The organism is Variovorax sp. BGA-UO-ETr-C22, from assembly GCF_059567965.1.
Genome location: NZ_JCAQPA010000011.1, coordinates 992,371 through 1,047,610, shown reverse-complemented (window position 1 = coordinate 1,047,610; position 55,240 = coordinate 992,371). Strand labels below are relative to the sequence as shown.

The 55,240-nt window shown below is 67.7% G+C and carries 56 protein-coding genes and 1 tRNA gene (2 of these 57 running past the window's edge); 26 read left to right on the top strand and 31 right to left on the bottom strand.

What is annotated here, in order from left to right; all coding sequences use genetic code 11:
- From AC57B8_RS24980 to AC57B8_RS24925, 12 genes are all read left to right on the top strand, one after another.
- Positions 1–826: the 3' portion of a URC4/urg3 family protein gene (locus AC57B8_RS24980; RefSeq protein ID WP_070060745.1), read on the top strand. The gene continues 578 nt to the left of window position 1, outside the view; only the last 826 of its 1,404 coding nucleotides appear in the window; the start codon falls outside the window, past its left edge; the stop codon is at positions 824–826.
- 50 nt (positions 827–876) lie between these two features.
- Entirely contained in the window at positions 877–1,506 is a 630-nt protein-coding gene (gene upp, locus AC57B8_RS24975; protein ID WP_307635808.1) for a uracil phosphoribosyltransferase, read from the top strand.
- 183 nt (positions 1,507–1,689) lie between these two features.
- Complete coding sequence (locus tag AC57B8_RS24970; protein WP_056582550.1) at positions 1,690–2,691, top strand: BMP family protein; 1,002 nt, start codon at positions 1,690–1,692, stop codon at positions 2,689–2,691.
- Between the two features lie 33 nt (positions 2,692–2,724).
- Entirely contained in the window at positions 2,725–5,544 is a 2,820-nt protein-coding gene (locus AC57B8_RS24965; RefSeq protein WP_496481065.1) for a polysaccharide deacetylase family protein, read from the top strand.
- On the top strand, positions 5,544–6,515 hold the full coding sequence (locus AC57B8_RS24960) for a 5'-methylthioadenosine/S-adenosylhomocysteine nucleosidase (RefSeq protein ID WP_206167779.1): 972 nt from the start codon (positions 5,544–5,546) through the stop codon (positions 6,513–6,515). Before AC57B8_RS24965 ends, AC57B8_RS24960 begins: the two co-directional genes overlap by 1 nt.
- Positions 6,506–7,252, top strand: coding sequence for an alpha/beta fold hydrolase (locus AC57B8_RS24955; protein ID WP_496481064.1), 747 nt, complete (start codon positions 6,506–6,508; stop codon positions 7,250–7,252). The genes AC57B8_RS24960 and AC57B8_RS24955 overlap by 10 nt, the downstream gene beginning before the upstream one ends.
- On the top strand, positions 7,249–8,838 hold the full coding sequence (locus AC57B8_RS24950; RefSeq protein WP_496481063.1) for an ABC transporter ATP-binding protein: 1,590 nt from the start codon (positions 7,249–7,251) through the stop codon (positions 8,836–8,838). The genes AC57B8_RS24955 and AC57B8_RS24950 overlap by 4 nt, the downstream gene beginning before the upstream one ends.
- A complete protein-coding gene (locus AC57B8_RS24945) occupies positions 8,838–9,902 on the top strand; it encodes an ABC transporter permease (RefSeq protein ID WP_185993634.1) in 1,065 nt (354 codons plus the stop codon). Before AC57B8_RS24950 ends, AC57B8_RS24945 begins: the two co-directional genes overlap by 1 nt.
- Positions 9,899–10,822 carry an ABC transporter permease gene (locus AC57B8_RS24940; RefSeq protein ID WP_062477785.1) on the top strand — a complete coding sequence of 308 codons (924 nt, stop codon included), beginning with the start codon at positions 9,899–9,901 and terminating at the stop codon, positions 10,820–10,822. Before AC57B8_RS24945 ends, AC57B8_RS24940 begins: the two co-directional genes overlap by 4 nt.
- A 7-nt stretch (positions 10,823–10,829) precedes the next feature.
- Positions 10,830–11,294: a hypothetical protein gene (locus AC57B8_RS24935; RefSeq protein WP_095948697.1), complete on the top strand. Its 465-nt coding sequence runs from the start codon at positions 10,830–10,832 to the stop codon at positions 11,292–11,294.
- Positions 11,295–11,320: 26 nt separating this feature from the next.
- Positions 11,321–12,601, top strand: coding sequence for an amidohydrolase family protein (locus AC57B8_RS24930; protein WP_496481062.1), 1,281 nt, complete (start codon positions 11,321–11,323; stop codon positions 12,599–12,601).
- A gap of 17 nt (positions 12,602–12,618) precedes the next feature.
- Positions 12,619–13,128, top strand: a complete 510-nt coding sequence (locus tag AC57B8_RS24925; RefSeq protein ID WP_062477792.1) for a DinB family protein — start codon at positions 12,619–12,621, stop codon at positions 13,126–13,128.
- A 1-nt stretch (position 13,129) separates the two neighbouring features.
- Here the strand turns inward: AC57B8_RS24925 and AC57B8_RS24920 are convergent, their stop codons facing one another.
- From AC57B8_RS24920 to AC57B8_RS24890, 7 genes are all read right to left on the bottom strand, one after another.
- Complete coding sequence (locus AC57B8_RS24920; protein WP_062477794.1) at positions 13,130–13,621, bottom strand: RidA family protein; 492 nt, start codon at positions 13,619–13,621, stop codon at positions 13,130–13,132.
- Between the two features lie 85 nt (positions 13,622–13,706).
- Entirely contained in the window at positions 13,707–14,027 is a 321-nt protein-coding gene (locus tag AC57B8_RS24915) for a non-heme iron oxygenase ferredoxin subunit (RefSeq protein WP_056580656.1), read from the bottom strand.
- 16 nt (positions 14,028–14,043) lie between these two features.
- On the bottom strand, positions 14,044–15,009 hold the full coding sequence (locus AC57B8_RS24910) for a tripartite tricarboxylate transporter substrate-binding protein (protein ID WP_492734606.1): 966 nt from the start codon (positions 15,007–15,009) through the stop codon (positions 14,044–14,046).
- Positions 15,006–15,374, bottom strand: coding sequence for a chorismate mutase (locus AC57B8_RS24905; RefSeq protein ID WP_496481061.1), 369 nt, complete (start codon positions 15,372–15,374; stop codon positions 15,006–15,008). Before AC57B8_RS24905 ends, AC57B8_RS24910 begins: the two co-directional genes overlap by 4 nt.
- Positions 15,375–15,383: 9 nt before the next feature.
- Positions 15,384–15,866 carry an aromatic-ring-hydroxylating dioxygenase subunit beta gene (locus tag AC57B8_RS24900; protein WP_496481060.1) on the bottom strand — a complete coding sequence of 161 codons (483 nt, stop codon included), beginning with the start codon at positions 15,864–15,866 and terminating at the stop codon, positions 15,384–15,386.
- On the bottom strand, positions 15,863–17,122 hold the full coding sequence (locus tag AC57B8_RS24895; protein WP_056580645.1) for an aromatic ring-hydroxylating dioxygenase subunit alpha: 1,260 nt from the start codon (positions 17,120–17,122) through the stop codon (positions 15,863–15,865). Before AC57B8_RS24895 ends, AC57B8_RS24900 begins: the two co-directional genes overlap by 4 nt.
- A gap of 28 nt (positions 17,123–17,150) precedes the next feature.
- Complete coding sequence (locus AC57B8_RS24890; protein WP_496481059.1) at positions 17,151–18,140, bottom strand: 2Fe-2S iron-sulfur cluster-binding protein; 990 nt, start codon at positions 18,138–18,140, stop codon at positions 17,151–17,153.
- 133 nt (positions 18,141–18,273) lie between these two features.
- Between AC57B8_RS24890 and AC57B8_RS24885 the strand changes: the two genes are divergently transcribed.
- The gene (locus AC57B8_RS24885) at positions 18,274–19,194 is read left to right on the top strand and encodes a LysR family transcriptional regulator (protein WP_496481058.1); all 921 of its coding nucleotides are present in this window, start codon (positions 18,274–18,276) and stop codon (positions 19,192–19,194) included.
- Here the strand turns inward: AC57B8_RS24885 and AC57B8_RS24880 are convergent.
- Positions 19,191–19,652, bottom strand: a complete 462-nt coding sequence (locus AC57B8_RS24880) for a 2'-5' RNA ligase family protein (RefSeq protein ID WP_496481057.1) — start codon at positions 19,650–19,652, stop codon at positions 19,191–19,193. The two genes, AC57B8_RS24885 and AC57B8_RS24880, sit on opposite strands and share 4 nt — an antisense overlap.
- A gap of 335 nt (positions 19,653–19,987) precedes the next feature.
- Between AC57B8_RS24880 and AC57B8_RS24875 the strand changes: the two genes are divergently transcribed.
- Entirely contained in the window at positions 19,988–20,602 is a 615-nt protein-coding gene (locus AC57B8_RS24875; protein ID WP_496481056.1) for a porin family protein, read from the top strand.
- Between the two features lie 61 nt (positions 20,603–20,663).
- Here the strand turns inward: AC57B8_RS24875 and guaA are convergent, their stop codons facing one another.
- The 4 genes from guaA to guaB all read right to left on the bottom strand — a co-directional run bounded on the left by guaA (position 20,664) and on the right by guaB (position 24,521).
- A complete protein-coding gene (guaA, locus tag AC57B8_RS24870) occupies positions 20,664–22,283 on the bottom strand; it encodes a glutamine-hydrolyzing GMP synthase (RefSeq protein WP_062477832.1) in 1,620 nt (539 codons plus the stop codon).
- 11 nt (positions 22,284–22,294) lie between these two features.
- Positions 22,295–22,729, bottom strand: coding sequence for a type II toxin-antitoxin system VapC family toxin (locus tag AC57B8_RS24865; protein ID WP_496481055.1), 435 nt, complete (start codon positions 22,727–22,729; stop codon positions 22,295–22,297).
- Positions 22,726–22,974, bottom strand: a complete 249-nt coding sequence (locus AC57B8_RS24860; protein ID WP_070060762.1) for a type II toxin-antitoxin system Phd/YefM family antitoxin — start codon at positions 22,972–22,974, stop codon at positions 22,726–22,728. The genes AC57B8_RS24865 and AC57B8_RS24860 overlap by 4 nt, the downstream gene beginning before the upstream one ends.
- Positions 22,975–23,051: 77 nt before the next feature.
- The gene (guaB, locus tag AC57B8_RS24855; protein WP_062477841.1) at positions 23,052–24,521 is read right to left on the bottom strand and encodes an IMP dehydrogenase; all 1,470 of its coding nucleotides are present in this window, start codon (positions 24,519–24,521) and stop codon (positions 23,052–23,054) included.
- 128 nt (positions 24,522–24,649) lie between these two features.
- Here guaB and AC57B8_RS24850 point away from each other — a divergent pair, with 128 nt between their 5' ends.
- The gene (locus tag AC57B8_RS24850) at positions 24,650–25,168 is read left to right on the top strand and encodes a DUF4124 domain-containing protein (RefSeq protein ID WP_492744976.1); all 519 of its coding nucleotides are present in this window, start codon (positions 24,650–24,652) and stop codon (positions 25,166–25,168) included.
- 15 nt (positions 25,169–25,183) lie between these two features.
- On the opposite strand, the gene AC57B8_RS24845 is transcribed toward AC57B8_RS24850, so the two are convergent.
- On the bottom strand, positions 25,184–25,531 hold the full coding sequence (locus tag AC57B8_RS24845; protein WP_062477848.1) for an RnfH family protein: 348 nt from the start codon (positions 25,529–25,531) through the stop codon (positions 25,184–25,186).
- The gene (locus AC57B8_RS24840; RefSeq protein WP_095745382.1) at positions 25,531–25,977 is read right to left on the bottom strand and encodes a type II toxin-antitoxin system RatA family toxin; all 447 of its coding nucleotides are present in this window, start codon (positions 25,975–25,977) and stop codon (positions 25,531–25,533) included. Before AC57B8_RS24840 ends, AC57B8_RS24845 begins: the two co-directional genes overlap by 1 nt.
- 62 nt (positions 25,978–26,039) lie before the next feature.
- Between AC57B8_RS24840 and smpB the strand changes: the two genes are divergently transcribed.
- The 6 genes from smpB to AC57B8_RS24810 all read left to right on the top strand — a co-directional run bounded on the left by smpB (position 26,040) and on the right by AC57B8_RS24810 (position 29,614).
- A complete protein-coding gene (gene smpB / locus AC57B8_RS24835) occupies positions 26,040–26,516 on the top strand; it encodes an SsrA-binding protein SmpB (RefSeq protein WP_062477854.1) in 477 nt (158 codons plus the stop codon).
- 95 nt (positions 26,517–26,611) lie between these two features.
- Complete coding sequence (locus tag AC57B8_RS24830; protein ID WP_095745383.1) at positions 26,612–26,992, top strand: COG4315 family predicted lipoprotein; 381 nt, start codon at positions 26,612–26,614, stop codon at positions 26,990–26,992.
- Between the two features lie 24 nt (positions 26,993–27,016).
- Positions 27,017–27,523, top strand: a complete 507-nt coding sequence (locus tag AC57B8_RS24825) for a sigma-70 family RNA polymerase sigma factor (RefSeq protein WP_095745384.1) — start codon at positions 27,017–27,019, stop codon at positions 27,521–27,523.
- A 15-nt stretch (positions 27,524–27,538) separates the two neighbouring features.
- Positions 27,539–28,363 carry an anti-sigma factor family protein gene (locus tag AC57B8_RS24820; protein WP_496481054.1) on the top strand — a complete coding sequence of 275 codons (825 nt, stop codon included), beginning with the start codon at positions 27,539–27,541 and terminating at the stop codon, positions 28,361–28,363.
- Positions 28,364–28,440: 77 nt separating this feature from the next.
- Positions 28,441–28,836 (top strand): COG4315 family predicted lipoprotein, encoded by a 396-nt coding sequence (locus tag AC57B8_RS24815; protein ID WP_062479812.1) that lies wholly within the window; start codon positions 28,441–28,443, stop codon positions 28,834–28,836.
- A 100-nt stretch (positions 28,837–28,936) separates the two neighbouring features.
- Complete coding sequence (locus AC57B8_RS24810; protein WP_496481053.1) at positions 28,937–29,614, top strand: hypothetical protein; 678 nt, start codon at positions 28,937–28,939, stop codon at positions 29,612–29,614.
- Between the two features lie 13 nt (positions 29,615–29,627).
- On the opposite strand, the gene AC57B8_RS24805 is transcribed toward AC57B8_RS24810, so the two are convergent.
- The 12 genes from AC57B8_RS24805 to AC57B8_RS24750 all read right to left on the bottom strand — a co-directional run bounded on the left by AC57B8_RS24805 (position 29,628) and on the right by AC57B8_RS24750 (position 45,839).
- Positions 29,628–30,545, bottom strand: coding sequence for a DMT family transporter (locus AC57B8_RS24805; RefSeq protein ID WP_496481052.1), 918 nt, complete (start codon positions 30,543–30,545; stop codon positions 29,628–29,630).
- A 16-nt stretch (positions 30,546–30,561) separates the two neighbouring features.
- On the bottom strand, positions 30,562–32,400 hold the full coding sequence (typA, locus tag AC57B8_RS24800) for a translational GTPase TypA (protein ID WP_095745387.1): 1,839 nt from the start codon (positions 32,398–32,400) through the stop codon (positions 30,562–30,564).
- Positions 32,397–33,353, bottom strand: a complete 957-nt coding sequence (gene truB, locus AC57B8_RS24795; RefSeq protein ID WP_496481051.1) for a tRNA pseudouridine(55) synthase TruB — start codon at positions 33,351–33,353, stop codon at positions 32,397–32,399. The genes typA and truB overlap by 4 nt, the downstream gene beginning before the upstream one ends.
- Before the next feature lie 2 nt (positions 33,354–33,355).
- Complete coding sequence (rbfA, locus tag AC57B8_RS24790) at positions 33,356–33,727, bottom strand: 30S ribosome-binding factor RbfA (RefSeq protein ID WP_070060772.1); 372 nt, start codon at positions 33,725–33,727, stop codon at positions 33,356–33,358.
- A gap of 21 nt (positions 33,728–33,748) precedes the next feature.
- A complete protein-coding gene (infB, locus tag AC57B8_RS24785) occupies positions 33,749–36,736 on the bottom strand; it encodes a translation initiation factor IF-2 (RefSeq protein ID WP_062479820.1) in 2,988 nt (995 codons plus the stop codon).
- Positions 36,737–36,759: 23 nt separating this feature from the next.
- Positions 36,760–38,244 carry a transcription termination factor NusA gene (gene nusA / locus AC57B8_RS24780; RefSeq protein WP_062479821.1) on the bottom strand — a complete coding sequence of 495 codons (1,485 nt, stop codon included), beginning with the start codon at positions 38,242–38,244 and terminating at the stop codon, positions 36,760–36,762.
- 17 nt (positions 38,245–38,261) lie between these two features.
- A complete protein-coding gene (gene rimP / locus AC57B8_RS24775; protein ID WP_062479822.1) occupies positions 38,262–38,891 on the bottom strand; it encodes a ribosome maturation factor RimP in 630 nt (209 codons plus the stop codon).
- A 187-nt stretch (positions 38,892–39,078) separates the two neighbouring features.
- Positions 39,079–40,287 carry a YbfB/YjiJ family MFS transporter gene (locus tag AC57B8_RS24770; protein ID WP_496481050.1) on the bottom strand — a complete coding sequence of 403 codons (1,209 nt, stop codon included), beginning with the start codon at positions 40,285–40,287 and terminating at the stop codon, positions 39,079–39,081.
- Positions 40,288–40,306: 19 nt separating this feature from the next.
- Positions 40,307–41,941, bottom strand: coding sequence for an ABC transporter ATP-binding protein (locus tag AC57B8_RS24765; protein ID WP_496482240.1), 1,635 nt, complete (start codon positions 41,939–41,941; stop codon positions 40,307–40,309).
- Between the two features lie 5 nt (positions 41,942–41,946).
- Entirely contained in the window at positions 41,947–42,990 is a 1,044-nt protein-coding gene (locus AC57B8_RS24760; protein ID WP_062479825.1) for an ABC transporter permease, read from the bottom strand.
- Entirely contained in the window at positions 42,983–43,996 is a 1,014-nt protein-coding gene (locus tag AC57B8_RS24755) for a microcin C ABC transporter permease YejB (protein ID WP_062479827.1), read from the bottom strand. The genes AC57B8_RS24760 and AC57B8_RS24755 overlap by 8 nt, the downstream gene beginning before the upstream one ends.
- Before the next feature lie 10 nt (positions 43,997–44,006).
- Positions 44,007–45,839: an extracellular solute-binding protein gene (locus AC57B8_RS24750; protein WP_496481049.1), complete on the bottom strand. Its 1,833-nt coding sequence runs from the start codon at positions 45,837–45,839 to the stop codon at positions 44,007–44,009.
- Between the two features lie 37 nt (positions 45,840–45,876).
- On the opposite strand from AC57B8_RS24750, the gene fabI reads away from it, so the two are divergent.
- Both fabI and AC57B8_RS24740 read left to right on the top strand, forming a co-directional pair.
- Positions 45,877–46,659 (top strand): enoyl-ACP reductase FabI, encoded by a 783-nt coding sequence (gene fabI, locus AC57B8_RS24745; RefSeq protein WP_307693525.1) that lies wholly within the window; start codon positions 45,877–45,879, stop codon positions 46,657–46,659.
- 31 nt (positions 46,660–46,690) lie between these two features.
- Positions 46,691–47,539: a DNA ligase gene (locus tag AC57B8_RS24740; protein WP_062479832.1), complete on the top strand. Its 849-nt coding sequence runs from the start codon at positions 46,691–46,693 to the stop codon at positions 47,537–47,539.
- A 45-nt stretch (positions 47,540–47,584) separates the two neighbouring features.
- Here the strand turns inward: AC57B8_RS24740 and AC57B8_RS24735 are convergent, their stop codons facing one another.
- Entirely contained in the window at positions 47,585–49,882 is a 2,298-nt protein-coding gene (locus tag AC57B8_RS24735) for an arginine/lysine/ornithine decarboxylase (protein ID WP_139701637.1), read from the bottom strand.
- Between the two features lie 216 nt (positions 49,883–50,098).
- Between AC57B8_RS24735 and AC57B8_RS24730 the strand changes: the two genes are divergently transcribed.
- The 3 genes from AC57B8_RS24730 to AC57B8_RS24720 all read left to right on the top strand — a co-directional run bounded on the left by AC57B8_RS24730 (position 50,099) and on the right by AC57B8_RS24720 (position 51,629).
- On the top strand, positions 50,099–50,524 hold the full coding sequence (locus AC57B8_RS24730) for an NfeD family protein (RefSeq protein WP_095745395.1): 426 nt from the start codon (positions 50,099–50,101) through the stop codon (positions 50,522–50,524).
- Between the two features lie 49 nt (positions 50,525–50,573).
- Positions 50,574–51,503 (top strand): SPFH domain-containing protein, encoded by a 930-nt coding sequence (locus AC57B8_RS24725; RefSeq protein ID WP_056580537.1) that lies wholly within the window; start codon positions 50,574–50,576, stop codon positions 51,501–51,503.
- A 35-nt stretch (positions 51,504–51,538) separates the two neighbouring features.
- Positions 51,539–51,629: transfer RNA gene (locus tag AC57B8_RS24720), tRNA-Ser, on the top strand.
- Positions 51,630–51,744: 115 nt separating this feature from the next.
- Here the strand turns inward: AC57B8_RS24720 and AC57B8_RS24715 are convergent.
- The 4 genes in view from AC57B8_RS24715 to AC57B8_RS24700 are tightly spaced (at most 58 nt apart) and all read right to left on the bottom strand, a layout consistent with a single transcriptional unit that may run on beyond the window.
- Positions 51,745–52,488 (bottom strand): GntR family transcriptional regulator, encoded by a 744-nt coding sequence (locus AC57B8_RS24715; RefSeq protein WP_307588416.1) that lies wholly within the window; start codon positions 52,486–52,488, stop codon positions 51,745–51,747.
- A gap of 58 nt (positions 52,489–52,546) precedes the next feature.
- A complete protein-coding gene (locus AC57B8_RS24710; RefSeq protein WP_496481048.1) occupies positions 52,547–53,308 on the bottom strand; it encodes an aspartate/glutamate racemase family protein in 762 nt (253 codons plus the stop codon).
- Between the two features lie 16 nt (positions 53,309–53,324).
- Positions 53,325–54,752, bottom strand: coding sequence for a dihydropyrimidinase (gene hydA, locus AC57B8_RS24705; protein ID WP_496481047.1), 1,428 nt, complete (start codon positions 54,750–54,752; stop codon positions 53,325–53,327).
- Positions 54,753–54,799: 47 nt separating this feature from the next.
- Positions 54,800–55,240, bottom strand: partial view of a maleate cis-trans isomerase family protein gene (locus AC57B8_RS24700; protein ID WP_307588422.1) — the 3' portion only. 288 nt of this gene lie beyond the right edge of the window; 441 of the gene's 729 nt are visible here — the last part of the coding sequence; its start codon lies off the right edge, out of view; its stop codon occupies positions 54,800–54,802.

The following is a 55,240-nucleotide window of genomic DNA, read 5'->3' as shown; positions in this document are numbered from 1 at the left end:
CGACGCGGCCGGCCTGCGCGGCCTCGTGACCGAGCGCCTGGGCGACGCCTTCCAGGTGAGCGAGGTCAATCCGCTGGTCGGCCTGGCCGGACGCGCGGTGCTGCTGCGCCGCCTGGGCGAGGCCATGAGCGAGCAGCCCGAGACCTTCGGCGACGACGGCCGGCCCGCCGGCCTTTTCGATGCGCTCGTGGCCCCGCTGGGCGCAGCCTCGCCGCCCACGGCCGAGATCACGGCGCACCAGATCCTGTCGCTGCTGCTCGACACCCTCTCGCACATCTGGCCCTCGGCCAACGCCATCGACAGCCTGGCGGCCGACGGCAGCGACAACGCGGGTGGCATCGGCTCGGGCGACCCGGCCTTCGCGCTGGGCGACTGCTGGCGCCACAGCGCCGTCGCCGGCCCCGGGCTCACCAACGGCTGGATGCCGTTCCACAAGCTGTCGCAGTGGCTCACGTACTCGCTGCTCGAGCCCTTCGAATGGGCCGGTGTGAAGGTGCGCCATCTCGACGCGCTCACCGCCCTGCCCGAGTACCGCAACGGCGGCCTGCTGATCGACAGCGGCGTGATCGTGCCGCGCGAGCCGGCCTTTCTCACCCGCCGCTGGAAGGCCGGCGACGAGTTCATCGTCGAATGGCGCGCCCTCACCGTGGCGCTGCTCGACGAGATCGCCCCGCGCGTGCGCAAGGTGCTCGACCGCACCGAGGAAGAGCTGCCCCTGGCCTGCGTGCTCGAAGGCGGCACCTGGGCCGCGGGCCGGGTGCTGGCACAGCGCTTGCGAAACGGTGCGCCACCGCTGCAGATCGAGAGCGACGGCACCGTCTTCTAGTCTTTTAGACTCTCCTGTTTTCCGCAACGGCACACCAAAAGAAGACTCCAATGAGCAACGTCCACCTCGTCGACCACCCCCTCGTCCAGCACAAGCTCACGCTGATGCGCCGCAAGGACGCCTCCACCAACAGCTTTCGACGGCTCTTGAACGAAATCAGCATGCTGATGGCCTACGAGGTCACGCGCGACATGCCGATGCAGGACATCGAGGTCGAGACCCCGCTGGAGACCATGCAGGCCAAGGTCATCGACGGCAAGAAGGTGGTGCTGGTGTCGATCCTGCGGGCCGGCACCGGCATCCTGGACGGCATGCTCACGGTGGTGCCGGGCGCGCGCGTCGGCCACATCGGCCTGTACCGCGACCCCAAGACGCTCACGGCCGTCGAGTACTACTTCAAGATGCCCGGCGAGATGGAGAACCGCGACGTGATCGTGGTCGACCCCATGCTGGCCACCGGCAACTCGGCCGTGGCCGCGGTCGAACGGCTGAAGGAACTCAACCCCAAGTCGATCAAGTTCGTCTGCCTGCTGACCTGCCCCGAAGGCGTGGCCACCATGCAGAAGGCGCACCCGGACGTGCCGATCTACACCGCCGCGATCGACCGCGAGCTGGACAGCCACGGCTACATCCTGCCGGGCCTCGGCGACGCCGGCGACCGCATCTTCGGCACTAAGTAGGCTCGCCCCCAGGCTTCGCGCACTTCGTGTCGCTACTCCTTCCCCCTACCGGGGGCAACACCTGAGGCCCGGCGGAGCCGGTTCCTCGGTGTTTGCTGGAAGGGAGCCCGCCGCGAGGGCGGGCTCTGTTGGTGGGCATGGGGATTGCAGGGTGGTTCTTTTATTTCAATCGAGGAGAAGACCGTGACAGCACGCCGTCAATTGATCGTTCGTTCCATCGCCGTTGCCGCAGCGCTTGCGGCGGGCGCCCCGGGCCTTGCGCTCGCGCAGGCCAAGCTCAAGGTGGCTGCCGTGTACACGGTGCCTTTCGAGCAGCAATGGGTGGGCCGCATCCACAAGGCGCTGAAGGCGGCCGAGGCGCGGGGGGAGATCGAATACAAGGCGACCGAGAACGTGAGCAATGCCGACTACGAGCGCGTGATGCGCGAGTACGCCACGGGCGGCAACCAGCTGATCCTGGGCGAGGTGTTCGGCGTGGAAGCGGCGGCGCGCAAGGTCGCGAAGGACTTCCCCAAGGTGGCGTTCCTCATGGGCTCGTCGCTGAAGCCGCAGGCGCCGAACTTCTCGGTGTTCGACAACTACATCCAGGAGCCGGCCTACCTCAGCGGCATGGTCGCGGGCGGGATGACCAAGAGCAACCGCATCGGCATGGTCGGCGGCTTCCCGATTCCCGAAGTCAATCGCCTCATGAACGCGTTCATGGCGGGCGCGAAGGAAACGAACCCGAAGGTGGAGTTCAGCGTGAGCTTCATCAACAGCTGGTTCGACCCCCCGAAGGCCAAGGAAGCGGCCTTCGCGATGATCGACAAGGGCGCCGACATCATGTACGCCGAGCGCTTCGGCGTGTCGGACGCGGCCAAGGAAAAGGGCAAGCTCGCCATCGGCAACGTGATCGACACGCAGGCCCAGTACCCCGACACGGTGGTGGCCTCGGCGCTGTGGAACTTCGAGCCCTCGGCCGACCGCGCCATCAAGCTGGTGAAAGAAGGCAAGTTCGCCGCCGAAGACTACGGCGTGTACTCGCACATGAAGCACAAGGGCTCCGAACTCGCGCCGCTGGGCACCTTCGAGAAGAAGGTGCCGGCCGACGTCGTGGCCAAGGTGAAGGCGAAGCAGGCCGACATCCTGGCCGGCAAGTTCACCGTGAAGGTGGACGACGCCCAGCCGAAGTCCACCGCCAAGTAACAAGCAGACAGACAAGCGAGCAGACCCGAACCCATGAAGCGTGCGCGATGGCAGACCGCAATCCATGGCGTGGCCATCGCGGCGTTGGCCGCCGGGCTCGCCGCCTGTCAACCTGAGCCGACGGCCACGGCCACCGCCCCGGCGGCCGAGGTGCCCGCATCGGCCGCCTCGGCGCCCGCTGCCGTTGCACCGCCGGTGGTCGCGGCACCGGTCGGCATTCCGGCCGCACTGCAGGCGCGCGCCGACGCCCTGCTCGCCGCGCACCGCCAGATGATCGTGCTGATGACCGGCGAGCGTGCGCTCGAGGCGGCAGAGAAGCGCGCCGTCAGCGCCGTCGGGCAGCAGCTGTTCCACGAGATGCAGGAGCGCCAGCAGGCGCTGGTCGCCCAGGCCGCGGACATGACGGACCCTGCCGCCGTGGCGGGCCTGAACGCCCTGCTCGACCGCATCGAGAGCGAGCCCAGCTGGTTCGATGCCGACCGGCTGGCGTTCAAGGAGTTCCTGTCCGAGCTGAGCACGCGCTACAGCCAGGCGCAGTCGCTGTCCGGGCTCAAGCTCGGCCGTCGCGCCAGCGAAGACTTGGCCGTGCTCGCCGAGATCGAGCAGGCCTACGACCGCGAGCTGAAAGACGTGTTCGGCCGCTTCGCGCAGCGCGGCATCGAGCCCAAGCGCGAGAAGTGGGCCGACTACGTGGCCAAGCTGCAGGGCCTGTACTCGCGCGAGCAGATCCTGAAAGACTTCGGCGCCATCGTTCCCTATACGCAGCCCCCGGGCGGCGCCAAGGAAAAGGAGAGCGCGGACGCACGCGAGATCTTCGGCACCTCGCTGCCCGCCAAGACCGTCGTGCTCACCTTCGACGACGGCCCGCACGCCAAACACACCGACGAGATCCTCGAGATATTGAAGCGCTACGACGCGCCCGCCATCTTCTTCCAGCTCGGGCGCAACCTGGGCAAGCTCAATGCACAAGGCAAGGCCCAGCTCAATGCCAACGGCGCGACCGCCAAGCGTGTGCTGGCCGCCGGCCACGTGCTCGCCAACCACAGCTTCAGCCACGGCATGATGGCCAAGATGACCGACGACGCGGTGCGCGTCGAAGCCAGCGAAACCGAAGCGCTGCTCGACGCCACCGGCCGGCCGCAGTCCACCCTCTTTCGCTTTCCCTACGGCGCGCGCAACGAGGCCAAGCTGAGCACGGTCGAGGCGCTCAAGCTGCGCTCCATGATGTGGACCGTCGACTCCATGGACTGGGCCGACCCGGTGCCCAAGTCGATCGCCGACCGCGTGCTGGCCGAGGTCGACAAGGCCAAGCGCGGCGTCATCCTGTTCCACGACATCCAGGGCCGCACCGTGCAGGCCCTGCCCACGGTGCTCGACCAGCTGGTGGCCGACGGCTACCGCTTCGCCACCTGGCGCGACGGCAAGTTCGTCGTCAGCGCATCGAAAAAGGCGGCACCCGACGACGGCGTGGCTGCCACCTCGGGCGACACGCTCTACCGCGAAAGCCACGCGCTGGTGATCGGCATCGACAAGTACGCGAAGTGGCCCGGCCTGCACCACGCGGTGCCCGACGCCAAGGCCATGGAGCAGCTGCTCGTGACGCGCTTCGGCTTCAAGCCCGAGAACATCACGGCGCTGTACGACGACCAGGCCACGCGCGCCAACATCCTGCGCGCGCTGAATGAAAAACTGACCGACGGCAAGCGCGTGAAGCGCGACGACCGCGTGCTGGTGTTCTTTGCCGGCCACGGCAGCACCCGCAAGCTCGCGAGCGGGCGCGACGTCGGCTACATCGTGCCGGTCGACGCCACGCTGGACAACCTGCCCTCCGACGCCATCTCGATGCCGCAGCTGCAGGAGGTGGCCGAGGCGCTGTCGGCCAAGCATGTGCTGTTCCTCGTGGACGCCTGCTACTCGGGCCTGGGCCTCACGCGCGGCGGCGCGGCGCAGAGCAACAGGAATTTCCTGACCGACAACGCGCGCCGCATCGGCCGCCAGATGCTCACCGCCGGCGGCGCCGACCAGCAGGTGGCCGACGACGGCCCCGGTGGCCACTCGGTCTTCACCTGGACGATGCTGCAGGCGCTGTCGGGCAAGGCCGACCTGAACGGCGACAACGTCATCACCGGCACCGAACTCGCGGCCTACGTGGCGCCGGCGGTCTCGGCCATCGCGCGGCAGACGCCGGCCTTCGGCAGCCTGCCGGGCTCGGAGGGCGGCGAGTTCGTGTTCGCGCTGCCCGTCGAGCGCGAGGGCCTCAGCGGCGACAGCCTGCAGCTCGACGCCGCCGCCAGCCAGGTCAACAAACGCATCGACCAGGCCAACGAGCAGGCCGTGCATGCGGCGGCAACACCCAAGGCGGCCAAGGCTGGCCCGGCCGCCGTCGAAGTGGTGGTGAAGAACCTTGAAGGCGCCGACACCAAGCTGACCATGCCGGCCGCCGCGCCGCTCACGCCGCGCGTGGCCGCGCAGCGCGCCAACGACCGCGGCCTGCAGCTGTACCGCGAGCGCCGCTACGACGAGGCCGAAGCCGCCTTCACCGAGGCGCTGAAGCTGCAGCCGCGCTTTGCGCTGGCGGCCAACAACCTGGGCTTCGTGTACTTCAAGCGCGGCAAGCCGGTCGAGGCCGCGCGCTGGTTCGAGCAGGCCATCGACATGGACGGCAGCCGCGCCCTCGCCTACCTGAACCTGGGCGATGCCTACCTGCAGGCCGGCAACGACGCCAAGGCGCTCGCCGCCTACACCACCTTCGTCGGCCTGGCACCCAAGCACGCGCGCGTCGCCGCGCTGCAAGCCTGGATCGCCACGCCCGACGCCGCAAACCGCCCTTCCCTCCCGCCCACCAACTCCTGATGACCATGACGAACACTTCCTCGCTTCTCCAGCGCCTGCGCGGCCCGGTCCTGGCCGCCGCGCTCGGCCTCGTGCTGACGGGCTGCGTCGGCGTCTACAAGTCGGACGTCGTGAGCATCAACAGCAGCACGCGGCTGGACGACACGCCGCGCCTGGCCGTGATCTCAGCCTTCGAGCCCGAGCTCAAGCTGCTGCTCACGCGCCTGCAGGGTCCCCGCAAACACAGCGTGAACGGCGTCGAGTTCACCACCGGCACGCTCGAAGGCAAGCCCGTGGTGCTGTTCCTCTCGGGCATCAGCATGACGAACGCGACCATGAACACGCAGCTCGTGCTCAACCGCTTTCGCATCAGCGGCATCGTGTTCAGCGGCATCGCGGGCGGCGTGAATCCGTCGCTGCACGTGGGCGACGTGACGGTGCCGGCCCAGTGGGGCCAGTACCTCGAGGTGCTCATGGCGCGCGAGACCGCACCCGGCAAGTACAGCGCGCCGCCCTTCATCACCGACGCCACGCTGCCCAACTTCGGCATGAACTTCCCGCGCCCGGTCGAGGTGCGCTCGGCCGCCAAGCCGGGCATCGAGCGCAAGTTCTGGTTCGCGGCCGATCCGAAGATGCTCGAGGTGGCGCGCAGCATCCGCAACGTCGAGCTGGCGAACTGCGGCGCCGGCAAGTGCCTGCCGCGCAAGCCACAGCTGGTGGTGGGCGGCAACGGCGTCTCGGGCCAGGCCTTCATGGACAACAAGGCGTACCGCGAATACACCTACAAGACCTTCCAGGCCAACGTGCTCGACATGGAAACCGCCGCCGTGGGCATGGTCGCCTACAGCAACGGCGTGCCCTACATCGCCTTCCGCTCGCTCAGCGACCTCGCGGGCGGCGGCGACGGCGAGAACGAGATGGGCACCTTCATGAGCATCGCGGCCGACAACTCGGCCAAGGTCATGCTGGCCTTCCTGGCCGCGTGGAAGTGACGGTGGCGCCCGGGCGCCTGCCTCGTCTTGTCTTGCTGCCGGGCATGGACGGCACCGGCGATCTCTTCGCGCCGCTGGCGCAGGCCCTGGGGCCGCAGGCCGCCATCGACGTCGTGCGCTACCCGGGCCGCGAGGTGCTGGGCTACGACGAACTCGAGCCGCTGGTGCGCGCGCAGCTGCCGACGCAGCAGCCCTTCGTGCTGCTCGGCGAATCGTTTTCCGGGCCGCTGGCCATCTCCCTCGCGGCCTCGCGACCGCCGGGGCTGCGCGGCCTCATCCTGTGCTGCAGCTTCGCGCGCCGACCCGCGCCCGGCCTGGCGCTGATGCGCGCGGGCCTGCTCGACCTGGCGATGCGCCTGCTGCATTCGAAGCTCATGCGCGCGCCGATGCGGCACCTGCTGCTGGGTGGTTCGTCGGCGCCACACCTGTCGGACATGCTCCAGGCTTCGCTGAAGCAGGTGTCGGTCGCCGTCATGACCCACCGCATGAAGGAAGTGCAGCGCGTCGACGTGCGCGACAAGCTGCCGCGGGTCGGCGTGCCCGCCATGTATTTGCAGGCGCTGCAGGACCGCGTGGTACCGCGCCGCGCGGTGGCCGCCATTCAGCGCGGGCTGTCGGCGTTGCACCTGGTGCAGCTCGACGGCCCCCACGGCCTGCTGCAGGCCTCGCCCGCCGCCTCCGCCCGCGCCATCGAGAATTTCTGCCGCGACCTGCCGTCGCCACCTGTCTGCCCATGAACCCCACCGTGCTCCGCCTCCAGGGCATCACCAAGCGCTTCGGCCCGCTCGTGGCCAACGACGCCATCTCCCTCGACCTGCAGGCCGGCGAAGTGCTCGCGCTGCTGGGCGAGAACGGCGCCGGCAAGTCGACGCTGATGTCGATCCTGTTCGGCCACTACGTCGCCGACGAAGGCCGCATCGAAGTCTTCGGCTCGCCCCTGCCGCCCGGCAACCCCAAGGCCGCGCTGGCCGCCGGCGTGGGCATGGTGCACCAGCACTTCACGCTGGCCGACAACCTCAGCGTGCTCGACAACGTGACGATGGGCACCGAGCCGCTGTGGCGCCCGGTCTCGCGCCGCGCGGCGGCCCGCGCACGGCTGCTCGAGGTCGCGCAGCGCTTCGGCCTGCCGGTGCAGCCCGACGCGACCATCGGCAGCCTCTCGGTCGGCGAGCGCCAGCGCGTGGAAATCCTCAAGGCGCTGTACCGCGGTGCGCGCATCCTGATCCTCGACGAACCGACGGCCGTGCTCACGCCGCAGGAGAGCGAGGCGCTGTTCGCCACGCTCGCGCAGATGGTGGCTCAGGGCCTGTCGGTCATCTTCATCAGCCACAAGCTCGGCGAGGTGCTGCGCGTGTCGCAGCGCATCGCGGTGCTGCGCGGCGGCAAGCTCGTGGCCGAAGCGCGCACGGCCGACACCACGCAGGCGCAGCTCGCGCTGTGGATGGTCGGCCATGCGGTCGAGGCGCCGCAGCGCCGGCCCGCGAAGTCGGTGGGCGACGCGGTCTGCGTGCTCGACCACGTGAGCACGGCCTCGGCGAAAGACGGCGGGCAGGACCGCCTGCGCGAGGTGTCGCTCACGCTGCGCGCGGGCGAAATCACCGCCATCGCGGGCGTCTCCGGCAACGGCCAGGTCGCGCTGGCCGAGCTGCTGAGCGGCACGCGCCGCGCCGTCTCCGGCACCGCGCAGTTCATGGGCCGCGCGCTGCCGCCCTCGCCCGCCCGGCTGGTGCAGCGCGGCGTGGCGCGCATCCCCGAAGACCGGCACGCGGTCGGCGTGGTCGGCGATTTGCCGGTGTGGGAGAACGCCGTGTCCGAGCGGCTGCGCAGCCCCGTCTTTTCACGCTGGTCGTTCATCGTCCGGCGCGCCGCCGCGCGGCTGCACGCCCGGCGCATCGAGAAAGCCTTCGACGTGCGCGGCGCCGGCCTGATGTCGCCGGCCCGTTCGCTCTCGGGCGGCAACATGCAGAAACTGATCCTGGGGCGGGCGCTGCTGGCGCCCGAGCAAGTGGAACAAGACACCGACAACAAGAAATACCCGAACCGCGCACCGCGCCTCATCGTGGCGCACCAGCCGACCTGGGGCCTGGACATCGGTGCCGTCGCCTACGTGCAGCAGCAGCTCATTGCCGCGCGCGATGCCGGCGCGGCGGTGCTCGTCATTTCCGACGACCTCGACGAAGTGCTCGCGCTCGGCGACCGCGTGGCCGTGATGCACGGCGGCCACCTCGGCGAGGCGCGCCCGGCCACGGCCTGGACACGCGAGGCCATCGGCCTGGCGATGGCCGGCGCCACCGCGCCGCAACGTCCGGGAGCCGCCGCATGATGCGCCTCGAACGACGCCACGAAAGCTCGCGCGCCGCGCTGGTGCTGGCCCCCATCGGCGCGGTCGTGTTCACGCTGCTGGTGAGCGCGCTGCTCGTGCGCTGGGCCGGCGCGCCGGTCGGGCGCACCTATGCGCTGCTGCTGCAGGGCGGCTTCGGTTCGGTGTTCGCATGGAGCGAGACGCTGACGCGGGCCATTCCGCTCATCCTCACCGGGCTGGCCGCCACGGTCGCGTTCAAGGCGCGGCTCTTCAACATCGGCGCCGAGGGGCAGCTGTTCGCGGGCGCGCTCGCTGCCGTGGCCGTGGGCGGCATGCACGGCGGCACGGGCTTCGAGCTGTCTCCCTGGCTGCTGTTCCCGCTGATGATGCTGGCCGCCGCCGTGGCGGGCGCGCTGATGCTGCTCGGCCCGGCGCTCATGAAGAACAAGCTCGGCGTCGACGAAGTGGTCACGACGCTGCTCATCAACTTCATCGTGCTGCTGGGCGTGTCGGCGCTGCTCGACGGGCCGATGAAAGACCCGACGGCGATGGGCTGGCCGCAGAGCGTGTCGCTGCAGTCCGACCTCGAGCTGGGCAAGCTCATCGCCCAAACGCGCGTGCACACCGGGCTGCTGTGGGCCGTGTCGCTCGCGGTGATCGTGTGGGCGATCTTCAAGTACACGGTGCTGGGCTTCGACATCCGCGCCGTGGGCGCCAACGCGCGCGCCGCCGCCTTCGCCGGCGTGCCGGTGACGCGCACCGTGGTGATGGTCGCGCTGCTCTCGGGCGCGCTGGCCGGGCTGGCCGGCGCCATCGAGGTGGCGGGCCGCACCAGCTACGTCACGCTCGACATGTCGCCGGGCTACGGCTACACCGGCATCGTGATCGCGATGCTCGCCGGCCTGCATCCGCTGGGCGTGATCGCCGCCGGCGTGTTCGTGGCCGGCGTGCTGGTCGGTGCCGACACCATGAGCCGTGCCGTGGGCGTGCCGACCTACATCGCCGACGTGATCGTCGCGGCCTCGCTGATCGCGGTGCTGGTGGCCACGCTGCTCACGCAGTACCGCGTGCGGGTGACGAAATGACCGATCTGCTCGACATTCTTTCCAACCCCGCCTTCTGGGTCGCGGTGCTGCGCATCGCCACGCCGCTCATCCTGGGCACACTGGGCGTGCTGCTGTGCGAGCGCGCGGGCGTGCTCAACCTGGGCATCGAGGGGATCATGGTCGCGGGCGCCTTCACCGGCTGGCTCGCGGTGTATGCCGGCGCGCCGCTGTGGGCCGGCGTCGGCGTGGCCGCGCTCACGGGCATGGTGTTCGGGTTGCTGCATGCCTTTTTGACCGTCGGGCTCGCGCTGTCGCAGCACGTCTCGGGGCTGGGCATCACGCTGCTGGCCACGGCGCTGAGCTACTTCGGCTACCGCGTGAGCTTTCCGAAGGTGAACACGCCGCCGACCATCACACCCTTCGCGCCGATGGACTGGCTGCCCGTGCCCATCCTCGGCGCGCAGACCGCGCTCACGCTGTTCGCGCTGCTGCTGGTGCCGGCGGTGGCCTGGGTGCTGTACCGCACGCCGCTGGGCCTGGCGCTGCGCATGGTCGGCGAGAACCCGCAGGCGGCCGAGAGCCAGGGCGTGTCGGTCGCGGCCACGCGCACCGGCGCCATCGTGGCGGGCTCGGCGCTGATGGGCGTGGCGGGCGCGTTCCTCACGCTCTCGGCCTTCAACGCCTTCTTCTTCAACATGGTGAACGGGCGCGGCTGGATCTGCGTGGCGCTGGTGGTGTTCGCCTCGTGGCGGCCCGGCAAGGCCCTGCTCGGCGCGTTGCTGTTCGCCTTCTTCGACGCGCTGCAGCTGCGGCTGCAACAATCGGGCGATGCCGTGCTGCCTTACCAGCTGTACCTGATGCTGCCCTACCTGCTGTCGATCCTGGCGCTGGTGCTGGTGGCGCGCAAGGCCAGCTACCCGCAGGCGCTGATGAAACCCTACCGCAAGGGAGAACGCTGACATGCCGATGACGCGGCCCCGCCTCCGTCGCCTGCTGGCCACCGCGCTGCTCGCCCTGGCCGGCAGCGGCGCCCACGCACTCGGCGCCGACTACGGCCCCGAGCGCTTCGCCACCCACGACGCCGTCACCTGGGTGCAGACCTGCGGCACCTGGGGCACCGACCACCGCGGCACCTACCGCGTGATCCACGCCGAAGCCTTCGCGCAGTCGTTCCTCTACGTGCAGTGGATGGCGCGCGGCGAGGCCGATCGCAGCTACAGCCTGTACGCCGTGCACACGACCGCCATCGCCGAGCTCGACAACGACCACGCGGAAATCTCCCTGAGCGAACTCACCTGCCGCGCCACGCCGCGCGGCATCGTGGTGACGGCCAAGGCCGACTCGGGCCACGACGACAAGCTGCGCCGCGTGACCATCGAGGTCGGGCCGGCCGCAGGGCAATACCGCTTCCGCGCGCAGCGCACGCGCTGAGCGCCCTTAAAAAAAACACCCCACCGATGCTCGACCTCCTCATCACCCACGCCACCCTCCCCGACGGCCGCACCGGCATGTCGGTCGCCGTGCAGGACGGCCGCATCGCCGAGGTCACGCCCGGCCTCGCCGCGCCCGCGCACGAGACGCTCGACGCCCAGGGTCTGCTGCTCGCGCCGCATTTCGTCGATCCGCATTTCCACATGGACGCCACGCTGAGCTACGGCCAGCCGCGCGTCAACCAGAGCGGCACGCTGCTCGAAGGCATCGCGCTGTGGGGCGAGCTCAAGCCGCTGCTCACGGCCGATGCGCTCATCGAACGCGCGCTCGCGTATTGCGACTGGGCCGTGGCCAAGGGCCTGCTGGCGATCCGCTCGCACGTGGACACGAGCGACCCCAGCCTGCTCGCGGTCGATGCGCTGCTCGAGGTGAAGCGCCAGGTGGCGCCGTACATCGACCTGCAGCTGGTGGCCTTTCCGCAGGATGGCGTGCTGCGCTCGCCGGGCGGCGTCGACAACCTCACGCGCGCGCTCGACAAGGGCGTGGACGTGGTCGGCGGCATTCCGCATTTCGAGCGCACCATGGCCGACGGCGCCGCCAGCGTGAAGCTGCTGTGCGAACTGGCCGCCGCGCGCGGCAAGCTGGTCGACATGCACTGCGACGAGTCGGACGACCCGCTCTCGCGCCACATCGAGACCCTGGCCGCGGAAACACTGCGCCTGGGCCTGCAGGGTCGCGTGACGGGCTCGCACTGCACCTCGATGCACTCGATGGACAACTACTACGTGAGCAAGCTGCTGCCGCTGATCGCAGAAAGCGGCGTGAGCGTGGTGTCGAACCCGCTCATCAACATCACGCTGCAGGGCCGCCACGACAGCTACCCCAAGCGCCGCGGCATGACGCGCGTGCCCGAGTTGCTGGCGGCCGGCGTGAATGTCGCCTTCGGCCACGACTGCGTGATGGACCCGTGGTACGGCATGGGCTCGGGCGACATGCTCGAGGTGGCCCACATGGGCCTGCACGTGGCGCAGATGACCGGCCAGGCCGGTATCCACCAGTGCTTCGAGGCCGTGACGACGCGCGCGGCGCGCGTGATGCACCTGGACGGCTACGGCCTGGAAGCCGGCTGCGACGCCAGCTTCGTGCTGCTGCAGGCGCGTGATCCGGTCGAGGCCATCCGCCTGCGCGCGACGCGGCTCAAGGTGTTCCGCAAGGGCCGGCTGCTGGCCGAGACGCCCGCAGCCACCGCCGCGCTGCACCTGCCGGGACGCGGCGACCGCACGCGCTGGATGCTCGGCGAACACTGAGTCGAAGGAGTCCCGACATGAGCGCCCCACCCCTGCTGCGCACGCTGTTCCAGTACCACGCGTGGGCCAACGACGAGCTGCTGGACCGCATGGCCAGCCTCGACCCCGTACAGCACGCCGACGCCCGGCATGCCGCGATCCGCGTGGTCAACCATGCCCATGTGGTGAACCGGATCTTCGCGGGCCACCTCACGGGCACGCCGCACGGCTTCACCGACGACAACACGCCCGAAACGCCCACGCTGGCCGACCTGCGCGCGGCCGTGGCCGAGTCCGATCGCTGGTATCTGGCGTATCTCGACACGCTCACGCCGGCGCTGCTGGCCGAGCCGCTGCCCTTCGTGTTCACCGACGGCGACAAGGGCCGGATGACGCGTGAAGAAATGCTGGCCCACGTCGTGACGCACAACGGCTATCACCGGGGCGAAGCCGGCCGGCTGCTGGCGCAATGCGCCGTGCGCCCGCCGCGCGACACACTGGCGGTGCACCTGCACCGCAGCGAACCCGCGCGCCGCGAGCGCTCCTAGGTCAGGCTGCATGGGTGGTCGCGACGGTCATCTCGACCTCGACCGTCGCGTTCTTCGGCAGCGCATAGACGCCGACCGCCGTGCGCACATGCACGCCGGCCTCGCCGAACACGCGATGCAACAGGTCGGACGCGGCATCGGCCACCTCGCTTTGCTGCGTGAAGTCGGCCGTGCACTGCACGAACACGCCCACGCGCAGCACCTTCTCGACCGCATCGAGCGAGCCGAGTGCGCGCCGAAGCAGCGCGAGGCTGCGCAGCGCGCAGATCTGGGCGCCTTCGCGCGCGGTGTCGAGCGACACCGCATCGCCCACGCGGCCGGTGACGACCACCGTGGTGCCCACGCGCGGCACCTGGCCGCTGAGGTAGACGGTGCGGCCGTCGCGCACCAACGGCACGTAGTGGCCGCCGGCCAGGATCTCGCCGTCGAAGCGGTGGCCGAGTTCGGCGGCAATCAGGTCGGCGATCTGGTCGCGGCTGTGTGGTTCTGTCATCGGATGTCCAGGAAACGGGCTGTCATTGTCGCCAACCGGTCGGGCGCGAACCGATACAGATCACGCTGGCCGAAGGCAGAACAGTTCAGCCCTCGAACGCGAGGAACACCCGCCCGCCCTCGATCTTCACCGGGTAGGTGCGCAGGTCTTCGGTGAGCGGCGCGCACATGGCCTTGCCGCTGCGCACGTCGAAGCGGCCCTGGTGCAGCGGGCATTCGATCTCGTGGCCTTCCAGGAAACCGTCGCACAGCCGCGCATGGCCGTGCGTGCAGATGTTGTCGGTGGCGTGGATGCCGTCGTCGGTGCCGTACAGCGCGATGTCGCGCCCCTGCACCTCGATGCCGACCACGTCGTCGGCGGGAACGTCGTCGACCGCCGCGGCGTCGACCCAGGTCATCGTGCTCATCGTGTGCTCCCTTTGCTCAATCGGGCTTGAGGCCGGCGCGGTCGATCACCGGCTTCCAGCGGCGCAGTTCCTCGTCCATGAACTTCGACAGGCCTTCGGGCGTGCTGCCCACGGGGTCGAAGTACGCGGTCTGCAGGCGCTTGACCGTGTCGGGGTCTTTCAGCGCAGCCGCAATCTCGCGGCTCATGCGCTGCACCACGTCGTTCGGCGTGCCCTTGGGCGCCATGTAGGCGAACCATGGCACGGCCTGGATGTCGGGCAGGCCCGACTCACGCAACGTCGGCAGCTCGGGCAGCAATGCCGAACGCTCGGCCGAGGTGACGGCCAGCGCCTTCAGGCGGCCCGCCTTGGCCTGCGGCATCACCGTGACCGGCGGCAGGCAGGCGTACTGCACGTCGCCCTGCACGATGGCCGTCACAGCCTGGCCCGACGACGCGTACGGGATGTGCACCGCGAACGACTGCGTCTTGGCCTTGATGAGCTCCACGCCCAGGTGCGAGATCGAGCCGTTGCCGGTCGAGGCGAAGTTGAACTTGCCGGGGTTCTTCTTCATGGCGGCCAGCCAACCCTTGACCGAATCGACGCCCATCGAGTTCGAGACCGCGCAGACGTTCGGCGTGGTCGCGGCCAGCGACACGGGCACGAGGTCCTTGAACGGGTCGTACGGCAGGTTCTTGTAGAGGATGGTGTTGTAGACCAGCGGCGCATTCACCGACAGCAGGAAGGTGTAGCCGTCGGGCTGCGCCTTCGAGACCGCGTCGGTGCCGCTGTTGCCGCCCGCGCCGGGCTTGTTCTCGACGATGAGCGGCTGGCCGATGCGCGCCGCGAGCTTGTCGTTGACGATGCGCGCCAGGATGTCGGGCGACGAGCCCGCCGCGAAGGGCACCACGATGCGCACGGGGCGCTGCGGCCAGTCCTGCGCATGGGCGGCCGCGGCCAGGGCCACGGCGGTGAAGGCGACGAAGAGGCGTGCGCGCGTCATGGCTGCACCTCCACGTCGACCATGCCCAGATGGTCCTGCTGCTCGCGCGCGATGAAGCCCGCGATGAGCGCGCGGTAGGCGGCCTCGATCACCTCCGGGTAGGCGCCCTCCTTCTCGGCGAGCGCCTTCACCTTGTCGATCACTTCCTGCTGGCGCTGCGGCGCCGACACCTGGAAGGCGTCGCGCTTGAAGCGCGCGGCGTCCTTCACGTAGCGGCCGCGCTCGGCCAGCAGTGCGACGATCTGGCGGTCGAGGCGGTCGATGTTCTCGCGCACCTCGGCAAGATTGGCGCACAGCGGCACGTAGGCCGGGTCGGTGAAGCGGCGCAGGGGTGCACCGTGGGTCTCTGGTTCTTTTTCTGGCATGGCTCTATTTCAGATGGGGTAAATGATGGAGTTCGGGATCATTTCGCTGTCGAACACGCACAGGCGCGCCGCGAATTTCAAGCCCTCGGGGGTCTGCACGACCTTGTCGATGTAGCGACCCACATTGAACACGGTCGACGGCCCATCGAGCTTGGTGCGGAACACCGCGTAGTTGGCCTCGCTGTGGATGGTGCCGTCGTCGTCGACGCGGTGCACCAGCGGCAGGCCCACCACGTGGCGCTGGTAGTACGGGTCGTGGAACAGCGTCTCCTTGATGCCGTAGACGCGGTCTTCGAGCATGCCCCGGCTTTCGAACGAGAGCGTGGCCAGCGGCAGGCCGCGTTCGTGGTTCTCGCGCGGCTGCAGGCGGTAGCTGCACTGCTCGGTGAAGAACGCGGGCCACAGGTCCCAGTCGCCCGAATCGACGGCGTGCGCGTACGCCGCATACAGGCGCGACAGGTCGAGGTAGGTGGACGTATCGAGCGTGCTCATGCGGCCTCCATCACTTCGCGCCAGTAGCGGTACATGCCGCGGATCAGCGTCTCGGTCACCATGTGGTCGGTGTTCTCCACCTCGCGCCCGCCGAGCTCGGCCAGCGTGCGGTGGTAGGGCTTCTGCTCGAAGCCCTCCTGCGAGAACTCGATCACCTCGCCGTCGTCGGCCGACACGAAGCCCGCCGGCCCGAACAAGTTGGCCTGGCGCAGGCGGCGCTGCGTCATCTCGGGCGTGTCGTCCTCGAAGCCGAAATGCGTCCACACGAAATCGAAGGCGTCGTGGCCCACGGGCTGGATGTGGCGCGTCGACACGCTGTTGACCTGCTGCTGCAGGATGAGGCTGGGGAACAGCGTCATCATCACCGCCGTCGGCCCGCCCCACCAGGGCTCGGGCACGATGTCCAGAAAGCGCGGGTCTTTCAGCTGCATGCTCTCCTTGAAGCTCGACACCTGCGTCACCTGCGCGGCCTTGCCGGCGCTGCCGCGCGTGGAGATCATGGCGGCGTGGCGGCCGCGCGCGTCCATCTTCAGCTCCGACTTGTTGTCGGCGCGCCAGAGCCCGAAGGTCACGAACCAGGTGTGCAGCAGGCCCGGGTGGTACGGGTCCTTGATGTTCTCCTGCATGAGCTTCCAGTTGCCCGGTATGCGCTGGCGGCTGTAGCCCAGGATGGTGAGCTTGCGGCCGTCGAACAGGCGGTCGAAGTAATGGAGGATGTCGGGCCCGAGGAAGTCCTCGAACGATTCGATGTCGTGGTCGAACGACGCGAACACCACGCCGCCGCGCGACGCGACCTTGAGCTTGTTCAGGCCGTGGTCTTCGGTCTTGAAGTCGGCCGGCATGCCGCCGTGGACCTTGCCGTCCTGCTTCACGCCACGACGGAACGGCACGCCCTGCAGGTCGCCCTTGAGCGTGTAGTTCCACTGGTGATACGGGCAGACGAACTCTTTCTTGTTGCCGTGGCGCTCGCGGCAGAACTGCATGCCGCGGTGGGCGCAGACGTTCTCGAACACGTGGATGGCGCCTTCTTCGTCGCGCGACAGGATGACCGAACGCTCGCCGATGGCGGTGCGCTTGAAGTCGCCCGGGTTCGGGATCTCGGCTTCGAGGCCGACGTAGCACCAGTGCTTGTCGTAGAAGAAGCGCTGCAGCTCCTTCTTGTGCAGCGCCTCGTCGGTGTAGGCCATGAAGGGAATGCGGCTGGTCTTCTCGCTCTCCCAGCGCAGTTCGATGGGGAAGACGGCTGGCGTGGTCATCGGGTCTCCTTTTCTCTTGTTCGGTTCTTCAGGTGCCTTGCAGGTAGAAGGCGTCGGCATGCGTCTGCTCGGGCGCCAGGCCGTGCGCCTGCACCAGCCGGCTCGCGGCCTCCACCATGGGCGGCGAGCCGCACAGGTAGGCGCGCCAGCCGTCGAGCCCCGCGGGCAGGTCGGCGCGGATCGCGTCGGTGATGAGCCCCAGCCGCTGGCCGTCGCGCGCAGGGCCGGCGACCACCACGACATGCACCTTCAGGCCGGGGTGCTGGGCCTGCAATTCGCGCAGCTCCGGCAGGCCGTACACGTCGGCGTCGGAACGCATGCCGAGGTAAAGGTGGATCGGCTGGGTCAGCCCCGCCGCGACCGCGCCGCGCACGATCGACAGGATGGGCGCGAGCCCCGTGCCGCCCGCCGCGCAAAGCATGGGACCGCGGTGCTTGGTGCGCAGGTAGGCGGTGCCCAGCGGGCCGCTCACGCGCACGGTGTCGCCCACGCGCAGCTGCTCGAAGATGTGGGCTGTGACGCGCCCGCCCGGCACGCGGCGCACATGGAATTCGAGCTCCGCGTCGCGGCTCAGCCCGGCCATCGAGTACGGGCGCGCCAATTCAGGGCCGAACTGCAGCTGGGCGTACTGGCCCGGCGAGAACTCCAGCGGCTTGTTGGGCTTGAGGCGCAGGCGGCGGATGTCGTGCGTGAGCACGTCGATGCCCGTGACCGTGGCCTTGAGCACGCGCGCCGGGTGCACCACCACCTCGTCGGGCTCGGGAATCTCGATGGTGCAGCTTTCGGTCAGCGTGCTCTGGCAGGCCAGCACGTAGCGCTCGCCCTGCCCGTCGGGCCGGATCGCGTCCTGGCCGCCGTCGAGCAGCTGGCCCGACACCACCTTGCAGCGGCAGGTGCCGCAGCGCCCCGACATGCAGCTGTACGACACCGGCACCTGGTGCTCGCGCAGCACCTCGAGCAGGTTCGCGCCGGGGCGGACCTCGAGGGTGCGGGCAAGGGGGTGAATGTGCAGGTCCATCGTCGGGCTCTCTTTTTCTGGCGCCGGCGGCAGGGCCGGCTTGTCTCTGGGCACGGATGATGCGCGGCCTCTTCCGATTGACCAATAGAATCTGGTGAATCGGCTGTATCACCGGCATGAATAAAGGTGCGCCATGCAACTCAAGGACATCGACCTCAACCTGCTGCTGGTGTTCGACCGCATGCTGGCCGAGAAGCGCGTGTCGGCCGTGGCCGAGTCGCTGGGTCTGTCGCAACCCGCCATCAGCAACGCGCTGGCGCGCCTGCGCAAGCTGCTGGGCGACGAGCTTTTTCTGCGCACCGCGCGCGGCATGGAGCCCACGCCCTTCGCGCTGCAGTTGGCCGAACCCGTGGCCTACGCCATGGGCGCGCTGCACACGGCGCTCAACCAGCAGGTGGTGTTCGACCCCGCCACGAGCACGCGCAGCTTCACGCTCGCCATGACCGACATCGGCGAGATCTACTTCACGCCGCGCCTCATGGAAACGCTCTCGGCCGCCGCGCCGGGCGTGACCATCAGCACGCTGCGCAACAACACCGCGACCCACCTGCGCGACGACCTGGAGGCCGGCCATGTCGACATCGCCATCGGCCTGCTGCCGCAACTCAAGTCGGGCGTGTTCCAGCGCCGGCTGTTCCTGCAGCGTTATGTGTGCCTGTTTTCAGGTGCGCACCCGCTGGCGCGCAAGCGCAGCGTGTCACTGAAGGACTTCAGCGCGGCCGACCACGTGCAGGTGCAGGCCGCCGGCACGGGCCACGGCAAGGCCGACGACGTGATGGCGGCGCAGGGCATCCAGCGCCGCATCCGGCTCAAGGTGCCGCACTTCGTGGCCATCGGCCACATCCTGCAGTCGAGCGAAATGATCGCGACCGTGCCCGAGCGGCTGGCGCGCAGCATCGCCGAGCCCTTCGGGCTGGTGTGGCGACCGCACCCGGTGGCGCTGCCGCAGATCGCGATCAACCTGTTCTGGCACGCGAAGGTGCACCGCGACCCGGGCAACCAGTGGCTGCGCGGGCTGCTGTTCGATACCTTTGCGGATCAGGACGGCGCCTAGGCGGCCACCTCGGCGGGCCACCGGCCCAGCACCTCGTGCACGCCCTCGCCCACGTGGCTGTCGATGAGCACCAATGAATGGGCGGTCCACTGGGCAGGCGCGTCGAGCGCGTGCTTTTCGAGCTTGCGCCGCGCATAGGCGACGGTCATGTGCGGCGTGAACGCGCGCGAGGGCTTCAGGCCGACATCGGCCAACGCCTCGCCCAGGCGTTGCCTGAACACGCGCAGCGCCGCGACGTTGGCCTCGTCGTCGGCGCACAGCACCAGCGCGCCTTTCGCGTAGCTCATCGACTTTTCGAAAACGACATCGAGCGCCGGCACGGACACCGCGGCGGCCGCGGTCGATGCCTGGGCCACCTTGTCGGCCGGCACCTGGTCGTGGTTGCCGAGGTCGAACAGCGTGACGTGCAGGCGCTGCGCCTCGACCACCGTGCCCTTCAGGGCGTGTTGGGAGTTCATGCGCGCGCCAAGCGCGGCGATGGTTTCGGCGTCTTGCGGGGTGGGAAGCAGTGCGAAGAAAAGCGAGTGCGGCAGCGGCGCCTTGCGAGGGGCCTGGGTGCCGCGCGGCCGCGGCAGGGGCCGCGGCGGGGGATCGATTCCGGGAAGAAGAAGCTGAGCTGACATGTGTCGATCATCGCCCATGGCAAGGGCCCTTCATGAGGCCTTCAGCAAACGCGAAGCTCGTCTTCAGCTTGGTTTTTGAGAATCGTCGGACGGTGGCGGCAAGGCGAACAACGACACGCCGCCCATCCACGCATTCATTCAATCGATCAATCAACCAACAGGATTTCATCTTGACGAAAACGCAAGCCCGCCTCGCACTCGCAGCTCTTTGGCTCGGCACCGCCTCCGTCGGCGCCTTCGCCGCCGGTCTCGACAAGGACACCGGGCTGTATGTCGGCGGCGCCATCGGCCGCTCCAGCTACAGCCTGTCGTCCTCGAAAAACGCCCCCGTGCCCGTGCCATGGGGCGGCAAGAAGGCCGACAAGAGCGGCACGTCGTACAAGCTGTATGGCGGCTACCGCCTGACCGAGCACTTCGGCGTGGAAGCCGGCTACGCCCGCCTCGGCAGCGTGAGCCAATGGAGCTCGGCCTACGGCGGCTCCAGGCTGCAGACTGGCACCGGCCAGGTCTTCTACGCCGCCGCCACCGCCCGCATGCCGCTGGGCGACGCCTTCGCCCTCAACGGCCGCCTCGGCGTGGCACGCGGACGCATCTCCGGCGACAACAAGTGGGCCTCGGCCAACCAGCGCATTTCGGGCAGCGGCACGGGCCTGATGGTCGGTGTCGGCGCCGAGTACCGCATGACGCAGAACCTCGCGATCACGGCCGACTACGACTACTTCGGCAAGCTGTCGAAGCAGGCCAAGGGCGGGATGTTCACGGTGGGCTTGAAGGCTAACTTCTGATCATCGGGTCACCCGCCAAAGAAGAAAGGCGCCTTGCGGCGCCTTTCTTCTCTTCAGGAACTCATTCCCACTCGATCGTCGCCGGCGGCTTGCTCGACACGTCGTAGGTCACGCGGTTGATGCCGCGCACCTCGTTGATGATGCGGCCCGACACCTTCTTGAGCAGCGCGTACGGCAGCTCGGCCCAGTCGGCGGTCATGAAGTCGCTGGTCTGCACGGCGCGCAGCGCGACGACATAGTCGTAGGTGCGGCCGTCGCCCATCACGCCCACGCTCTTCACGGGCAGGAACACGGTGAAAGCCTGGCTCGTGAGGTCGTACCAGGTCTTGCCGGTTTCGGCGTCGGTGAAGTTGCGCAGCTCCTCGATGAAGATCGCGTCGGCGCGGCGCAGCAGGTCGGCGTATTCCTTCTTCACTTCGCCCAGGATGCGCACGCCCAGACCTGGGCCGGGGAACGGATGGCGGTACACCATCTCGGGCGGCAGGCCCAGGGCCACGCCGAGTTCGCGCACTTCGTCCTTGAACAGGTCACGCAGCGGTTCGAGCAGCTTCAGGCCGAGCTGTTCGGGCAGGCCGCCGACGTTGTGGTGGCTCTTGATGGTGACGGCCTTCTTGCTCTTGGCGCCACCCGACTCGATGACGTCGGGGTAGATGGTGCCTTGCGCAAGGAAGGTCGCGCCCTTGTGGCCGCCGTCGCCGGCCTTGAGCTTGGCAGCTTCCTGTTTGAACACGGTGACGAACTCGCCGCCGATGATCTTGCGCTTGGCTTCGGGGTCGCTCACGCCGGCGAGCTTGCCCAGGAACAGGTCGCTGGCATCGACGCGGATGACCTTCGCGTGCAGCTTGCCTTCGAACATCTCCATGACCATGTCGCCTTCGTTCAGGCGCAGCAGGCCGTGGTCGACGAAGACGCAGGTGAGCTGGTCGCCGATGGCGCGGTGGATGAGCGCGGCAGCCACGCTCGAATCGACACCACCCGACAGGCCGAGGATGACTTCTTCGTCGCCCACCTGCTCGCGGATCTTCTGCACGGCTTCGGCGATGTGGTCGCGCATGACCCAGTCGGGCTTGGCCTCGCAGATGCCGAGCACGAAGCGGTCGATGATGGCCTTGCCCTGCACCGTGTGCGTGACTTCAGGATGGAACTGCAGCGCGTAGTAGCGGCGCGCCTCGTCGGCCATGCCGGCGATGGGGCAGCTGTCGGTGCTGGCCATGAGCTTGAAGCCGGGCGGCAGCTCGGTGACCTTGTCGCCGTGGCTCATCCACACGTTGAGCATGCCGAAGCCCTCGGGCGTGGTGAAGTCGGCAATGTCCTTCAGCAGCGCGGTGTGGCCATGGGCGCGCACGGCGGCGAAGCCGAACTCGCGCTTGTGGCCGCCCTCGACCTTGCCGCCGAGCTGGTGGGCCATGGTCTGCATGCCGTAGCAGATGCCGAGCACCGGAATGCCGAGGTCGAACACGGCTTGCGGGCACTTGTCGGTGGTCTCTTCGTACACGCTGGCGTGGCTGCCCGAGAGGATCACGCCCTTGAGGTGGCCGTCGGCGGCGTATTCGCGCACCCACTCGTCGGTGACGTCGCAGGGATGCACTTCGCTGAGCACATGCGCTTCGCGCACACGGCGTGCGATGAGCTGGGTGACTTGCGAGCCGAAGTCGAGGATGAGGATCTTGTCGTGTTGCATGGCGAAAGGACTCAGAGCGTTGAAATGTCGAACAGCTTGACGCCCGCGTGCGGCGCCACCTGGATGAGGTGCTCGTCGAAGGTGGCGAGCGGAAGGTTGAGCGATTTGGCGAGCCAGAGGTAGCCCGCATCGTAGAGCGAGACGCCCGCGTCGATGGCCACGGCAAGCACGGCCTTGTGCTGGGCCGGCGCGAGGTCGTGCAGCTCCACGCGGTGGCGGATGGCGTCGAGCACGCTCCACAGGCCCTCGACGGCCGATGCCGGGATGCGACCGCTGCGCACGCCGTTGGCGAGGATGTTGGCGCACTCCCATTGCCAGGCATTGGGCGCCTGCGGCTCGACCTCGTCGCGGCGGATGGCGGCGTAGAGCCTGCGGGTGTGTTCGTTGGCCTGGTCGGGCAGCAGCCAGGCGGCGGTGACCGAGGCGTCCATGACGAAGGCGGTCATGGCTGGCGTCCCTGGTCCAGGAGCTCGCGGGTCGTGGGGCCGGGCTGGATGGTGGCGTGCAGCGCGTCGATCTGCCCGAGCTCGCGGGCGATCTGCTCGTCGGTGATGACAGGCTTTCGACGCACCGGCAGCATGCGCACGACTTCCTTGCCGTGGCGGGTGATGCGAACCTCCTCGCCCTTTTCGACCAGGTCGATCAGGGCCGAGAAGTTGTTCTTGGCTTCAGCGATGCCGATGGATTGCATTTGGGCCAGAAAATTTGAATCTGGCCCAAATTCTAGCTTCAGTCTGGCCTGACTTTCAAGGTCTGGCCAGATTGAGCTTACTCAGCGCGGTAGTTCGGGGCTTCCTTCGTGATCTGCACGTCGTGGACGTGGCTCTCACGGATGCCGGCCGTGGTGATCTCGACGAACTCGGCCTTGTTCTGCATGTCCTCGATGGTCGCGCAGCCGCAGTAGCCCATGCTGGCGCGCACGCCGCCGGCCATCTGGTAGACGATGGAGACGATCGAGCCCTTGTAGGGCACGCGGCCTTCGATGCCTTCAGGCACGAGCTTGTCGGTGTTGGGGTTGCCGGTGGTCGATTCCTGGAAGTACCGGTCGGCACTGCCCTGCTGCATCGCGCCGATGGAGCCCATGCCGCGGTAGCTCTTGTAGCTGCGGCCCTGGTACAGCACGATTTCGCCCGGCGCCTCTTCGGTGCCGGCGAACATGCTGCCCATCATCACGGTGCTGGCGCCGGCCGCAATGGCCTTGGCGATGTCGCCCGAGTAGCGCACGCCGCCGTCGGAGATCAGCGGAATGCCCGTGCCCTGCAGCGCGGTCGCGACGCTGTCGACCGCCATAATCTGCGGCACGCCCACGCCGGCCACGATGCGGGTGGTGCAGATGGAGCCCGGGCCGATGCCGACCTTGACCGCGTCGGCGCCGGCGTCGGCCAGCGCGCGCGCGGCGTCGCCGGTGGCGATGTTGCCGCCGATGACGTCGACCTGCGGATAGTTCTTCTTGACCCAGCGCACGCGCTCGATCACGCCGGCGCTGTGGCCGTGGGCGGTGTCGACCACGATGGCGTCGACGCCGGCCTTCACCAGGGCTTCGACGCGCTCTTCGGTGCCGTCACCCACGCCGACCGCCGCGCCCACACGCAGACGGCCGTTGGCGTCGCGTGCGGCATTGGGGAAGCTGGTCTGCTTGGTGATGTCCTTGACGGTGATGAGGCCCTTGAGCTCCCAATCGCCGTTGATGACCAGCAGGCGCTCGAGCTTGTGCTTGTTCAGCAGCGCCTTGGCTTCGGCCAGCGTGGTGCCGTCGGGCACGGTGATGAGCCGGTCGCGCTGCGTCATGATTTCGCTGACGGGCACGTCGTAGCGGTTCTCGAAGCGCAGGTCGCGCCCCGTGACGATGCCGACGACCTTGCCGCCGTCGATCACCGGGAAGCCCGAGATGCCGAGCTGGTCGGACAGTGCCATCACCTGGCGCACGGAGTGCGTCGGCGTGATCACCACCGGGTCGCGCAGCACGCCCGACTCGTAGCGCTTGACGCGGGCCACTTCGGCGGCCTGTTGCTGCGCGGTGAGGTTCTTGTGCACGATGCCGATGCCACCCTCCTGCGCGATGGCGATCGCGAGGCGGGCTTCGGTCACGGTGTCCATGGCCGCCGAGACGAGCGGCAGGTTCAGCGTGATGTTGCGGGAGAACTTGGTGGCGAGAGACGTGTCCTTGGGCAGGACTTGGGAGAATGCTGGCACCAACAACACGTCGTCGAAGGTGAGCGCTTTGCCGAGAAGGCGCATGGGTGAGGCTCCAAAAGACGGATTGTAACGAGGCCCTCGCCCGCTTCGCCGGCACGGGTTCTTTTTGACCGTTGCAAAACCGCCTATTACGGATGTTGCAAAAAGTAAGGCCCGGCTAAACTCCGCGCATGAATCTCCTGCATTGGCTGGTACTGGGTTGCGCGTGCGCGCTGCCGCTCTCGGCGAGCGCGCAATGGCAATGGGTCGACAACAGCGGCAAGAAGGTCTTCAGCGACCAGCCGCCGCCCACCGACATCCCCGAGAAGAACATCCTGCGACGCGCCGGCCCCTCGCCGTCGGCCCGTGCGCCCGCCCCGGTCACGCCGGCCCCCGAGGGAAGCAGCGAGACGGCCGCAGCCCCCAAGGCCGCGCCGCCGCCCAAGCCCACGGGCGTGGACAAGGAACTCGAGGAAAAGACCAAGAAGGCCGAGGCCGAGCAGAAGGCCAAGGAAGCGGCTGAAGCGGCCAAGATCGCCAAGGCCAAGGCCGACAACTGCGCCCGTGCGCGCGAGAACAAGAACACCATCGACAGCGGCATCCGCATCGCCAAGGTCAATGCCAAGGGCGAGCGTGAATTCATGGACGACGCCGCACGCGCCGACGCGCAAAAGCGCGCTCAAACGGTCATCGACAGCGACTGCAAGTAAGCCCGCGACGGCCGCTCAGTAGCCGTCCTTGCCGCCCTTGCGCTTGTTCGCGAACAAGCCTGTGCCACGCGCCCCCTGGCGCTGAAAGCGCTCACGGCGCGCCACCTTCGGATCGACCGTGAGCGGTCGGCACAGTTCGATGCGGTCGCCGTCCTTCAGCGGTTGCTCCCACGCCACCGCCCGGCCCCAGATGCCCGGCGTCATGGCATGCCGCCAGTCCAGGTCGGGAAAGCGCTGCATGAGATCGCTGGCCTTCACCGCCTCGGCCACCGCGGTGCCGGGCGCGAGCTGCAGGACCTGCTCGAACACCTCGCGCGCCGCCGGCGAACAGCTCAGCGTGACCTCGATGCGGCGATCGGCCATCAGCCTTCGCCGTAGACCTGTTCGGCGCGCTTGACGAAGGCCTCGACCAGGCTCGAGGCGATGGTGTCGAACACCGGCCCCACCAGGGCCTGCAGCGCGAAGTTGCTGAAGCCGTAGCTCAACTGCAGTTCGACGCGGCAGGCGCGCTCGCCCTGCTCGCCCACGGGGTGGAATTTCCAGGTGCCGTCGAGGTTGGAGAACGGCCCGTCGACCAGCTTCAGCTGCACCTCGCGGCCCGCAATGTGCGTGTTGCGGGTGGTGAAACTCTGGTGCAGCCCGGCGAAGGCCAGGCCGACTTCGGCGGTCATGCCGCCCTCGTCCTGCTCGATGACGCGCGACTTGTCGCACCAGGGCAGGAACTGCGGGTACTTCGCCACATCGGTGACGAGCGCGTACATTTCTTCGGCGCTGTACCAGATGAGGACGGACTTGTGGACTGTTTTCATAGAATCGGCACAGCGTGCGCGACGGATTGTATTGAAGCCATGCGCCCCCAACTTCTCGAGCCATGGCCACCAAGAAACAAGACACCTCCTCCCGCATCGCCGACAACAAGAAGGCCGCCTACAACTATTTCTTCGAAGAACGCTTCGAGGCCGGCATGGTCCTCGAGGGCTGGGAAGTCAAGTCGCTGCGCGAGGGCAAGGTGCAGCTGACCGACGGCTACGTGGTGATCCGCGACGGCGAGCTGTTCGTGGTCGGCTGCCAGATCAACCCGCTCAAGAGCGCCTCGACGCACGTCAATCCTGATTCGGTCCGCACCAAGAAGTTGCTGCTGCACAAGGAAGAGATCAAGCGCCTCGTCGGCAAGGTCGAACAAAAGGGCTACACGCTGGTGCCGCTGAACCTGCACTGGAAGGCCGGCAAGGTGAAGTGCGAGATCGCGCTCGCCAAGGGCAAGGCCGAGCACGACAAGCGCGACACCATCAAGGACCGCGAAGGCAAGCGCGAAGTCGAGCGCGCCATGAAGAGCCGCAACCGCTGATTTTTTCTTTTTTGGGCGGCATGGAATAAAACGCGCGCTGCGGGCGTTTGTGCGGTGTCATCGATCCTCGATACCATCAACCCAGGAGTCTTTCCATGTCACCTATCCGCATGTCCTCCGTCGGCATCGCCGCCGCACTGCTCGGCAGCCTGCTCGCCCTCCCCGCGTTCGCCCAGCCCAAGGCCGCCGATGGCGCGCTGGTCGGTGCGAACGGCATGACGCTCTACACCTTCGACAAGGACACGGCCGGCAGCGGCAAGTCGGCCTGCAACGGCGGCTGCGCCACCAACTGGCCGCCCTTCATGGCGGCCGACACCGACAAGCCGAGCGGCGACTTCACCATCGTCACCCGCGACGACGGCAAGAAGCAATGGGCCGCCAAGGGCTGGCCGCTGTACTACTGGGTGAAGGACACCAAGCCGGGCGACAAGACCGGCGACGGCGTCAACGGCACCTGGAAAACCGCCAAGCCCTGAGTCGGACAGGCTCCCGGCCTACCCATGGACGCCCGCCTGCTGGTCGAGCACATCCCGAGCTTGCGCCGCTATGCGCGTGCGCTCACGGGCAATGCCTGGGCGGCCGACGACCTGGTGCAGGACACGCTCGAGCGCGCTTGCGGCAAGTGGCGGCTCTGGGTGGTGGGCACCGACCTGCGCGCCTGGCTCTTCACGGTCATGCACAACCTCTTCGCCAGCCAGGTGCGCCGCCGGCCGCCACCGCATGCGGTCGTGCCGCTGGAGGATGTAGCACCCGAGCAGCTGCAAGGCGGCGCCGACCCGAGCCTGGGCCTCGACCTGCAGCGCTGCCTGATGCAACTGCCCGAGGAGCAACGCGCCGTGCTGCTGCTGGTGACACTCGAAGACCTGTCCTACGCCGAGGTGGCGAAGGTGCTCGGCATTCCGATCGGCACCGTGATGTCGCGCCTCTCGCGCGCCCGCCTTCGTCTGCAGGAACTGATGGACGGCGCCACCGCGCCCAGCCGCCCCGGCCTGCGCCGCCTCAAGTGACGTGAAGCACCCGCCATGACCCGCCCCCCCCTGCCCCCCACCGACGACGAGCTGCACGCCTGGGTCGACGGCCAGTTGCCGCCCGAACGCCGCGAGGCGGTCGAGGATGCGCTGGCGCGAGATCCGGCCGTGGCCGCCCGCGTGGCGGCCTGGCATGCCCAGCGCGACGCCTTGCGCCGCCTGCACGGCAGCCTGCTCGACGAACCCGTGCCCGCGCCGCTGATGGGCGTGCTCGAACGGCGCCGTGCCGAGGCCGGTCGCTCGACCCCCTGGCTGCGCTGGGGCGGCATGGCCGCGGGCCTGCTTGTCGCCTTCGCGGCCGGCTGGCTCGGCAATGCCCAGTGGTCGGGCGCGCCGCGTGCGGCCGGGGCCTCCCTGGCGCGCGCACCGGCTGTGCGCGAGTTCGTGCGCGATGCCTCGGTGGCCCACGTCGTCTACACCCCTGAAAAACGGCACCCCGTCGAGGTGGCCGCCGCCGAGCAGCAGCACCTGGTGCAGTGGCTGTCCAAGCGCCTGGACCACCCGCTCAAGGTGCCCGATCTGTCCTCGCTCGGCTACACGCTGGTCGGCGGGCGCCTGCTGCCCGGCGAAACCGGCGCGCGCGCGCAGTTCATGTTCGAGGACGCGGCAGGCGAACGCATCACTCTCTACATCGGCACGCTCGACGCGCAGGCCGCGGATGCTGCTGCCTCGCGCGAAACCGCCTTCCGTTTTGCCTCGGACGGCGCCGTGCCGAGCTTCTACTGGGTCGACCGGGGTTTCGGCTATGCCGTGGCCGGTCGCCTGCCGCGCGATGCGCTACTGAGACTCGCGACCCTGGCCTACCGCGAGTTATCGTAGCGACGGCATAAACTGCCGGTTCGCGCATTCACCTGGCTTGTTTTCGCGATTGATTTTTCAACTGAAGGAGAAACTGCATGAAATTGCTCAGCGCCTCGATCCTCGCAGCGGCACTGCTCGCCGGCTGCGGCGGCATGTCCACCAAGACCGCTGGAGCGCCCGACACGCCCACCCGCACCGCCGACGGCGTGCTGGTCGGCCCGAACGGCATGACGCTCTACACCTTCGCCCGCGACACCGCCAATGCCGGTACCTCCGCCTGCAACGGCCAATGCGCCACCAACTGGCCGCCGCTCGCGGTGGCCGACGCCGCCAAGCCCATGGGCGGCTACACCATCATCGTGCGTGAAGACGGCAAGAAGCAGTGGGCCTACAAGGGCTGGCCGCTGTACTACTGGGCCAAGGACACCAAGGCCGGCGACAAGACCGGTGACGGCGTGGCCAACGGTGCCTGGAAGGTTGCCCGTCCCTGATGCCGCTGATGTGATGACGTCGGTCTGAACCGGCGCTTTCAGCGACCCAAGCCTCGGCATCTGCCGGGGCTTTTTTCATGGTGCACGGCAGAATGGCCCGATGACTTTTGCCGACACCCACCCGGATGCCTTCCACGCGCTTGTGTCCCACGGCCTCATCACCGACGCGCAGCACGATGCCGCGCTCGCGCACCCCGAGGCCCCCGCCCTGCCACCGATTCCCGGCCCCGCGCATGCGCTGGCCTGGATGCGCCTCAAGAACCTGATCGCCGAGGAAGAACTGGATGCGGCTGTGGAACGCCTTGAAGCCGCCTCGCCGGTCGTCGCGGCTTTCACCGAAGCGGAAGACATCGCCTACGACGCGGACGACCTGCTGGACCTCGGCAAGACCGGCATCACGCACGAGGCCGTGGTCGCGCTGTTCAACGAGGGGCTGATCGACACCGAAACCCGCGACCTGGCGCTGCGCGCCGCGCCCCTGACCGGCGCGTCCGTCGCCCTGGGCCGCACGCTGGGCTGGCTGGTGACCGACGGCCTGCTCGACACGGCGCCGTTCGAAGCGCTCCGCGCCCGTGTTGCCGCCGAGCCGGCCTTTGCGACGGCAGCCGACCACCGACGCATCCTCGACGAAGCCCAGGCGATCGTCGCCGCCGACGAGCAGGAGACCGCCGACATGCTCAAAGAGTTCGCGCGCAGCCAGCAAGCCAGCTGGCGCAACTTCGGAATGATCGTGGTGGCCGTCGTGATCGTGATCGGCTGGTACCTCTTCGGCCGCTGAGGGCGACGAAAGGTCAATGCGCGCCGGGCAGCGCGCTGTCCGCCAGCGTGGTGCGGCGCCCGCGCAGCGCGAGCAGCTCGTTGAACACCAGCGCGCCGATCACGAGCACGCCGCCCGTCAGCACGCTGGCCGCGGGCGTCTCGCCGGCGCCGAGCCAGGCCAGCGCGATGCCGAAGATCACCTCGAGCAGCGCCAGCAACGCCACCTCGGGCGCCTTGAGCACCTGCGCGCACAGCACCGAGAGCACGCAGGGAATCGCCAACTGAAAGACGCCCAGGAAGGCCAGCAGCCCCAGGTCATGGGGGCTGGCATGGAACGGCCAGGCCAGCGGCAAGGTGACGAGTGCGGAGAGGGTCGCGCCGATCAGCACCGCAGGCACAAGGTCGACATCCTGCCCCTTGGCGTGCGCATGCTGGACCACGGTCCATTGCGTCGCGCCGGCCAGCGGCACGCACAGCGCCACCAGCGTGCCGACGAGTGACCCACCGCCACCGCCCAGCAGCTGCATGCCGTACATCCAGCCGATGCCCAGCCCGGCGACCACGATGGCCGCCCAGGTGCGTGCGGGCAACCTGTGCCCGATGAAGAGGCGTGCGGCCAGTGCGGTGAACAGCGGCCCGAGCGACATCGTGACCAGCACGCTCGCGGTGGAGGTGAGGGTCAGCGCCACCATGAAGGCCGTGAACATCACGGCCCAGCAGACACCCGAGATCCAGAGCGAGTGCCCGCCGCGGCGCAGCTGCGAGAACACCGCCCGCCCCCGCCAAAGCGGCAAGATCACCAGCAGCGCCAGCATCGTGAAGAGGCTGCGCCAGAAGGTGATCTCGAAACTGTGCGCCTGCGCCAAGTGCCGCGTGACGACGCCCGCCGTGCCCCACATGAGGGTCACGACGACCATCAGCCCGACAGCGGCGCCGTGCGTCAAGCGCATGGCCGATCGAAGGCGATCAGCCGTTCGACGTGTCGCGGCCGGCGCGCTTGCGGTCGCTTTCCTTCAGGAAACGCTTGCGCAGGCGCACGCTCTTGGGCGTGATTTCGACCAGCTCGTCGTCCTCGATGAACTCGACGCCGTATTCCAGCGTGAGGTCGATCGGGGGCGTGATCTTGATCGCGTCTTCCTTGCCGCTCACGCGGAAGTTGGTCAGCTGCTTGGTGCGCGTGGCGTTCACGACCAGGTCGTTGTCGCGGCTGTGGATGCCGACGATCATGCCTTCGTACACCGGATCGTTCGCCTTCACGAACATGCGGCCGCGGTCGTCCAGCTTGCCCAGCGCGTAGGTGAAGATTTCACCGTCGTCCATCGAGATCAGCACGCCGTTCTTGCGGCTGCCGATCTCGCCCTTGTGGGCTTCGTAGCTGTCGAAGATGTTGCTGATGAGGCCCGAGCCGCGCGTCAGGTTCAGGAATTCGTTCGTGAAGCCGATGAGGCCACGCGCCGGAATGCGGTACTCCAGGCGCACGCGGCCACGGCCGTCCGGTTCCATGTTGACCAGCTCGCCCTTGCGTTCGCCCAGTGCCTGCATCACGCCACCCTGGTGGGTTTCCTCGATGTCGGCCGTGACCAATTCGATAGGCTCGTGCTTTTCGCCGTTCACGGTGCGGAACACCACGCGCGGCTTGGACACGGCCATTTCATAGCCTTCGCGGCGCATGTTTTCCAGCAGGATGGTCAGGTGCAGTTCGCCGCGGCCCATGACTTCGAAGATGCCTTCTTCGTCGGTCTCGCTCACGCGCAGGGCCACGTTGTGCTGCAGTTCCTTTTGCAGGCGGTCCCAGATCTGGCGGCTGGTCACGAACTTGCCTTCGCGGCCGGCCAGCGGGCTGGTGTTCACGCAGAAGTTCATGGTCAGGGTCGGTTCGTCGACCTTGAGCATGGGCAGCGGCGCAGGCTTGTCCTTGTCGGTCACGGTGACGCCGATGCCGATGTCGGCGATGCCGTTGATCAGCACGATTTCGCCAGGGCCGGCTTCGGTCGATTGCACGCGATCCAGGCCCTGGAAGGTCAGCACCTGGTTGACGCGGCCCTTGACGGTCTTGCCGTCCGGACCTTCCATGACCAGCACGTCGGTCATGGGCTTGAGCGTGCCCTGGCTGATGCGGCCCACGCCGATACGACCGACGAAGGTCGAGAAGTCGAGCGCGGAAATCTGCAGCTGCAGCGGTGCATTCGGGTCACCCTTTTGCGACGGCACGTGCTTCAGGATGGTGTTGAACAGGGCCGACATGTCGGGGCCCCACTGCTCGCCAGGAGCGCCTTCTTCGAGCGACGACCAGCCGTTGATGCCCGAGGCGTACACCACGGGGAAGTCGAGCTGTTCGTCGGTCGCGCCGAGCTTGTCGAACAGGTCGAAGGCGGCATTGACCACCTTGTCGGGGTTCGCGCCGGGCTTGTCGACCTTGTTCACGACCAGGATGGGCTTCAGGCCCAGGGCCAGCGCCTTCTTGGTCACGAAGCGCGTCTGCGGCATCGGGCCTTCCTGCGCGTCGATCAGCAGCACCACGCCGTCGACCATCGACAGCGCGCGCTCCACTTCACCGCCGAAGTCCGCGTGGCCCGGGGTGTCGACGATGTTGATGTGCGTGCCTTCCCAGGTCACGGCGCAGTTCTTGGCCAGGATCGTGATGCCACGTTCCTTTTCGATCGCGTTGTTGTCCATCACCGTGTCGACGACCTTCTCGTGCTCGGCGAAGGTGCCCGACTGGCGCAGCAGCTGGTCGACCATGGTGGTCTTGCCATGGTCCACGTGGGCAATGATGGCGATATTGCGGATTTGCTTGGTACTCATGGTGTCGCTTCGGTCTGTGGTGCGTTCAAAAGAATTTGCTGAATTTCGATGGGGTTCAGCAAGCGCCCCGGGATCAGTTCGCCGGCGCTCACGTGGGCGGTGCCCAGGAACGCCTGCGGGTCGGTGCCGAACACGGCCACCGCCTCGGCATCGGCCCAGCCGCCGCGGCGGCGCAGGCCCGAGAGAAAACGTGCGGCATCTTCGGCCGCGAGCGTGACGCGGCTGTGGCCGTCGACCAGCGCTTCGGGAGGCAACAGGCGTGCCAGGCGCTCGTCTTCGGTCATGGCTTCGAGCGCTTCGATGGTGACGCACTGCGCCTGCCCGAATCCGCCCGTGGCCGTGCGGCGCAGCGAGGTCAGGTGCGCGCCGCAACCCAGCGCCTCGCCGATGTCCTCACCCAGGGTGCGAATGTAGGTGCCCTTGCTCACGCTCGCCACGATGCGGATGCTGGTGTCATCCAGCCGGGTCAGCGTGAGTTTGTGAATGACGACGTCGCGCGGCGCGCGCTCGATCTCGATGCCTTCGCGTGCGTACTCGTACAGCGCCTTGCCGTCTTTCTTGAGTGCGCTGTGCATCGGCGGCACCTGGCGGATCGGGCCGGTGAATCGGGCCTGGACGCGGGCCAGGTCTTCTGGCGACACCTGCACCGGCCGCTCGGCGATCACCTCGCCCTCGGCGTCACCCGTGGCGGTCTTGACGCCCAGGCGCGCGACCGCCTCGTAGGTCTTGTCGGCGTCCAGGTGCAGTTGGCTGAATTTGGTGGCGGCGCCGAAACACAGCGGCAGCACGCCTGTGGCGAGCGGATCGAGCGTGCCGGTGTGGCCCGCTTTTTCGGCGCGCAGCAACCACTTGGCCTTTTGCAAGGCCTGGTTGCTGGAAAACCCCAGCGGCTTGTCGAGCAGCAACACCCCATGCACAGGGCGCCGCTGCACCCGTGTGCGTGGCGCGTTCATCGCTAGTCGTCTTTCGAGCGCGAAGCAACGGCCTGTGCGATGAGCGCATTCATGTCGGCCGCACGCTCGGTGGTGCGGTCGAACAGGAAGTGCAGCGTCGGCACGGTGTGGATGTGCAGGCGCTTGAACAGGCCGTTGCGCAGGAAGCCTGCGGCCTGGTTCAGCGCTTCGGTGGTCTCGGCCACGTCGCCCGTGAGCAGGCTGAAGAAGACCTTCGCATGCGCATAGTCGGGCGTGACCTCGACCGCCTGGATCGTGACCATGCCCACGCGCGGGTCCTTCAACTCGCGCGCGATCAGCTCCGTCAGATCGCGCTGGATCTGGTCGGCGACCTTGAACGCGCGGTTGGGTGCGGCTGCTTTTCTTTTCGGCATGGCCTGTCTCGCGTCGAACGCTTACAGCGTCCGGGCGATTTCCTTGATCTCGAAGAATTCGAGTTGATCGCCTTCCTTGATGTCGTTGTAGTTCTTGAGCTTGATACCGCACTCAAAACCTTCGCGGACTTCGCGGACATCGTCCTTCATGCGCTTGATCGAGTCGACTTCGCCGGTGTAGATCACCACGTTGTCGCGCAGCAGGCGGAAATGCGCGCTGCGGTTGACCGAGCCCGACGTGACGTACGAGCCGGCCACGGTGCCGATCTTCGAGGCCACGAACACCGTGCGGATCTCGGCCGAGCCGATGATCTCTTCGCGGCGCTCCGGTGCCAGCATGCCCGACATCGCAACCTTGATCTCGTCCACAGCGTCGTAAATGATGCTGTAGTAGTTCAGCTGAACGCCATTGCCTTCGGCCAGCTTGCGCGCACCGGCATCGGCCCGCACGTTGAAGCCGATGACCACCGCCTTCGACGCGATCGCGAGGTTGATGTCGCTTTCGCTGATGCCGCCGACGCCGGCGTACACGATCTGCACCTTGACTTCTTCGGTCGCCAGCTTGAGCAGCGACTGGGCCAGTGCTTCCTGCGAGCCCTGCACGTCGGCCTTGATGATGATGCGCAGCGTCTGCACTTCGCCCGCCGACAGGTCGGTGAACATGTTCTGCAGGTTCGCGGCTTGCGCCTTCGCCAGCTTCGTGTTGCGGAACTTGCCCGCACGGTAGGTGGCGATTTCGCGCGCACGGCGCTCGTCGGCCATCACCATGAACTCGTCGCCCGCTTGCGGCACTTCGGTCAGACCCTGGATTTCGACCGGGATCGACGGACCTGCCGACTTGGTGGCCTTGCCGTCTTCGTCCAGCATGGCGCGCACGCGGCCATAGGTGGAACCCGCCAGCACCACGTCGCCGGTCTTGAGCGTGCCGGACTGAACCAGCACGGTCGCGACCGGGCCGCGGCCCTTGTCGAGCTGGGCTTCGATGACCAGGCCCTTGGCGGCGGCATCCACCGGCGCCTTGAGTTCCAGCACTTCGGCCTGCAGCAGCACCTGCTCGAGCAGGTCGTCGATGCCCTGGCCGGTCTTGGCCGACACCGGCACGAACGGCACGTCGCCGCCGTACTCTTCGGGCACGACCTCTTCAGCCACCAGTTCCTGCTTCACGCGGTCCAGGTTGGCGTCGGGCTTGTCCACCTTGTTGATCGCAACCACGATCGGCACACCCGCCGCCTTCGCGTGCTTGATGGCTTCCTTGGTCTGGGGCATGACGCCGTCGTCGGCCGCCACCACCAGGATCACGATGTCGGTGGCCTGCGCACCGCGGGCACGCATGGCGGTGAACGCCTCGTGACCCGGGGTGTCGAGGAACGACACCATGCCGCGTTCGGTTTCGACGTGGTACGCACCGATGTGCTGCGTGATGCCGCCGGCTTCGCCCGCGGCGACCTTGGCGCGGCGGATGTAGTCCAGCAGCGAGGTCTTGCCGTGGTCGACGTGACCCATGACGGTCACGACCGGTGCGCGCGGCAGGGCTTCGGCCTGTTGCGCCGACACGTCCTCGTCGGTGAAGGCTTCGGGGTCGTCCAGCGCGGCAACCACCGCGTTGTGGCCCATTTCCTCCACGATGATCATCGCGGTGTCCTGGTCGAGGGACTGGTTGATGGTCGCCATCATGCCCAGCTTCATCAATTGCTTGATGACTTCCTGCGCCTTCACGGCCATCTTGTGCGCGAGCTCGGCGACCGTGATGGTCTCGGGCACGTGCACTTCGAGCACGCGCGCCTCGACCGGTGCGGCCGGTGCGTGCTGCTCGTCATGACCGCCACGGTCGTTGCCGCGACGGCCACGCGGGCCTCCGCGCCAGTTGCCGCGGCTGACACCCCCGCTGGCATCGCCGCGGGTCTTGATTTCCTTCTTCTTGGCAGGATCGCCGGCCCAGCTCGACGAGAGCTTGGCGGACTTGACTTCCTTGCCGGCACCGGCGGCGGCCGGCGCTGCGGCGCCAGGGGCCGCAGGGGCGCCCGGGCGGCCCGGCGGCGTGGCTGGCTTGTGCAGCGTGCCCTTGACCGTCGACTTTTCAGGCTGCGGCTTCTCGGGCGCCTTGTGCGGCACCAGCACTCGGGCCGGTGCGTTCATCATGGCGCGGATGGCTTCGGCTTCGGCCAGGGCCTTGCGGCGACGCTCGTCGAGGTCCTTGGCGCGGGCGGCTTCTTCGTCGGCACGGGCCTTCGATTCGGCGGCGGCCTTGGCCTTGGCGTCTTCCTTGGCCTGCGTGGCGGCGTTCTGGGCGGCCAGCTTGGTGTCGGCGGCCTGCTTTTCGGCAACGGCAGCGGTTTCTGCAGCCGCAGCGGCGGCGGCCACAGCGGCCGGTGCGGCCGGGGCAGCCACCGGCTGCTTTGCAGCTTCCTTGGCCGAGGCGGCGGCGGCTTCAGCGGCCTTCTTCTCGGCGGCGATGCGCGCAGCTTCCTGCTCGGCCTGTTCGGCGCGCTCGGCCTTTTCGGCCTGCTCGCGTTCGCGGGCTTCGGTTTCTTCGCGCTGGCGACGCTTCTCGGCCAGCTCTTCTTCCTGGCGGCGGATCAGCTCGGCCTGACGGCGTGCGTCTTCCTCGCGGCGGGCCAGTTCGGCTTCGTCGATCTGGGGCGCGGCCGGTGCGGCGGACGTTTCGGCCGCCTGCTGCTGCGCGCCTTCGGCCGTGGCCGGGTGACCTTCATCGCGCTGGATGAAGGTGCGCTTCTTGCGCACTTCGACCTGAATGGTGCGGGCGCGACCGGTGGCGTCGGCCTGCTTGATCTCGCTGGTCGACTTCTTGGTCAGCGTGATCTTCTTGCGCTCGGGCTCGGCCGTGCCGTGGCTGGCCTTCAGGAAGCCGAGCAAGCGCTGCTTGTCGGCCTCCGTGAGTGCATCGGTGGCGGCCGCTTTGGGCACGCCTGCGCTCTTGAGCTGGTCAAGCAAGGTTTCGGGAGTCTTCTTGAGCTCGTTCGCGAACTCGGCGACAGTGGTACTGGACATATTGCTTTCGTGCCTCCATACCGTCACTCTTGGCCGGCGAACCAATGTTCGCGGGCTTTCAAGATGAGGGCTTTGGCGTCATCGGCGCTCAGGCCGGTGATTTCGGTGAGTTCATCGACCGCGAGGTCGGCCAGGTCGTCACGGGTGTTCACACCCGCTTCAGCCAGCTGCGGAATCAGGTCGGGATTGAGGCCTTCGAGGTCGCGCAGGTTCTGCGAGACGGTTTCGACACCTTCTTCCTTGGCGATTTCCATGGTCAGCAGCGCATCCTTTGCACGGGCGCGCAGCTCATTGATGGTGTCTTCGTCGAAGGCCTCGATCTCAAGCATCTCGGAGATCGGCACGTAGGCCACCTCTTCGAGGCTGTTGAAACCTTCCGAAATCAGGATGTCGGCGATTTCCTCGTCGACATCGAGCTTTTCCATGAAGAGCTTGCGGCTGGCATCGGTCTCGGTCGCCTGCTTCTGGGCCGACTCGTTCGCGTCCATGATGTTGATCTTCCAACCGGTGAGGTCGGAAGCTAGGCGCACGTTCTGGCCGCCGCGGCCGATGGCGATCGCGAGGTTTTCCTCGTCCACCACCACGTCCATGGCGTGCTTTTCTTCGTCGACCACGATCGACGAGACATTCGCCGGCGCCAGGGCACCGATCACGAACTGGGCCGGGTCTTCGCTCCACAGCACGATGTCCACGCGCTCGCCGGCGAGCTCGTTCGTGACGGCGTTGACGCGGGTGCCGCGCACGCCGACGCAGGTGCCGATCGGGTCGACACGCTTGTCGTGCGAGAGCACGGCGATCTTGGCGCGCGAACCGGGGTCACGGGCGCAGCTCTTGATCTCGAGCAGGCCTTGTTCGATCTCGGGCACTTCCTGGCGGAACAGCTCGATCATGAACTCGGGGGCCGAGCGCGACAGGATGATCGGCGCGCCGCGCAGCGTCAGGTCGACCTCCATGATCATGGCCCGCACGCGGTCGCCGTTGCGCAGGTTTTCCTTGGCGATCATCTCGCTGCGGCGCAGACGGCCTTCGACGCGCCCGGCTTCCACGATGATGTCGCCCTTGTCCAGGCGCTTGACGGTGCCCACGAAGATCTTGTCGCCGCGCGACATGAAGTCGTTGAGCAGCATCTCGCGCTCGGCGTCGCGGATCTTCTGCAGGATGACCTGCTTGGCAGCCATGGCACCGATGCGCCCGATCGGCACCGAATCGACGGATTCCTCGATGTATTCGTCGACCTCGATGTCGGGCATCTCCTCACGAGCCTCGAAGAGCAGGATCTCCTGGTCGGGCAGTTGCAGGCCGGCTTCGTCGGGAACGACGTGCCAGCGGCGGAAAGTTTCGTAGTCGCCGCTGTCGCGATCGACCGCCACGCGGATATCCACGTCACCCTGATGGAGCTTCTTGGTGGCTTGCGCCAGTGCGGATTCGACCGCGCCGAAGACCACGTCGCGCTCGACGTTCTTCTCGCGCGAGATCGCATCCACCAACATCAACATTTCGCGATTCATGCCACCACTCCTCTTGTTCAGTCCGGAACGTTCATTCCGTCGTCAATATCCGAAAAACCCGGTTGGGTTTTGGCCTTACGGCCCTTGAAATCCACAATCGGCGCAAGCCGCGCATCGCGCAGCTCGTCCAATACGAAGCCCAGCGCATGCAACGGTGCAGGCGCGCGCTTCTTGCTCACTTTTTGACCCGGCTTGGTCTCGGGCGCATCGCTCCAGACGATCTGCCAACCCGAACCGCCTTCAGCACGCTCCAGCGTGCCGCGAAACTTCTTGCGATTGGCCGACACCTGGCCCGCCGCGGCAGCGCCCATGGGCGCCTTGAGGGTGATGTCGATCACCGCGCCCACGAATCGCTCGAAATCCTGTTCATTGCGCAAGGGGCGATCGATACCGGGCGAGGAGACCTCGAGCCGCTTGTAATCGACCGCATCGACTTCCAGCGCGAATTGCAGCTGGCGCGTGACCTTCTCGCAGTCTTCCACCGTCACGAAGGGTTCGGGCACGCCGGCCGCCACATCTTCAGAGGTGGGGGGCGTCCAGGGCAAATCAATCGTCACGCGCAGCAATCCACCGGCCGAGCGTTCGACCTCGACCAGGTCGTAGCCGAGACCGGCCACGGTTTGTTCTACTGTTTGCTGCAATGCCACGTGTTTGAAAGCGCCTTCTGAATCAATGCCCAAGCCGCAGCACCCGCCCACCACGGATGCCACGACGCCAAATAATTGCTGCTTGAGAATGCATAGACCAAAAAAAACGGGCGGTTGGTACCCGCCCGTTTGGTCGTGAGCCTCGAATTATATGCTATTCGCGTGCATAAATGAAGGACATCGGTATTCAGGCGGCCACAGGGCGCCGGTATTTCGACCAGACCACGGCAAACAGCACCGCGCCCAGGGCCAATGCGGCCGCCGCCACCAGCAAAGGCAGCTCGAAAGAACCGGTGCGTTGGGCCAACGGCGCCGCAAAAAGCGGCCCGATGATCTGCCCCACCCCGTAGGACGCCGTGGCATAGCCGATCAGCCCGGCCGCGGCATTGCCGCGCAGCCTGCGGGCTTCCCGCATGGCGAAAAGCGTGATGGCGGTGAAAGGCATGCCGAGCAGCAGGCTGCCGAGCGCAAAACCCGCAATGGTCGGCCAGGCCACCGAAAACACGACGCCCAGGGCCTGCAATGCATAAGCGGCGGCCAGCAGCAGCCGGTTGTCCCAATGCACCGGGGCGCGGGCGCCGATCAATGCGCCCGGAATGATGGCTGCGCCGAACAGCGGCCAGAAGAAATCCGGCCACGGCGATCCCGGCAGCGCCTGCCGGGCGATCACGGGCAAGAAAGTGGCAGTAATGATGTAACCAAAGCCTGCCAGCCCATAGAGCGCGACCAGCCAGATCGCATCGCTGCGGGCTGAAGCCGATCCGATAGCGTCGCCCGTTGCCGCAGCCGGACTTGCCGCCGCCCCGCCCGCTACCGCCCCCACCCGCTCGCCATCGTCGAACACCCGCCAGATCACGGCGATCAGCACCACGGCCAGCAGCCCGAGGCCGATCCAGCCCGCCTCCGAACCCCAGCGGCCGAGCGCCCCGCCCAGCAGGCCGGTCATGGCGATCCCGATGCCCGGCCCGGTGTAGATCACGCCGGCCAGCATGGGCGAATTCGTCTCGGCCAGTCGGCGCAGCCCCCAGCCCGAGGCAAACACGAAAACCCAGGCGCTCATCACCCCGGCCGCCGCGCGCAACACGCTCCAGCCGACGAAGCTGTGCAGCAGCCCCATGCCGACCAGCAAGGCCGCCGTGGCCAGCAGCCCGCCGCGCACCATGCTCGACGCCTTGATGCCGATGGCCGCGCAGCTGACCGCGCCGAAGAAATAGCCCAGGTAATTAAGAGACGCCAGCAAACCGCCGCCGGCCAGCTCGAGCTTTCCCTCGCTCAGCATGATGGGCAGCATGGGCGTGAAGGCGAAGCGCCCCAGGCCCATGGCCACCGCCAGCGTGACCATGCAGGCCAGCGCCGCGCGCCAGGCCCCGCGCCGGTCGTGTCCGATATTCGACATTTCTACCCGTCTCCGTTTTTTATTCCAGCAGCGCCGCAGCCACCAGTTTCTGTGTGTAGGGATGCTCGGGAGCGTCGAGGACGCGCAGGGCCGGGCCCGATTCAAGGATCGCCCCATCCTTCATCACGATGACCTGGTGCGCCATGGCGCGGATCACCTCGACGTCGTGCGTGATCAGGAGGTAGCTCAGCCCCCGCTCGCGCTGCAGCCGCTGCAGCAGGCCGAGCACCTGCTTCTGGATGGTCACGTCGAGCGCGCTGGTGGGCTCGTCGAGCACCAGCAACTGCGGATCGACGATCAGCGCCCGGGCGATCGCCAGCCGCTGGCGCTGCCCGCCCGAAAACTCGTGCGGATAGCGGTCGAGCAGCGCGGGAAACTGCGCCTCGCTCAAGCCCACGTCGGCCAGCGCCGTGAGCGCGCGCGCCCGGCGGGCCGCGGCGTCGAGCTCGGGCGCGTGCACGCGCAGCCCCTCGCCCACGATCTGCTCGACCGTCATGCGCGGCGAGAGCGACGAGAACGGGTCCTGGAACACCACCTGCATCGTGCGGCGCAGCGCGAGGTCGGAGGCGCGGTCGACCGCCCAGCCTTTCCCCGTCACCTGCAGTTCGCCCCGGTGCTTGAGCAGGCCGAGCGCGGCCAGCGCCAGCGTCGACTTGCCCGAGCCCGATTCACCGACCACGCCCAGCGTTTCGCCCGGCGCGATCCGGAAATCGGCGCCCTGTACGGCGACGAACTCGCCCTTGCGGAACCAGCCCGCGAAGCCGGGGCGCGACACCGGATAGCTCACGCGCAGCGCCCGGGCCTCCAGCACCGGCGGCGCCGCGCCGTCGGCGGCCGCCTCGGCCACGTCGCGCGCCGGATGGCTGTCGATCAGCTTGCGGGTGTAGGCATGCTGCGGCGCCTCGAACACCGTACCCACCGGGCCATGCTCGACGATGTGGCCGCGCTCCATTACCGCCACCCGGTCGGCGAAACGGCGCACCAGGTTCAGGTCGTGGGTGATGAGCAGCACGGCCATGCCGTACTTGCGCTGCAGCTCGGCCAGCAGCTCGAGGATCTGTGCGCGCACCGTGACGTCGAGCGCCGTGGTCGGCTCATCGGCCAGCAGCAGGCGCGGCTTGCAGGCCAGGGCCATCGCGATCATGGCGCGCTGGCGCTGCCCGCCCGACAGCTGGTGCGGATACGACCTCGCCCGCCGCGCCGGTTCGGGAATGCCGGTGTCGGCCAGCAGCTGCACAGCGGCCTCTTGCGCGGCGCGGGCCGACAGCCCTTCGTGCAACTCGAGCACCTCGGCGATCTGGTCGCCCACGGTGTACAGCGCATTGAGCGCGGTCATCGGCTCCTGGAAGATCATCGCGATCTCCTTGCCGCGGATGCCGCGCAGCACGCGCTCCGGAATCGACAGCAGGTCGCGCGCACCGCGCTGGTCTTGCGACCCCGACAGGGTCGCCACCCCGTCAAGGTCGGCGTTCTGCACCAGCCGCAGCAGCGACAGCGCCGTGACCGTCTTGCCCGAGCCCGACTCGCCGACCAGCGCGAGTTTTTCGCCGGCCGCAATCTGCAGGTCGATGCCATGCACCACCGGCTTGCCGCCGAAGGCGACGCGCAGCCCCTTCACGTCGAGCAAGGGCTGGTTCTTCGTCGTGTCGCGCATCGTCGTCATTTGTCGGCCTTCCGCGGGTCGAGCGCATCGCGCAGCGCGTCGCCCATGAAAGTCAGCAGCATCAGCGTGACGACCAGCACGCAGAAGGTGGACAGCGAGATCCACCAGGCGTCGATGTTCCCCTTGCCCTGGCTCAACAGTTCGCCGAGCGACGGCGTGCCGGGCGGAACGCCCAGCCCGAGGAAGTCGAGCGAGGTCAGCGCCAGGATGGCCGCGCTCATGCGGAACGGCAAAAAGGTGACGACCGGCACCATGCTGTTGGGCAGGATGTGGCGCCACATGATCTGCAGGTTGCCCACGCCGAGCGCGCGCGCGGCGCGCACGTAGTCCATCTGGCGGTTGCGCAGGAACTCGGCGCGCACGTAGTCCGACAGTCCCATCCAGCCGAACAGGCTCAGCAGGATCAAGAGCAGCGACACGCTCGGCGTGAAGATCGCGCTGAAGATGATCAGCAGGTACAGCTCGGGCATCGCGCTCCAGATCTCGATCAGGCGCTGGAAGGTCAGGTCGATCTTGCCGCCGAAGAAGCCCTGCACGGCGCCGGTCGCGATGCCCAGCACCACCCCGACCACCGTGAGCGCCAGCGCGAACAGCACGCTCACGCGAAAGCCGTAGATCAGCTGGGCCAGCAGGTCGCGCCCGCGTTCGTCGGTGCCCAGCAGGTTCGCGTGCGAGGGCGCGGCGGGGTTCGGCGGCTTCGAGAAATAGTTGAGCGTGGCCGGGCCGTAGCGGTTGGGCGCATACAGCGCCCAGTTGTCGCCCTGCGTGATGCGCTGCTCGATGAAGGGGTCGAGGTAGTCGGCCGGCGTTTCGAAGTCGCCGCCGAAGGTCTTCTCGGAATAGTCGCGCAGCACGGGGAAGTAGGTCTGGCCTTCGTAGCGCACCACCAGCGGCTTGTCGGTGGAGAGCACGTCCGCGAACAGGCTCAGCACCACCAGCGCCGAGAAGACGACCAGGCTCCAGAACCCCAGCGGGTTGCGGCGGAAACGGCGCCAGGCACGGCGCCCGGGGCTCACGGACACGGCGGCGGCTTCAGTCAAACTTCACCCTCGGATCGACCCAGACGTAGCAAAGATCGGAAATGAGCTTGGTCACCAGCCCGATCAGCGTGAACAGATACAACGTGCCCAAGAACACCGGGTAGTCGCGCCGCAGCACGCTCTCGTAGCTGAGCAGGCCCATGCCGTCGAGCGAGAACAGCGTCTCGATCAGCAGCGCGCCCGAGAAGAAGGCGCCGATGAAGGCGGTCGGAAAGCCCGTGATGATCGGGATCAGCGCATTGCGGAACACGTGCTTCCACAGCACCTGCCGCTCGGCCAGCCCCTTGGCGCGCGCTGTCAGCACGTACTGCTTGCGGATTTCCTCGAGGAAGGAGTTCTTGGTGAGCATCGCGGTGATCGCGAAGCTGCCCAGCACCATGGCCGTCACCGGCAAGGTGATGTGCCACAGGTAGTCGACGATGCGCGCACCCCAGCTCAGCGACTCCCAGTTCGGCGAGGTCAGCCCGCGCAGCGGGAACCACTGCAGCTGGCCGCCGAAGATCACCAGCAGCGCCACGCCCAGCACGAAGCCCGGGATGGCGTAGCCGACGAGCACCAACAGCGTCGTGAAGAAGTCGAAGCGCGAGCCCGCCCGCACGGCCTTGGCCACGCCCAGCGGCACCGCGATGAGGTAGCTGATGAAGAAGGTCCACAGCCCCAGGCTGATCGACACCGGCAGCTTCTCCTTGATGAGCTGCCACACGTCCTTGCTCTGGAAGAAGCTCTTGCCCAGGTCGAAGCGGGCGAACTGCTTGAGCATCTGCCAGAAGCGCTCGGGGGCCGGCTTGTCGAAGCCGTAGAGCGCCTTGATCTCGGCCACCTGCTTGGCGTCGAGCGTGCGGCCGGTGGGGCCGCCCGAGATGCGGTTCTCCTTGTTGGTGAGTTGCGAGAGCAGCTGTTCGGCCGGACCGCCCGGCACGAACTGCACGATGGCGAAATTGAGCAGCAGCACGCCGAACAGCGTGGGAACGATCAGCAGGAGGCGTCGGATCAGGTAGGCGGCCATGCGTGTTCTTCTACTTGACGCTCGGGTCGATCCACCACATCGTCAGCATCGCCGACCCCGCGAGCAGGCGCTGCGGCAAGGGCGCGTCCGGGCGATGCAGCTTTCGCTTGTGGGCAATGAAATACTGCTTGCCGTAGTACATCGGGGTCATGTAGTGCTGGTGGAGCAAGTAGCGGTCCAGCAGTCGCGCGGCCGCCGCGAGCGAGGCCCGGTCGTGGCTGTTGACGATCACCTCGACGATCTCGTCGACCACCGGGTCGCTGATGCCGCTCAGGTTCTGGCTGCCCTTCTCGCTCGCCGATTTCGAGCCGAAGTCGTCGTACAGCTCGTTGCCCGGGCTCGACGAGCCACCGACGAGGCTGATGGCCATGTCGAAATCGAAGTCGTCCAGCTTCTTCTTCAGCAAGCTCGGGTCGCGCAGGCGGTAGTCGAGCCGGATGCCCAGCTTGCCGAGGTTGCGCGCATACGGCGCGAGCACCACGCCCGAGCTGCGGTCGGCGATGTCGATGGTGATCACGAACGGCGTGCCGGCCTTGTCGCGCAACGCACCGTCGCGGTAGGTCCAGCCGGCTTCCTTGAGCAGTTCCTGCGCCTTCACGAGGTTGCGCCGCAGGCCTTCGGCGGTGTCGCCGCTGCTGTCGGGGCGTGGCAACTCGCCCTTCGTGTTGTCGAGGTAGCGCTGCCGGGTCTTGAGCTTGTCGATCAGCGCCTGCTCCTCGGGGCTGACCTCGGGCTGGGCCATGAGGTCGTCGCTGTTCTGGAAGTAGCTCTGGGTGCGCCCGCGGCGGCCGTAGAACAGGTGGGCGTTAAGCCAGTCGAAGTCGAAGGCCAGCGCCAGCGCCCTGCGCACGCGCATGTCGGCGAAGCGGGGTTGCCGCAGGTTGGGCGCCAGGCCCTGCATGCCGGTGAAGCGGCGGTGCGCGATCTCTTCCTTGACCAGCTCGCCGGAGTCGAAGCGGCGGCCCTTGTAGCGGCGCACCCACGCGATGATCGAGCGCTCTTCCATCGCGTCGAGCGCGCCGGCCTTGAGCGACTCTTCCTCGCCGAGCGAGTCCTTGAAATACTGGTACGACACCGTGTCGTAGTTGAACATCCCCTTGCGCACCGGCAGGTTGGCGGCCCAGTAGTCCGGGCGCCGGCGGTAGGAGATGAACTTGCCGAAATCGACCCTGTCCACCACGTACGGCCCGCTCGCGATCGGCGCCTCGGTCACGATCTGGTCGAAGGGCTTGCCCTTGCCCCAGGCGCTGGAGAACACCGGCAACCCACCGATGATCATGTGCAGCTCGGCGTTCTGGCGCACGAAGTCGAAGCGGATGGTGCGCTCGCCCGTCACCACGGCCTCCTTGATGTCGGCCCAGTACGAGCGGAAGGTCGGCCCGGCCGCCTTGCTGCGCAAGGTATCGAAGGAGTACTTCACGTCCTTCGCCAGCACCGGCGAGCCGTCGGAAAACCGCGCCTTGGGGTTCAGCCGGAACGTGACGCTCAAGCGGTCGGGCGCCAGCTGGATGTCTTCGGCCAACAAGCCGTACTGCGAGAAGGGCTCGTCCTCGCTCGGCGTGGTCAGCGAGTCGAAGAGCAGGCCGTACTCGGAGAACACGAAGCCGTTGGCGCTGTAGCCCATGCCCACCGGGGGCACGCCGCGCAAGGTGAAGGGGTTGAGCTTGTCGAAGCTGCCGGCGGCCGACAGGGTCAGGTCGCCGCCCTTGGGTGCGTTGGGGTTCACGTAGTCGAAATGCGTGAACGACGCCGGGTACTTGGGCTCGTAACCCATGCCCAGCCCGTGCGCCGCCCACGAGGGCAGCGCCAGGAGCGCCAACATCCAGAGCAGCCAACCTCGCATGCGAGAATTCTGCCCAAGATTTTCACGAGGCAACTTCATGGGCTTTCTTTCCGGCAAGAAACTGTTGATCACCGGTGTGTTGAGCAATCGCTCCATTGCATATGGCATTGCCAAGGCCTGTCACGACCAGGGCGCGGAACTCGCCTTCAGTTATGTCGGCGAGCGATTCAAGGACCGTATCACCGAATATGCCGCAGACTTCGGCTCGAAACTGATTTTCGACTGCGACGTGGGCGACGACGCGCAGATCGACAAGCTCTTTGCCGACCTTGCGCAGACCTGGCCCAAATTCGACGGCTTCGTGCACAGCATCGGCTTCGCCACGCGCGAATCGATCGCCGGCGACTTCCTTGAGGGCCTCTCGCGCGAAGGCTTCAAGATCGCGCACGACATCAGTGCGTACAGCTTCCCGGCCATGGCCAAGGCGGCCCTGCCCTACCTCAACGACAAGTCGGCCCTGCTCACGCTGACCTACCTGGGTGCCGAGCGCGCACTGCCCAACTACAACACCATGGGCCTGGCCAAGGCCTCGCTCGAAGCCTCGGTGCGCTACACCGCCGCCTCGCTCGGCCCGAAGGGCATGCGCGTGAACGGCATCAGCGCCGGCCCCATCAAGACGCTCGCCGCCAGCGGCATCAAGAGCTTCAGCAAGATCCTCACGGCCGTGGCCGACGCCTCGCCGATCCGCCGCAACGTGACCATCGAGGAAGTCGGCAACGTGGCCGCCTTCCTGCTGAGCGACCTGGCCAGCGGCGTGACCGCCGAGATCACCTACGTGGACGGCGGCTTCAGCAACGTGGTCGGAGGCATGGCGGAGTAATTTCCCCTCTCGGCTCCCAGCGCCTGCCACCGTGTTGAATCGACGCTCCCTCCTCCTGCTTGCGGGACTGGGCGCAGCCCTCTCGGGCCGCGCCGCGTTCGCACGCGCCGCCGCGCCCGCCCTGATGCTGGCCGAGGTGTACCGCCCCGGCATGTCGCTCGCGGGCTACTGGGTCAGCGAGAAGTTCGACGGCGTGCGCGGCTACTGGGACGGCCAGAAGCTCTGGACCCGTGGCGGCGAGCCCGTCATGGCACCGGCGTGGTTCACCGCCTCGCTGCCCAAGCAGCCGCTCGACGGCGAACTGTGGGCGGGACGTGGCCGCTTCAACCACACGATGTCGACCGTGCGCAGCCAGACGCCCAGCGACACCGCCTGGCACGAGATCCGTTTCATGGTGTTCGACCTGCCCGCCCAAGGCGGCGACTTCAACACCCGCCTCGCGGCGCTGCGCAAACTGCTGCCGATCACCGACGCGCCCTGGGTGGTGGCCGTGCCGCAGCAGCCCGCCACCACGCACGAGGACCTGCAGGCGCTGCTCGACAAGACCGTGAAGATGGGCGGCGAAGGCCTGATGCTGCACCGGGGCGCGTCGATGTACCGCGGTGAGCGCAACAACGACCTGCTCAAGGTCAAGCCCTTCGAGGACGCCGAGGCCCGCGTGGTCGCGCACCTGCCCGGCAAGGGCAAGCACCACGGCCGGCTCGGCGCGTTGATGGTCGAGATGCCCGACGGCCAGCGCTTCCGCCTCGGCACCGGCCTGACCGACGCCGAGCGCGACCAGCCGCCGCCGATCGGCAGCCTGGTGACCTACCGCTACAACGGCACGCACCCGAGCGGGTTGCCCAAATTCGCCCGCTTCATGCGCGTACGCGAAGGCTAGCCTCGCCTTAGCAGACCGTGCCCCTCACCGGGGCACGCTCCTCTCTCAGCTTGCCTTGCGCACGCAGTCCGCGTAGTACCGCTTCTTGCCCGTCTCGTCGATGCGCGCCACCAGGCCGTGGATGTCGGTCTCGAAGCCCGGGCACTGCAGGTTGAACTCGCGCGAGAACTTCAGGTAGTCGACGATCTTCTTGTTGAACACTTCGCCCGGGATCAGCAGCGGAATGCCCGGCGGGTACGGCGTGATCAGGCTGGTGGTGATGCGGCCTTCGAGCTCGTCGATCTCCACGCGCTCGGTCTTGCGGTGCGCGATGTGGGCGAAGGCGTCGCTGGGCTTCATGGCCGGCGTCAGGTCGCTCAGGTACATCTCGGTCGTGAGGCGGGCCACGTCGTAGCGCGCGTACAGCTGGTGGATGTGCTGGCACAGGTCGCGCAGACCCAGGCGTTCGTAACCCGGGTGCTGCTGGCAGAACTCGGGCAGGATGCGCCACATCGGCTGGTTGCGCGCGTAGTCGTCCTTGAACTGCTGCAGCGCCGTGAGCAGCGTGTTCCAGCGGCCCTTGGTGATGCCGATGGTGAACATGATGAAGAAGCTGTACAGGCCCGTCTTCTCCACGATCACGCCGTGCTCGGCCAGGAACTTGGTCACCACGCTGGCGGGGATGCCGGTCTCGGCAAAGTTGCCTTCCAGGTCCAGGCCCGGCGTGACGATGGTCGACTTGATCGGGTCGAGCATGTTAAAGCCGTCGGCCAGCTCACCGAAGCCGTGCCAGTTGCGCGGCGACTTCTTGCTCTTGGGCTTGCCGTTCTTCTCGCCGTGCATGATCCAGTCTTCGGCGCGGCCGATGCCCTCGTCGACGAGCTTCTCGGGGCCCCAGACCTTGAACCACCACTCGTCCTTGCCGAACTCTTCCTCGACCTTGCGCATGGCGCGGCGGAAATCGAGCGCTTCCAGGATGCTCTCTTCCACTAGCGCGGTACCGCCGGGCGGCTCCATCATGGCGGCGGCCACGTCGCAGCTTGCGATGATCGCGTACTGCGGGCTGGTCGACGAGTGCATCAGGTAGGCCTCGTTGAAGAGGTCGCGGTCCAGCGCACGGTTTTGCGAGTCCTGCACCAGCACGTGGCTGGCCTGGCTGATGCCGGCAAGCAGCTTGTGCGTCGACTGCGTGGCGAACACCAGCGACTCCTTCGGGCGCACGCGGCGCTTGCCCATCGCGTGGTAGGCGCCGTAGAACGGGTGGAAGGCGGCGTGCGGCAGCCAGGCTTCGTCGAAGTGCAAGGTGTCGACGTAGCCGTCGAGCATGTTCTTGATGGTCTCGGTGTTGTAGATCACGCCGTCGTAGGTCGACTGGGTGAGCGTCATCACGCGCGGCTTGACCTTGTTCGGGTCCACGTCGGCGAGCAGCGGATTGGCCTTGATCTTGGCCTTGATGGCGCTCTGCTCGAACTCGCTCTTCGGGATCGGGCCGATGATGCCGAAGTGGTTGCGCGTGGGCTTCATGAACACCGGAATCGCGCCGGTCATGATGATCGCGTGCAGGATCGACTTGTGGCAGTTGCGGTCCACCACCACCACGTCGTCAGGCGCCACCGTGTGGTGCCACACCATCTTGTTGCTGGTGCTGGTGCCGTTGGTCACGAAGAAGCAGTGGTCGGCATTGAAGATGCGCGCCGCATTGCGCTCGCTGGCCGCCACCGGGCCGGTGTGGTCGAGCAGCTGGCCCAGTTCTTCCACCGCGTTGCAGACGTCGGCGCGCAGCATGTTCTCGCCGAAGAACTGGTGGAACATCTGACCCACCGGGCTCTTCAGGAACGCCACGCCACCCGAGTGGCCCGGGCAGTGCCACGAGTACGAACCGTCTTCGGCGTAGTCGATCAGCGCCTTGAAGAACGGCGGCTGCACGCCCTCCAGGTAGCTCTTGGCCTCGCGGATGATGTGGCGCGCCACGAATTCGGGGGTGTCCTCGAACATGTGGATGAAGCCGTGCAGCTCGCGCAGGATGTCATTCGGGATGTGGCGCGAGGTCTTGGTCTCGCCGTAGATGTAGATCGGCACGTCGGCGTTCTTGCGACGCACCTCGCCGATGAAGCTGCGCAGGCTCAGCACGGCCGGGTCGAGGTCGGGGCCGACCGAGAACTCTTCGTCGTCGATCGACAGGATGAAGGCGCTGGCGCGGCTTTGCTGCTGCGCGAACTGGCTCAGGTCGCCGTAGCTCGTGACGCCCAGCACCTCGAAGCCCTCGCTTTCGAAGGCCTGCGCGAGCGCGCGGATGCCGAGGCCCGAAGTGTTTTCGGAGCGGAAGTCCTCGTCGATGATGACGATGGGAAAGCGAAATTTCATGAGCGGGGCTCCGGACAGGCAGTCAGACGGGCAATGAGCGAGGCGCGAAGTGTACGGAATTCGGATGACGGATTGCGTCAGCCCCCTGCAAGCCCCGCAGGGCACGCCGGCCCGAGCAGCCCCACCGGGCGCCATATCCCTACGCGACACAGGCGCATGGCGCGCCATGCCGCAGAATGGCGAAGGTCCAAGTAACAAAAGAAGAGAGGAGTTGCCATGGGAAATCCCACCTTCTGGTGGTTGATCGCAGGCGCGGCCATCGTGGCCGAGTTGTTGTCCGGCACGGTGTACCTGCTGCTGCTGGCCGCCGGCTTCGCCGCCGCAGCCATCGCCGCGCACCTGGGCTTCAGCCTCGTCACGCAGCTGCTGGTGGCCGCCGTGGTCGGCGTGGGCGCGGTCGTGACCTGGTACCTGATCCGCCGCAACCGCCCTGCCGAGCCCTCCAGCGAGGCCAACCGCGACCTCAACCTGGACATCGGCGAGAGCGTGTACGTCGATGCCTGGAACCCCGACGGCACCGCCACCGTGCGCTACCGCGGCTCGCAATGGACCGTCGTGCTGCGCGCGGGCCATGCACCCTCCACCGGCGAGCATCGCGTGGTCGAGGTGGTCGGCAGTCGCCTCGTGGTCGACAAGATCTAGCAGTTCAATCGGTCAGTCAGAAAAACGCATTCGAAAAGGAAGCAACACCATGGAATTTTCAGTTCCTCTCATCATCCTGGTCATCGCGATCATCTTCATCAGCCAGTCGGTCAAGTTCGTGCCGCAGCAGAACGCATGGGTGCGCGAGCGCCTGGGCAAGTACCACGGCACCATGACGCCCGGCCCGAACTTCCTGATCCCGTTCATCGACCGCGTGGCCTACAAGCACAGCCTGAAGGAAATCCCGCTCGACGTGCCCAGCCAGATCTGCATCACGCGCGACAACACGCAGCTGCAGGTCGACGGCATCCTGTACTTCCAGGTGACCGACCCGATGCGCGCCAGCTACGGCTCGTCGAACTACATCGTGGCCGTGACCCAGCTCGCACAGACCTCGCTGCGCAGCGTGATCGGCAAGCTCGAGCTCGACAAGACCTTCGAGGAGCGCGACGTGATCAACGCCCAGGTCGTGGCCGCCATCGACGAGGCCGCGCTCAACTGGGGCGTGAAGGTGCTGCGCTACGAAATCAAGGACCTGACGCCGCCGAAGGAAATCCTCTTGGCCATGCAGGCACAGATCACCGCCGAACGCGGCAAGCGCGCGCTCATCGCCGCTTCGGAAGGCCGTCGCCAGGAACAGATCAACATCGCCACCGGCGAACGCGAAGCCTTCATTGCCCGCTCCGAGGGCGAGAAGCAGGCGCAGATCAACAACGCGCAAGGTGAAGCCGCTGCCATCACGGCCGTGGCCACCGCCACCGCAGACGCCATCGAGCGCGTGGCCGCCGCCATCCGCCAGCCGGGCGGCGAACAGGCCGTGCAGCTGAAGGTGGCCGAGCGCGCCGTCGATGCCTACGGCAAGGTGGCCGCCGACTCCAAGACCACGCTCATCGTGCCGAGCAACATGACCGAGACGGCCGCGCTGATCTCGTCGGCCATGCGCATGATCCAAACCGGGAAAAGCGCCGGCCCGAACTGAAACCGCTGAAAACCCGCGCTACAATCGTGGGCTCAGGAGCGGTGGATGAGCGGTTTAAGTCGCACGCCTGGAAAGCGTGTGAGGGTTAATAGCCCTCCGCGGGTTCGAATCCCGCCTGCTCCGCCAAAACGATGCCCCAGTAGCTGCCAAGCTGCTGGGGCTTTTTGTTTGTTGGGCCCCCGCAATGGGTTTGCCTGTGCCTTGCGGACATCGGGCATGCCGTTGCCCGACCTCCTCCAGTTCAGCTGAACACGCTTTCGAGATCGACCTCTTCCGCGCTGTCGTCCAGCTTCAGGCTCTGCTCGATGTGGTCGAGGTGATGCAGCATGAGCTTCTCGGCGCGCGCGGCGTCGCCGCGGTTCACGGCGGCGACGATTTCCTCGTGCTCGTCGGCGCGGCAGCTGGTGGCCGTGGGCGCGTCGTACAGCGAGATGATCAGGCAGGTCAGCACCGACAGCTCGCGCATCGAGCGCGCCAGCGCCGAGTTGCCGGCCAGCTCGGCCAGCAGCACATGGAACTCGCCCGACAGTCGCACGATGGCGCGCTTGTCGTCGCGGCGCCGTGCGTCGGCCTCGAGTTCGATGTGGCGTTGCAGGCGCTCCCGCTTGGCGTCGTCGAGCGTACGGATGAGGCGGCGCAGCACGCCGGGCTCGATGAGGCGGCGCGCCTCGAACACGTCCTGCGCCTGCTCGATGGTGGGCTTGGCGACAAAGGCGCCGCGTTGCGGCACGAGTTCGACGATCTGTTCGTGCGCCAGCCGGGCCAGCACCTCGCGCACCTTGGCGCGGCTGGTCGCGAAGATCGTGGCCAGCCGGTCTTCGCCCAGCTTCGTGCCGGGCGCGAGACGGTGTTCCAGGATGGCGGCCGAGATTTTCTCGGCGATTTCATCGACGCTGTGTTCGCGGGCGTTGGGGGCACCGGTCGTGCCGGTGGCGCCAGTCGCGCCGTTCGCGCTGGTCTTGCGGGCTGGGGCTTTGGTGGGCATCGGCGCCGATTCTATCGACGCCCCCTCGAGGCTGCAGAGCGTCACGGGGCCCACCCCCTCAGCCTGGCGCGCGGGCGCCGTCGCGTGCCAGAAGCCGCGCCAGGGCCTCGGGCAGCCCCTGGTTCGGCTTGATCGGCGGCGGCGCAAAACTGCCCAGGCGCGCCGGCGCAGGTGCCAGCGACACGAGCGTCTGCGCATGGCACACGGCGCTCGACACGCCGTCGACCACGGGCACCGGAATGCGGTCCTTGATGGAGCGCGCCAGACCCGCCAGCGGCGCGCCGGCAATGATGATCACGTCCGCGCCGTCGTCCTCGATGGCCGACATGCACAGGGCCTCCAGGCGCTGGCCGTGGTCGTCCTGCACGTGGCCGATGTCCTTGAGCGGACCGTCGAGGCTGCGGATGCTCGCCAGCCGGTCGCTGAGGCCGTTGGCCTGCACGCACTCGCGGTACCAGGCCGTGATGCGCCGCGAGATCGCGACGATCGAGAAGCGCTTGCCCAGCAGGCACGCGCTCATGAGCGCGGCTTCGGTGAGGCCGACCACGGGGATGTCGAGCGCCTCGCGCAGGCCGTCGATGCCGGGGTCGCCGAAGGCCGCGACCACGATGGCGTCGTGCCGCGTGTGGTGTTCGGCCGCGAGCGTGGCGGCGGCGTAGGCGCCGATCAGCGATTCGAAGCGGGTCTCGATGTAGGCCACGCCGAAGGGCGCCGTGAGCACCTCGATGTGCGTGTCGCTCGCGGCTGCGCGCCGGGCCTCGGCCGCGATCAGGTCGGAGACGCTTTGCGAGGTGTTGGGGTTGATGAGCAGCAGGTTCATGGCGGTGGCTCCAGGTTCAGGCGGGTCGGCGGCTGGGCAGCAAGGTGGGCTCGCCCCGGCGCAGGAATTCTCCGCGTCCGGCGCGCGGATGGAAGCGTTCACCGTCCCACACGACCTCGCCGCGCGCCAGCGTCAGCGCCGGCCAGGCCTTCACCTCGATGCCCTCGTAGGGCGTGTAGTCGACGTCGTGGTGCAGGTCGGCGTTGCGGATGGCGCGCGGCGTGGTGCCCCAGACCACGAGGTCGGCATCGGCACCGACGGCGATCGTGCCCTTGCGCGGGTGCAGCCCGTAGGCCTTGGCGGGGTTGGTGGACGTCAGCTCGACGAACTTGTTGATGGTGATGCGCCCGTCGAGCACGCCGTGCGAGAACAAAAGTGGCAGCCGCGTCTCGATGCCCGGAATGCCGTTCGGGATGTGGCGGAACGCCACCTCTTCGCCGCCGGGCTTTTTGCCCTCGGGCGCGTCGTAGCGGAACGGCGCATGGTCCGACGAGAAGATCGTGAACAGCCCGTCGGACAGCCCATTCCAGATCACCTGCTGGTTCTCGCGGTTGCGCGGCGGCGGGCTGCAGACGCAGCGCGCGCCCTGGTAGCTGTCGTCGATGCCCAGGTCTTCGGCGGTCAGGAACAGGTACTGCGGACAGGTTTCGGCGAACACGCTCAGGCCGTGCGCGCGCGCCCAGCGGATCTGCTCGACGGCTTCGCGCCCCGACACGTGCACGATCATGATCGGCACGTCGACCAGCTCCGACAGCGCGATGGCGCGGTGCGTCGCCTCGCGCTCGACCAGCATCGGCCGCGAATGCGCATGAAAGCGCGGCGCGGTGCGCCCGCTGGCTTCGAGCCGCTTGGTCAGCCACTCGATGCAGTCGGCGTTCTCGGCATGGATCATGGCCATCGCGCCCTGCTCTCTCGCCACCGACAGCACGTCGAGGATCTGGCCGTCGTCCAGCTTCAGATCGTCGTAGGTCATGTAGATCTTGAACGAGGTGTAGCCCTCGGCGATGAGCTGCGGCAGCTCGTGCTTGAGCACCTCCTCGGTCGGGTCGCTCACGATCAGGTGGAAGGCGTGGTCGACGTGGGCGCGGCCCTCGGCGCGCTGGTGGTAGTCCTGCACGGCGGCGCGCAGCGACTGGCCCTTCTGCTGCGCCGCGAACGGGATCACGGTGGTCGTGCCGCCGCAGGCCGCGGCGCGGGTGCCGGAGCCGAAGTCGTCGGCCATGCGCACGGGCGGCTCCATCGGCTGGTCGAGGTGGCAGTGGGCGTCGACGCCGCCCGGCGTCACGTAGCGGCCGGCGGCGTCGATCTCCTGCCGGCCGGGCGGCAGGCCGAGGCCGAGCTGCACGATGCGGCCATCGCGGATGCCGATGTCCGAATCGAAGGTGCCGCTGGCGGTGGCAACGCGGGCGTTGCGCACCACGAGATCGAGGTCGCGGAAGGTCATGGTCTTTCTTTGCTTTTCTGTCTGTGTCGGGGGGTGCTTGCGAACGCTCAGGCGTTCGCGTCGAACAGCCGGCCCCAGCCCTTCACGGCGCCCGGCGCGACGCCGACGGTCTTCAGCGCGCGCCAGACCACGGTGGCCACCGAGTCGTAGATCGGGATGCCGAGCTCACGCTCCATCTCCTCGACCAGCTGCGCGCCGCTGAGGTTGGTGCACATGATGGTGATGGCGTCGGGGCGCTGCTGCGCCACCTCGCGCAGCATGCGGCGCAGCGTGTCGGGCTCGACCTCGCTGAACGAGAAGTTCACCGTGAGGTCCAGGTGGCGCTCGGCCACGCAGTCGATGCCGATGCCCGCGTAGTTGGCGACGATGCGCCGCTGCACGTCCTCGACGTACGGCGACACCAGCCCCAGCGTGCGCGCACCCTGCGCCGCCAGCAGTTCGTTGAGCGCCAGCACCGAGGTGGTCGCCGGGATGCCGGTGGCCTCGGT

Excerpts from the sequence above, each read along its gene's own strand:
- AC57B8_RS24900 (WP_496481060.1), bottom strand. The coding sequence starts at position 15,866 with ATGAGCACGCTCGATACGTCCACCTACCTCGACCTGTCGCGCCTGTAT.
- AC57B8_RS24950 (WP_496481063.1), top strand. The coding sequence starts at position 7,249 with ATGAACCCCACCGTGCTCCGCCTCCAGGGCATCACCAAGCGCTTCGGC.
- AC57B8_RS24815 (WP_062479812.1), top strand. The coding sequence starts at position 28,441 with ATGAAATTGCTCAGCGCCTCGATCCTCGCAGCGGCACTGCTCGCCGGC.
- AC57B8_RS24765 (WP_496482240.1), bottom strand. The coding sequence starts at position 41,941 with ATGCGCGACACGACGAAGAACCAGCCCTTGCTCGACGTGAAGGGGCTG.
- infB (WP_062479820.1), bottom strand. The coding sequence starts at position 36,736 with ATGTCCAGTACCACTGTCGCCGAGTTCGCGAACGAGCTCAAGAAGACT.
- AC57B8_RS24930 (WP_496481062.1), top strand. The coding sequence starts at position 11,321 with ATGCTCGACCTCCTCATCACCCACGCCACCCTCCCCGACGGCCGCACC.
- hydA (WP_496481047.1), bottom strand. The coding sequence starts at position 54,752 with ATGACCTTCCGCGACCTCGATCTCGTGGTGCGCAACGCCCGCGTTGCC.
- AC57B8_RS24820 (WP_496481054.1), top strand. The coding sequence starts at position 27,539 with ATGACCCGCCCCCCCCTGCCCCCCACCGACGACGAGCTGCACGCCTGG.
- AC57B8_RS24890 (WP_496481059.1), bottom strand. The coding sequence starts at position 18,140 with ATGGACCTGCACATTCACCCCCTTGCCCGCACCCTCGAGGTCCGCCCC.
- AC57B8_RS24865 (WP_496481055.1), bottom strand. The coding sequence starts at position 22,729 with ATGACCGCCTTCGTCATGGACGCCTCGGTCACCGCCGCCTGGCTGCTG.
- AC57B8_RS24850 (WP_492744976.1), top strand. The coding sequence starts at position 24,650 with ATGAATCTCCTGCATTGGCTGGTACTGGGTTGCGCGTGCGCGCTGCCG.
- AC57B8_RS24825 (WP_095745384.1), top strand. The coding sequence starts at position 27,017 with ATGGACGCCCGCCTGCTGGTCGAGCACATCCCGAGCTTGCGCCGCTAT.
- guaA (WP_062477832.1), bottom strand. The coding sequence starts at position 22,283 with ATGCAACACGACAAGATCCTCATCCTCGACTTCGGCTCGCAAGTCACC.
- upp (WP_307635808.1), top strand. The coding sequence starts at position 877 with ATGAGCAACGTCCACCTCGTCGACCACCCCCTCGTCCAGCACAAGCTC.
- AC57B8_RS24885 (WP_496481058.1), top strand. The coding sequence starts at position 18,274 with ATGCAACTCAAGGACATCGACCTCAACCTGCTGCTGGTGTTCGACCGC.
- AC57B8_RS24725 (WP_056580537.1), top strand. The coding sequence starts at position 50,574 with ATGGAATTTTCAGTTCCTCTCATCATCCTGGTCATCGCGATCATCTTC.
- AC57B8_RS24910 (WP_492734606.1), bottom strand. The coding sequence starts at position 15,009 with ATGACGCGCGCACGCCTCTTCGTCGCCTTCACCGCCGTGGCCCTGGCC.
- AC57B8_RS24845 (WP_062477848.1), bottom strand. The coding sequence starts at position 25,531 with ATGGCCGATCGCCGCATCGAGGTCACGCTGAGCTGTTCGCCGGCGGCG.
- AC57B8_RS24940 (WP_062477785.1), top strand. The coding sequence starts at position 9,899 with ATGACCGATCTGCTCGACATTCTTTCCAACCCCGCCTTCTGGGTCGCG.
- AC57B8_RS24915 (WP_056580656.1), bottom strand. The coding sequence starts at position 14,027 with ATGAGCACGATGACCTGGGTCGACGCCGCGGCGGTCGACGACGTTCCC.
- truB (WP_496481051.1), bottom strand. The coding sequence starts at position 33,353 with ATGAACGCGCCACGCACACGGGTGCAGCGGCGCCCTGTGCATGGGGTG.
- AC57B8_RS24895 (WP_056580645.1), bottom strand. The coding sequence starts at position 17,122 with ATGACCACGCCAGCCGTCTTCCCCATCGAACTGCGCTGGGAGAGCGAG.
- AC57B8_RS24925 (WP_062477792.1), top strand. The coding sequence starts at position 12,619 with ATGAGCGCCCCACCCCTGCTGCGCACGCTGTTCCAGTACCACGCGTGG.
- AC57B8_RS24755 (WP_062479827.1), bottom strand. The coding sequence starts at position 43,996 with ATGGCCGCCTACCTGATCCGACGCCTCCTGCTGATCGTTCCCACGCTG.
- AC57B8_RS24945 (WP_185993634.1), top strand. The coding sequence starts at position 8,838 with ATGCGCCTCGAACGACGCCACGAAAGCTCGCGCGCCGCGCTGGTGCTG.
- smpB (WP_062477854.1), top strand. The coding sequence starts at position 26,040 with ATGGCCACCAAGAAACAAGACACCTCCTCCCGCATCGCCGACAACAAG.
- AC57B8_RS24905 (WP_496481061.1), bottom strand. The coding sequence starts at position 15,374 with ATGCCAGAAAAAGAACCAGAGACCCACGGTGCACCCCTGCGCCGCTTC.
- AC57B8_RS24810 (WP_496481053.1), top strand. The coding sequence starts at position 28,937 with ATGACTTTTGCCGACACCCACCCGGATGCCTTCCACGCGCTTGTGTCC.
- guaB (WP_062477841.1), bottom strand. The coding sequence starts at position 24,521 with ATGCGCCTTCTCGGCAAAGCGCTCACCTTCGACGACGTGTTGTTGGTG.
- fabI (WP_307693525.1), top strand. The coding sequence starts at position 45,877 with ATGGGCTTTCTTTCCGGCAAGAAACTGTTGATCACCGGTGTGTTGAGC.
- AC57B8_RS24805 (WP_496481052.1), bottom strand. The coding sequence starts at position 30,545 with ATGCGCTTGACGCACGGCGCCGCTGTCGGGCTGATGGTCGTCGTGACC.
- AC57B8_RS24965 (WP_496481065.1), top strand. The coding sequence starts at position 2,725 with ATGAAGCGTGCGCGATGGCAGACCGCAATCCATGGCGTGGCCATCGCG.
- typA (WP_095745387.1), bottom strand. The coding sequence starts at position 32,400 with ATGAGTACCAAGCAAATCCGCAATATCGCCATCATTGCCCACGTGGAC.
- AC57B8_RS24935 (WP_095948697.1), top strand. The coding sequence starts at position 10,830 with ATGACGCGGCCCCGCCTCCGTCGCCTGCTGGCCACCGCGCTGCTCGCC.
- AC57B8_RS24730 (WP_095745395.1), top strand. The coding sequence starts at position 50,099 with ATGGGAAATCCCACCTTCTGGTGGTTGATCGCAGGCGCGGCCATCGTG.
- AC57B8_RS24770 (WP_496481050.1), bottom strand. The coding sequence starts at position 40,287 with ATGTCGAATATCGGACACGACCGGCGCGGGGCCTGGCGCGCGGCGCTG.
- AC57B8_RS24750 (WP_496481049.1), bottom strand. The coding sequence starts at position 45,839 with ATGCGAGGTTGGCTGCTCTGGATGTTGGCGCTCCTGGCGCTGCCCTCG.
- nusA (WP_062479821.1), bottom strand. The coding sequence starts at position 38,244 with ATGAATCGCGAAATGTTGATGTTGGTGGATGCGATCTCGCGCGAGAAG.
- AC57B8_RS24840 (WP_095745382.1), bottom strand. The coding sequence starts at position 25,977 with ATGAAAACAGTCCACAAGTCCGTCCTCATCTGGTACAGCGCCGAAGAA.
- AC57B8_RS24710 (WP_496481048.1), bottom strand. The coding sequence starts at position 53,308 with ATGAACCTGCTGCTCATCAACCCCAACACCTCGCAAAGCGTCTCCGAC.
- AC57B8_RS24735 (WP_139701637.1), bottom strand. The coding sequence starts at position 49,882 with ATGAAATTTCGCTTTCCCATCGTCATCATCGACGAGGACTTCCGCTCC.
- AC57B8_RS24715 (WP_307588416.1), bottom strand. The coding sequence starts at position 52,488 with ATGCCCACCAAAGCCCCAGCCCGCAAGACCAGCGCGAACGGCGCGACT.
- AC57B8_RS24960 (WP_206167779.1), top strand. The coding sequence starts at position 5,544 with ATGACCATGACGAACACTTCCTCGCTTCTCCAGCGCCTGCGCGGCCCG.
- AC57B8_RS24860 (WP_070060762.1), bottom strand. The coding sequence starts at position 22,974 with ATGCAATCCATCGGCATCGCTGAAGCCAAGAACAACTTCTCGGCCCTG.
- AC57B8_RS24830 (WP_095745383.1), top strand. The coding sequence starts at position 26,612 with ATGTCACCTATCCGCATGTCCTCCGTCGGCATCGCCGCCGCACTGCTC.
- AC57B8_RS24880 (WP_496481057.1), bottom strand. The coding sequence starts at position 19,652 with ATGAACTCCCAACACGCCCTGAAGGGCACGGTGGTCGAGGCGCAGCGC.
- rbfA (WP_070060772.1), bottom strand. The coding sequence starts at position 33,727 with ATGCCGAAAAGAAAAGCAGCCGCACCCAACCGCGCGTTCAAGGTCGCC.
- AC57B8_RS24920 (WP_062477794.1), bottom strand. The coding sequence starts at position 13,621 with ATGACAGAACCACACAGCCGCGACCAGATCGCCGACCTGATTGCCGCC.